Here is a 55080-nt window from a genome sequence, read left to right as displayed (position 1 = left end):
CGGGGTGGTCCCGCCGGGCGCACCGTGCCGCTCGGGCTGGGGCGCGTCCGAGGAGGTCGCGGCGGCGGCCGCCGCCTCGTCGGGACGCGCGGCATCGGATCCCGCCGGACGCAGTCCGGGGGAGAGCGGCTGGGCCTCGTCTGGCAAGAGCACTCCTCAGGCGGTTCCGGACCCCGGGACCTCGAACGGGTCGGGCTGCCATGGTATCGAGCCCGGCGCCGCGGCTCCCCCGCGGCCATGGTTCCGTACATGACACAGCAGCAGGGGCACCCAAAATCTTCCGGGGCTCCCCCGTTGCGAAACGGCGCCCGCACGGGGCGCGGGCGGTGCGGCTCAGACCGTGATCTAGGCCTCCGGGCCGGCCGGGCAGCAGAACAGCCCCTACCGACAGCGAAACTGAACAAAAGGACATCCGGAATTTTCTCCGGATGTCCTTTTGCTTGCCCTATTCGAGATTCCGCGCGCGCTTCGGATTTCCGAGCTTGCGCCTCAGACTGCTTTCAGCAGCCTGCCGACAAAATCAGTGGCTCCAGTCCACCAGCGCGAATCCCTTGACCCTGATCGCCGGCTTTGCCGCGATGTTGTCCCAGGGGATGTTCTTGACGTGGCCGCCCGTGCCACATCCCGCGCCGTACCACCGCTCCTTGCCGTCGGCGGCAAAGCCCCTCACCTGGACGCATGGCCGTCCCTTGTCGGCATGCCAGCTGTAGCCGATCTTGGCCCCGTGGTTCCCTATACGGCTGCAGCCCGAGTACGAGGGAGGGCTCCACCTTCCCGCCACACCCCCGGCCTTACCGCCGCATTCCTTAACCGTCACAGCAGCCGAACCCGCACCCTGCGCCCGGCTCACCGGAGCCGCATTCACCGGCGTAGAGGCGAGAGCGACGGCCGCAAGGGATGCGATGGACACTGCCCCCGTAGCAATTTTGCGTGAAATCGTCAAAGCAATTCCTCCATGATGCATCGCCCCGGTCGAAGGCGATGACCAAGATCTAAGCACGACAGCCCGGGATTCGCACACACTTTCGAGCCAAGTTCGATCCGCACCTTTTCTACGGATTTATTCCTCTTCTCGAGGAAATGACGCTCTTGGGTGGGCATCGCGCTGCGTATCACCATGCCAGGGTGCCTCGAGGGTGGTGGCCGTCCGTACGCGAAGCGGGCCCCCGGGAAAATCCCGGGGGCCCGCTTCCACGCAGTGCTGGTCGCCTCAGACCGTGATCAGGGCCTCCAGGGGAGCGCCCTTCAGGCCTGGCTCCAGGCGCTGTCGCCCGGCCAGGAAGCCCAGCTCCAGCAGTACGGCCAGGCCCGCCACCTCGGCGCCGGCGCGGCGGATGAGCTGCAGCGAGGCGTCGGCGGTGCCGCCGGTGGCCAGGACGTCGTCGATCACCAGCACCCGGTCGCCCGGGTCCAGCGCATCGGCGTGAATCTCGATCTCGGCGGTGCCGTACTCCAGCTCGTAGGCCTGACCGAGCGTGCTGCCCGGCAGCTTGCCGGCCTTGCGCACCGGGACGAAGCCGATGCCGGCGCGCACCGCGACGGGGGCGGCGAGTATGAAGCCGCGCGCCTCCAGTCCGACCACCTTGTCGGCACGGTGGCGGGCGCACAGCTCGGCGAAGGCGTCGGTGAGCGCACCGAAGGCCGCCGGGTCCGCCAGCAGCGGGGTGATGTCCTTGAACACCACGCCCGGCTGCGGATGGTCCGGTACGTCGCTGATCCGGCTGAGCAGCAGCTCCCGCAGCTCGGCGGGGGCGCTCATCGGCGCTTGCCCGACGGGCGGCCGCGTCCGCGGTTGCGGGAGGCGGGCTGGTGGCGCGGGCCGACGACCGCGGCGGCGCCGGAGTCGTCGTCGACCTCGTCCGCCGTGCCGGCTGCCCCGTCCTGCGGCTCCAGCTGGTCCTCGCCCTTGGCCGCGGCTGCGGCGCGCTTGGCCATGACCCGCTTGGCCAGCGCCTTGATCTGCGGCTCGCGGTTCTTCAGGTCGGCGACCAGCGGGGTCGCGATGAAGATCGAGGAGTACGCACCGGCGGCGAGACCGACGAACAGGGCCAGCGAGATGTCGTTGAGCATGCCCGCGCCCAACAGGCCGCCGCCGACGAAGAGCAGACCGGCGACCGGGAGCAGCGCCACCACCGTGGTGTTGATCGACCGCACCAGGGTGCTGTTGATCGAGCGGTTGGCGATCTCGCTGTAGGTGAAGCGGTTCTGCTTGGTGATGTCCTTGGAGGCTTCCTTGAGGCTGTCGAAGACGACGACCGTGTCGTAGAGGGAGTATCCGAGGATCGTCAGCAGACCGATGACAGTGCCGGGGGTGACCTCGAAGCCGACCAGGGCGTAGACGCCGACCGTGATCGTGAGGTCGTGGATCAGGGCGACCAGGGCGGCGAGCGCCATCCGCCACTCGAAGGCGATGGCCAGGTAGAGCACCACCAGGACCATGAAGATCCCCAGGCCCAGCCAGGCCTTGTTGGCGATCTCCTCACCCCAACTGGGGCCGACGAGCTGGGTGTTGACCTTCTCGACCGGGATGTTGAGGTCCTTGGCGAGCTCTTCCTGGACCGGCAGCGACTGCTGGGTGTCCAGCTCGCTGACCTGGATCCGCAGCCCGCCGTTGCCGAGCTTCTGCACCAAGGCCTGGTGGCCGGCCGCGGCCGACTCGGCGTGGTGCTGCGCCTGGGAGGAGGAGACGCTGGTCGGCGGGGTGGTGAAGACCGCGCCGCCGGAGAACTCGATGCCGAAGTTCAGGCCCCGCACCGCCAGGCCGACGATGGCCGCGATGGTGATCAGGATCGAGAGGCCGTACCAGATCTTCCGCTTGCCGATGAAGTCGTAGCCGACCTCACCGCGGTAGAGCCGGGCGCCGATGTTGCCGAGCTTGGACATCTCACGCCTCCTTCGTCTGGGTGGGGGCGGTGCGACGGCGACGCAGCGGCGGCTTGGCGCCCAGGCGCTTGGGGTCCAGACCGGACCAGGAGTGGCCGTCGGAGAAGAACTTCCGGCGGGCCAGCATCGTCATCAGCGGCTTGGTGAAGTAGAAGACCACCACGACGTCGAGGACGGTGGTCAGGCCCAGCGTGAAGGCGAATCCCTTCACCTTGCCGACGGTGACGATGAACAGCACCGCGGCGGCCAGGAACGACACGAAGTCGGAGACCAGGATCGTACGGCGAGCCCGCGGCCAGCCGCGTTCGACGGCCGGGCGCAGGGAACGGCCCTCGCGGACCTCGTCCCGGATGCGTTCGAAGTAGACGATGAACGAGTCGGCGGTGATACCGATGGCGACGATGGCGCCACAGACCGCTGGGAGGTTCAGCGCGAACCCGATGGCCGGGCCCAGCAGCGTCATGATCGCGTAGGTGAGGACCGCCGAGACGACGAGGCTCGCCAGCGCGACCAGCGCCAGGCCCCGGTAGTAGGCGACGAGGTAGATGACGACCAGTGCCAGGCCGATGGCTCCGGCGAGCAGGCCGGCGTGCAGCTGCTCACCGCCGAGCGCCGCGGTCACCGTGGTCTGGTCGACGATCTTGAACGAGAGCGGCAGGGCGCCGTAGGAGAGCATGTTCCCCAGGCTCTCGGCGGACTGCTGGGTGAAGCCGCCGGAGATGGTGGCGGCGCCGCCCGTGATGGCCTTGTCGACCGAGGGGTCGGAAACGACCTGGCCGTCCAGGACGATCGCGAACTGGTTCTGCGGCCGCTGCTTGGTGGCGAGCTTGCCGGTGACGTCAGCGAACCGCTTGCCACCGTCGGAGGTGAGGTCCATCTGGACGATCCAGCCCTGGCCGCTCTGGCTGTCGAAGACGGCCTTGGCGTCCTTGACGTCGGTGCCCTGGACACCGACCGGGCCGAGCACGTACTTCTGCGCGCCGTCGTCCTTGCAGGCCACGACCGGGTCGCCGGGCTTGGCGGCGGCGGCCTTCTGGCCGGCGACCGCACGGGCCTTCTTGGAGGAGCAGTCCAGCGCGTTCAGCTGCTTCTGCAGGGCCGGCGGAATCTGGTCACCGCCCGGGACGGGCGGTACCGGGGGCGTGGCGGGCTGCTTGGCCGGACCGGAGGGAGAGGGCTTCGCCGACGGCGCCTTCTTCAGGGCGTCCGTCACGGCGCGGCCCTGGGTGGTCGGCTTGGAGGACGGCGCCGTCGAGGACGAGGCGTGCTGCTGGCCGCCCTTGCCCTGGTCGCCGCCCTTGGCACCGGCGCCCTGGCCGCCCTTGCCCTGGGAGGGGCTGGGCTTGGGCTCGGGGGTCTTGGTGCCCACGGTGGTGGTCAGCACCGGACGGAAGCCGAGCTGGGCGGTGGTGCCGACCTGCTGACGGGCCTGCTTGGCGTCGGTGCCCCGGGGGATGTTCACCACGATGTGGTTGGTGCCCTGGGTCTGGACCTCGGTCTCCGCCACGCCGAGACCGTTGACCCGCCGGTCCATGATGTCGGCGGCGGTCTTCATGTTGGTCTCGTTGATCGCGTTGGGCTTGCCCGGCATGTTCTCGGCCTGGAGCGTGAAGCTCGTACCGCCGGCCAGGTCGATGCCTAGCCGGGGCGTGAGCGTCCCGGCGTAGAACATGCCTCCGATCAGCCCCGCCATCACGATCAGGACCAGGAGCAGAGTGCGGCCCGGATGCCCCTGGCTCGCGGGCGCCCTGCGGCCCTTTTTCGGTGCTGCCACCTTGTCGTTTCTCCCTGTCCAACCCCTCGGCCTGGGGTGTCGGTGTCGGCCGAGCGGCCACGAAGTCTTGTGGGGACCTGCCCCCGCCGGAGCCTAGACCGTCCAGGAACCGCGGTGCACGCCGTCACGCGCCCCGCGGTTCCGGGAAATGCCCTACTTGGCCTCGCCGCCGGCCTTCTTGTCGTCCTGAGCGGCGTCGGTGTCGGCCTTGGCGGTCTCGTCGGCGTCCGTGTCGGCCTTGTCGGCCGCGTCGGCCGGGGCCTCGGTCTTGCCCAGGTCGATCTTGTCGGCCTTGTCACCCGTTTCGGTGGCGGCGCCGGCGCTGTCGCCGGTCAGCGACGAGGCGTCGTCCGGAACGACCGGCTCGTCGGCGTGGATCGGGTCGGCACCGTCCAGGATGCGGTTGTACTCCTCGTCCGCGAGCACCGCGCCGATGGCGTTCTTGGCGTAGATGGCGTGCACGCCGGGGGCGACCTCCAGGAGGACGGTGTCCTCGTGGACTTCCTTGACGGTGGCGTACATGCCGCCGATCGTCCGGACGCCGGTGCCGGCCTGCATCTCATTGCGCATCTGCTGGGCCGCCTGCTGCTTCTTCTTGGCGGACCGCGTCATCAGGAACATGGCCCCGATGAGGACGATGAAGGGGAGGAGAGTCACGATACTCTTACTCACGGGACGGAAATCCTTCGCACGACCGCTGCTCCGCGGTCTCATATACGGGGGTCGGTATGCCGTCCGTACGGATGGCATCGGCGGAGTCTAAGCGCATCCCCACCAGTGGAACAACGCCCAGCATCGCACCGCAGTTCCTGACCGTGCGAGTCTCCGCGCCGTCACGGACCGAACAAGCCCTGCTGTCCGCTTGCTCCCGATTGGTTCTGTGGGGGAACCATACCGAGGTGAGCCCAGGCCGCGGGGGTGGCGACCCGGCCCCTGGGCGTCCTGGCGAGCAGCCCCTCCCGCACCAGGAACGGCTCGGCGACCTCCTCGACGGTCTCCCGCTCCTCCCCCACCGCGACCGCGAGGGTGGACAGGCCCACCGGGCCGCCCCCGAAGAGCTTGAGCAGGGCGGTGAGCACCGCCCGGTCGAGGCGGTCCAGACCGCGGGCGTCGACCTCGTAGACCCCGAGTGCCTGGGAGGCCACCTCGCGGGTGATCAGGCCGTCGGCCTTGACCTGGGCGAAGTCCCGGACCCGGCGCAGCAGGCGGTTGGCGATGCGCGGGGTGCCCCGGGAGCGGCCGGCGATCTCGGCGGCGCCCTCCGGCTCTATCTCGACGTCCAGCAGCCCGGCCGAGCGGTGGATCACGCGCTCCAGTTCGGCGGGGGCGTAGAACTCCATATGGGCGGTGAAGCCGAAGCGGTCGCGCAGCGGGGGCGGCAGCAGACCGGCCCGGGTCGTGGCGCCGACCAGCGTGAACGGCGGGAGGTCGAGCGGGATGGCGGTGGCGCCGGGGCCCTTGCCGACGATCACGTCGACCCGGAAGTCCTCCATCGCCATGTAGAGCATCTCCTCGGCGGGCCGGGACATCCGGTGGATCTCGTCGAGGAAGAGGACCTCGCCCTCCTGGAGGGAGGAGAGGATCGCGGCAAGGTCGCCGGCGTGCTGGATGGCCGGGCCGGAGGTGATCCGGATCGGGGCACCCATCTCGGCCGCGATGATCATCGACAAGGTGGTCTTGCCCAGGCCGGGGGCGCCGGACAGCAGGACGTGATCGGCGGTGGCGCCGCGGGCGCGGGCGGCGCGCAGCACCAGGTCGAGCTGCTCGCGCACCCGCTCCTGGCCCACGAACTCGCCGAGGTCCTTGGGCCGCAGCGCGGCCTCGACGGCGGTGTCCTCGCCGTCCGCGTCGGCCCCCACCAGCCGGTCGGGGCCGGCCGCTGCGGGGTCCTCGGCGGGCGGTGCGGTGTCGTCCCAGTTCACTGCGGATTGCCTCGTGGGGTCGGGGCGGCCGGGCCGCCTGGCTGGTCGTACGGTCGGGGGTCCCGTGGCGGAGCCGGGGCGGTCACCGGGCGCGGTTGAGGGTCTGCAGGGCGGCCTTGAGCAGCTGTGGCACCTGGGGCGCTGCGCCCTCGGCGAGCGCCGCCTCGGCCCGCGGGGCGACCGCGGCCACCGCCTCGTCCGCCTCCCGGGTGGCGTAGCCGAGGCCGATCAGCGCGGCCTGCAGCTGGTCGCGCCAGCCGGCCGCGGCCGCCGCGGCGCTGCCCGGCCGGCTGCTGCCCACCGGCTCGCCCAGCCGGTCCTTCAGCTCCAGCAGCAGCTTCTGCGCGCCCTTCTTGCCGATGCCGGGCACGGCAGTGAGGGCCTTCTCGTCACCGGTGGCGACGGCCAGCCGCAGGGCGTCGGGCGTGTGCACCGCGAGCATCGCCTGGGCGAGCCGGGGGCCGACGCCGCTGGCGGTCTGCAGCAGCTCGAAGGTCTGCCGCTCGTCGTCGTCCGCGAAGCCGTACAGCGTCAGCGAGTCCTCGCGGACGACGAGGGAGGTGGCGAGCTTGGCCGGCTGTCCGACGCGCAGCGCGGAGAGGGTGTTCGGCGTGCACTGGACGGCCATGCCGACGCCGCCGACCTCGACGACGGCGGTATCGGGGGCCAGGGCCGCGACCGGGCCGGAGACAAAGGCGATCATCGGGTGCCCTTCAGCGTGCGGACGGGAGCGGTGGAGCGGCGGGCGGCGGCCTGCGCCTGCTGGAGGCGGTTGACCGCGGGCGCGCGCCAGATGTGGCAGATGGCGAGGGCCAGGGCGTCGGCGGCATCGGCCGGCTTCGGTGGCGCGTCCAGCCGCAGCAGGCGCGTCACCATGGCGCCGACCTGGGCCTTGTCGGCCCGGCCCGAGCCGGTCACGGCCGCCTTGACCTCACTGGGGGTGTGCAGCGCGACCGGCAGGCCACGGCGGGCGGCGCAGAGCATGGCGACCGCGCTGGCCTGGGCGGTGCCCATGACCGTACGGACGTTGTGCTGGCTGAACACCCGCTCCACGGCGACGTATTCGGGGCGGTGGCGGTCCAGCCACTCCTCGATGCCGCGCTCTATCAGCACCAGCCGCTCGGCGATCTCGGCGTCGGCCGGGGTGCGGACGACACCGACGCCGGCCATCGTCAGGGGACGGCCGGCGACCCCCTCGACCACGCCGATCCCGCACCGGGTCAGCCCCGGGTCCACGCCCAGCACCCGCACGGCGCCCCCTTCCTCGGCCTTCCGCGGCCAACCGACAGACTGTTCGTGCAGGTTATCGGCTGCCACTGACAATGCGTCGGGAGCGCGGCGACGGCGGCGGAGGTCCGGCTGCGGCCACCGTACCGCTGCGCGGGAGCGGCACCCGGCCGGCGCCCGCCCGCCCGGTGACCGCGCACATGACACACGGCCCACCGGAGGGATCCGGCGGGCCGTGTGTGGTGGTCCGGGCGGGAGCCGTCAGGCGTCGACCTTGGCCATCACGTCGTCCGACACGTCGAAGTTGGCGAAGACGTTCTGCACGTCGTCGCTGTCCTCCAGCGCGTCGATCAGCTTGAAGATCTTGCGCGCGCCCTCTTCCTCCAGCTCGACCTGCATGGTCGGGACGAAGTTGGCGTCGGCGGAGTCGTAGTCGATACCGGCCTCCTGGAGGGCGGTGCGGACCGCGACCAGGTCGGTGGCCTCGCTGAGCACCTCGAAGGACTCACCGAGGTCGTTGACCTCCTCGGCGCCGGCGTCCAGCACGGCACCCAGCACGTCGTCCTCGGTCAGCTCACCCTTGGGGACGATCACCACGCCCTTGCGGTTGAACAGGTAGGAGACCGAACCCGGGTCGGCCATCGAACCGCCGTTGCGGGTCATGGCGACGCGGACGTCCGAGGCGGCGCGGTTGCGGTTGTCGGTGAGGCACTCGATGAGCACCGCGACACCGTTGGGGCCGTACCCCTCGTACATGATGGTCTCGTATTCGGCGCCGCCCGCCTCGAGCCCGGCACCGCGCTTGATGGCGGAGTCGATGTTCTTGTTGGGGACGGACTGCTTCTTCGCCTTCTGGACGGCGTCGAAGAGCGTCGGGTTGCCGTCGAGGTCGGCGCCGCCCATCCGGGCCGCGACCTCGACGTTCTTGATCAGCTTCGCGAAGAGCTTGCCGCGCTTGGCATCGATCACGGCCTTCTTGTGCTTCGTCGTAGCCCATTTAGAGTGGCCGGACATCCGCCTGTCTCCTTCGCGTAACCAACTTCTGAAACGAACGCCTTCGATCCTACCGGGGCTGGATCACCCGGTGTTACTCCGCCGAGGCACGCACCATGTCGACGAACAGGGCGTGCACCCGGTGGTCACCGGTGAGCTCCGGGTGGAACGACGTAGCGAGGACGTTACCCTGCCGCACGGCCACGGTGTGCCCGTCGTACGTCGCCAGCACCTCGGCCGCGGCGCCGACCGACTCGACCCAGGGCGCCCGGATGAACACGCCCTCGACCGGTCCGCCGTCGATGCCGGCGACGTCGATGGCGGCCTCGAACGATTCGTTCTGCCGCCCGAAGGCGTTACGGCGCACGATCATGTCGATGCCGCCGAGGGTCTCCTGGTCCTCGCGGGCGTCCAGCAGCTTGTCCGCGACCATGATCATGCCGGCGCAGGTGCCGTAGACCGGCCGGCCCGCCCGCACGAACGCGCGCAGCGGCTCCAGCATGCCGAAGACGACCGCCAGCTTCGACATCGTGGTGGACTCGCCGCCGGGAATGACCAGGCCGTCGATCTCGGCCAGTTCCTCGGGACGGCGTACCGGCTGCGCCTGGGCACCGGCGTCCGTGAGCGCCTTGACGTGCTCACGGACGTCGCCCTGGAGGGCCAGCACACCGATGGTGGGGGTGCTCATCTGCTGTCGTACGTCCTTACCAGCCGCGGTTGGCGTAGCGCTCGGCCTCGGGGAGGGTGTCGCAGTTGATGCCGACCATGGCCTCGCCCAGGTTGCGGGAGACGTCCGCGATGACCTTCGGGTCGTCGTAGAAGGTGGTGGCCTTGACGATCGCCGCGGCGCGCTTGGCGGGGTCACCGGACTTGAAGATGCCGGAGCCGACGAACACGCCCTCGGCGCCGAGCTGGCGCATCAGCGCGGCGTCGGCGGGGGTGGCCACACCGCCGGCGGAGAACAGCACGACCGGCAGCTTGCCCAGCTCGGCCACCTCCTTGACCAGCTCGAAGGGGGCGCGGAGCTCCTTGGCGGCGGCGTACAGCTCGTTGTTGTCACAGCCGCGCAGCTTGGCGATCTCGCCCTTGATCTGGCGCAGGTGGCGGACCGCCTCGACGACGTTGCCGGTGCCGGCCTCGCCCTTGGAGCGGATCATCGCGGCGCCCTCGGCGATCCGGCGGAGCGCCTCGCCCAGGTTGGTGGCACCACAGACGAAGGGGGTGGTGAAGGCCCACTTGTCGGAGTGGTTGACCTCGTCGGCCGGGGTGAGGACCTCGGACTCGTCGATGTAGTCCACACCGAGCGACTGCAGGACCTGGGCCTCGACGAAGTGGCCGATCCGGGACTTGGCCATGACCGGGATGGAGACCGCGTCGATGATGCCGTCGATCATGTCGGGGTCGGACATCCGGGCCACGCCGCCGTCCTTGCGGATGTCGGCGGGCACCCGCTCCAGGGCCATGACGGCGACGGCGCCCGCGTCCTCGGCGATCTTCGCCTCTTCGGGCGTGACGACGTCCATGATCACGCCGCCCTTGAGCTGCTCGGCCATACCGCGCTTGACGCGCGCGGTTCCGGTCTCGGGGTTCTGGGGCGTGGTGGGCGTGCTGGACACGGTGGGACCTCACTCAGTGCGGGTACTAGTGCGTGCCGACCACACAACCGTTTGTGAGGGGCCGGGGAAAAGGGCCAATTCAAGGCCGGTGGCTCGTGACGGCTGGGAAGTGGTCCGGTTCCGGGGCCGCGCGCCCTCGGCGCTCCGGTGCCCGGGCCGGGCAACGGGCCCGCGGGCGGCCGCTCAGTTCCCCGCCGAGCGGTCGTCCAGCACGGCCGGCGGCTCGTCGTCCATCTCGAAGGCCAGGGGGAACGGCGCGTGCCCGGCGAGCCGGAAGTACCGCACCACCCGGTGCCGGCGCACCGCGCGGGCGGCCCGTACGGCATCGTTGTGGAAGCGGCGGGCCATCGGGACGCGGCGCACCGCCGCGGTGAGTTCGGTGACCGTCTGCTCGCCGCCCGGGGCCTCCCGTACGGCCTCCAGCTGGCCCTCCTCGGCGAAGATGGCCCGCAGCGCCTGGCTCAGCTCGCTCTCGGCGACCTCACGGTGGTCCTCCTCGGCCTGCCGGGCCTCGTGCGCGGCCTGGTAGAGCACGATCGAGGCGGCAGGGTCCAGGACACCGGAAGTGCCCACCTCCTGGGCGACGGACGCGCGCCGCAGCAGCTGGGCGTCGAGCGCCGCGCGCGCCGCGTCGATGCGCGCGTGCAGACGGTCGAGACGGCCGGCGGTCCAGCTGAGGTAGATGCCGATGAGGACGATCGCGGCGGCGATCCAGATGAACGTGGTCACGCGGGGGCACGTTACCCGTCCGCCGGCGGGGACGGCGCCGCCCCGCCCGCCGGCGACCGGCCCGCCGCGCGGGGCGGCCGGATACCGGAGCGCCCGACGGCGGCGGGCACGCGGTCAGCCGCGGGCGTCAGTCCTTGGCCGGCCAGCGGCGGCCCCGGAGTCCGACCCGCTCGTCGGCGGCCACCGAGGCGGCGCCGGCGGTGACCGTCTCGTAGACGGCGAGGATGTCCGCGCCGACCGTGGACCAGTCGAAGCGGCGGACGTGGCGGGTGCCGCGCTCGCGCAGCTCGGCGAGGCGGGCGGGGTCTCCCAGGAGCCGCACCGCGGCGGCGGCCAGGGCGTCGGCGTCCTCGTTGGCGAAGAGCTCCCCGGCCTCGCCCTGGTCCAGGACCTGGGCGAACGCATCGAGGTCGCTGGCCAGTACGGGGGCGCCCGCCGACAGCGCCTCCACCAGGATGATGCCGAAGGACTCGCCGCCCGTATTGGGGGCGACATAGACGTCGACGCTGCGCAGCAGGCGCGCCTTGTCCTCGTCGGTGACCATGCCGAGGAACTCCACCCGGTCGCGGAGCTCGGCGGGCAGCCCGGCCACCGCTTCCTCCTCATCACCACGGCCGGCGACCAGCAGACGGGCGTCCGGCACCTCGGCGAGGATCTTCGGCAGCGCCTTCATCAGGACTGGCAGGCCCTTGCGCGGCTCGTCGATCCGGCCGATGAAGCCCAGGGTGCGCCCCTGCCACTCGGCCTTGGCCTTGGCGCGGGCGAAGAAGTCGACGTCCACGCCGTTGGGGATGACCACCGCATCGCCGCCGAGGTGTTCCACCAGCGTGCGGCGGGCATACTCGCTGACCGCGATCCGGGCGCTGATCTTCTCCAGCGCGGGCTGCAGGATCGGATAGGCGGCGATCATCGCCCGGGAGCGCGGGTTGGAGGTGTGGAAGGTCGCCACGATGGGGCCCTGGGCGGCCCAGCAGGCGAGCAGGCCGAGCGACGGGGAGGCCGGCTCGTGGATGTGGATGACGTCGAACCCGCCGTTCTGCAGCCAGCGGCGGACCCGGGCCGCGGACAGGAAGCCGAAGTTCAGCCGGGCCACCGAGCCGTTGTACGGCACGGGCACGGCGCGGCCGGCGGAGACGACGTACGGGGGCAGCGGGGTCTCGTCGTCGGCCGGGGCCAGCACGGAGACCTCGTGGCCGAGGCGGATGAGGTGCTCGGCCAGGTCGCGGATGTGGAACTGCACCCCGCCGGGGACGTCCCAGGCGTACGGGCAGACGATGCCGATCTTCACGACGTCTCCTCGCGGGGCTCCAGATCGGCCAGCCACAGGCGCTGCAGCATGTGCCAGTCGGCGGGGTGGTCGGCGATGCCGGCGGCGAAGGTGTCGGCGAGGACCTGGGTCATCCGGGCCGCCTGCTCGGTGCGGGTACCGGCCTCGGGCACCTCGATCTCGGGGTGGACCCGGCCGCGCATGACGGAGGTGTCGTCGTACCAGAGGGTGACCGGCAGCAGCATCGCGCCGGTCTGCAGGGCGAGCAACGCGGGACCGGCCGGCATCTTCGTCTCCTCCCCGAAGAACGTGACGGGGATGCCGGAGCTGGAGAGGTCACGGTCGGCGACCAGGCAGACCAGGCCGCCGGCCCGCAGCCGGCGAGAGAGGGTGCCGAAGGCGGCGCCGCCGGTGTGCGGCAGCACCTCCATGCCCAGGGACTCGCGGTGGGCGACGAAGCGGTCGTAGACGGACTCCGGCTTCAGGCGCTCGGCGACCGTGGTGAAGGGGGTGTTGAGCTTGGTGGTGACCCAGACGCCGGCGAGGTCGTAGTTGGCCATGTGCGGCAGGGCCAGGATGACGCCGCGGTCGCTGCGCAGGCCGTCGGTCAGGTGGTGCACGTCCTCGGGGGCGAAGGCGGTCCTTATCCGCTCCTTGCTCCAGTCCGGCAGCCGGAAGGACTCCATCCAGTAGCGCATGTACGAGCGCATCCCGGCCTGCGAGAGCTCTGCCAGATGCTGGGAGGAAGCGTCCGGGAGCACCCGGGCGAGGTTCGCCTCCAGCCGCTTCACGCCCTTGCCGCGCCGCTTCCAGACGGTGTCGGCGATCTTCCGGCCGAGGCGTGCGGCGGCGCCTTCGGGCAGCTTCCGCACGGCGCTCCAGCCCAGGCCGTAGAGCACCCCGGTGAGCTTCTCGGTATCGATCGGACCGGTCCTGCGCTTCATACGCTGTTCCCCCCTTGTGCCATGGCGGCGTCGGCCTCCGCCGACTCCCGGCGCACCGTCACCACGCGCTGGCCGAGCGTGACGGCGCTTCCGACGGCGACGATCCACAGTGCGACCGGCAGCAGGACCTCGACGCCCGGGACCCCGAACGCGTGCAGCCCCGACAGACCGCAGGCCACCAGCGTGATCACCAGCCGCTCGGCGCGCTCCACCAGGCCATTGACGTCCACCGGCAGCCCGATCGCCTCCCCGCGCGCCTTGGTGTACGAGACCACCTGGCCGCTGGCCAGGCAGAAGATCGCCATCGCGCAGAGCAGCAGGCTGTCGCCGCGCCCCGCGTACCACAGGGCCAGCCCGCCGAAGATCGCCGAGTCGGCGACCCGGTCGAGGGTGGAGTCCAGGAAGGCGCCCCAGCGGCTGGAGCGGCCCAGTTGCCGTGCCATGTTGCCGTCGACGAGGTCGGAGAAGACGAACAGGGTGATGACGACCGTGCCCCAGAAGAGCTCGCCCTGCGGGTAGAAGATCAGCGCACCGGCCACCACGCCTCCGGTCCCGACGAGAGTGACCGCGTCCGGGCTGACGCCGATACGGATGAGCAGGGCGGCGAACGGCGTGAGAACACGCGTGAAGAACGCACGCGCGTACTTGTTCAGCATGGCCTTCCCGGAGGTCGATATGGGCCGCGCGGTCAAGGGGCCACCGGCTGGCCCATCGTAGCCACGCGGTCCCGGGCCGCCGCGAAGGCATCGCGGCGCGGGGTGCAGGTGGCAAGCCCGGGGCCGGCAGCGCGGGTGCAGGCGGCAAGCCCGGGGCCGGCAGCGCGGGTGCAGAGGGAGGCGCGGGGCTGCCCCCGCGCGCTTCCCGGCGCGCGGGGCGGGGCCCCGCGCCCGCGGGGAGGGCGTTCCGGTGCGCCACGTATGGACGCGGCATGACCGCGGTGGAAAGCTCGAATCACCGCAAAGTGTCGACCTGGAGGCGAGACACATGAGCGAGAAGACGCGTACACACCCGGGAGCCGCCGGAAGGGCACCAACGGCCGGCCGGCCCACGGCCCTGCGGAATGTGGTGCTGGTCGGCCACAGCGGATCGGGAAAGACCACCCTGGTCGAGGCGCTGGCACTGGCGTCCGGCGCGGTCAACCGGGCCGGACGGGTCGAGGACGGCGGCTGTCTGTCGGACTACGACGAGATCGAGCACCGCCAGCAACGCTCCGTACAGCTCTCCCTGGTCCCGGTGGACTGGGGCGGAGTGAAGATCAATATCCTGGACACCCCCGGATACGCCGATTTCGTCGGGGAACTCAGGGCCGGTCTGCGCGCCGCGGACGCGGCCCTTTTCGTTGTCTCGGCGGCCGACGGCGTGGCCGGCGCGACCCGTATGGTCTGGGACGAGTGCGCCGCCGTCGGTATGCCGCGCGCCCTGGTCGTCACGCACCTGGAGGCGTCCCGCGCCGACTTCGACGAGATGACCGAGCGGTGTCGGAACGCCTTCGGCGGTGAGGACCCGGACGCGGTGCTGCCGCTCTACCTCCCGCTGTACGGCACGCCGGGCGCCGACGGCCACGCCCCCGTGCACGGCCTGATCGGCCTGCTCTCCCAGCGGGTCTTCGACTACTCCTCCGGTGAGCGCACCGAGCGCGAGCCGACCGCCGAGGAGCTGCCGCGGATCGAGGAGGCCCGCAACCGCCTGATCGAGGGGATCATCGCCGAGAGCGAGGACGAGTCCCTGATGGACCGCTACCTCGGCGGCGAGGAGATCGACATCAAGACCCTGATCGGCGATCTGGAGACGGCGGTCGCCCGCGGCACCTTCCACCCGGTGCTGGCCGCCGCCCCGGCCCCCGACGGCGGCAAGCAGGGGCTGGGCACGGTGGAGCTGCTGGAGCTGATCACCGGCGGCTTCCCGACCCCGGCGGAGCGCGAGGCGCCCGCGGTAACCAGTCCGGACGGCGCCCCGCGCCCGGCGCTCGGCTGCGATCCCGACGGCCCGCTGGCGGCCGAGGTGGTCAAGACCTCCTCCGACCCGTACGTGGGACGGATCTCGCTGGTACGGATGTTCTCCGGGACCCTGCGGCCGGACGAGACGGTGCACGTCTCGGGCCACGGCCTGGAGGACCGGGGGCACGAGGACCATGACGTCGACGAGCGGGTCGGCGCGCTGACCGCCCCGTTCGGCAAGCAGCAGCGTCCCCTGCCGCAGGCGGTCGCGGGCGATCTGGCGTGCGTGGCGAAGCTGACCCGCGCCGAGACCGGCGACACCCTCTCCGACAAGGACGCGCCGCTGCTGATGGAGCCCTGGTCGATGCCCGACCCACTGCTGCCGGTCGCGATCCAGGCGCACAGCAAGGCCGACGAGGACAAGCTCTCGCAGGGGCTGGCCCGGCTGGTGGCCGAGGACCCGACGATGCGGCTGGAGCACAACCAGGACACGCACCAGGTGGTCCTGTGGTGCCTGGGCGAGGCCCACGCCGATGTGGCACTGGAGCGGCTGCGCACCCGCTACGGCGTGCAGGTCGACACCGTCGCCCACAAGGTGTCGCTGCGGGAGACCTTCGGCGAGGGCGCCGCGGGCCGCGGGCGGCACGTCAAACAGTCCGGCGGGCACGGCCAGTTCGCGATCTGCGAGATCGAGGTGGAACCGCTGCCGGGCGGCTCCGGCATCGAGTTCGTGGACAAGGTCGTCGGGGGCGCGGTGCCCCGGCAGTTCATCCCGTCCGTGGAGAAGGGCATCCGGAGCCAGGCCGCCCGCGGGGTCGCCGCCGGGCATCCGCTCGTCGACATCCGCGTCACCCTGCTCGACGGCAAGGCGCACTCGGTCGACTCCTCGGACGCCGCGTTCCAGACGGCCGGCGCCCTGGCGCTGCGCGAGGCGGCCGCCGGCGTCCGGATCGACCTCCTCGAACCGGTCTGCGAGGTCAGTGTGATGGTTCCGGACGACTTCGTCGGCCCGGTGATGAGCGATCTCTCCGGGCGCCGTGGGCGGGTGGTGGGCACCGAACAGTCGGGCGCCGGCCGTACGGTCATCCGGGCCGAGGTGCCGGAGATCGAGATCGACCGGTACGCCGTCGATCTGCGCTCCCTTTCGCACGGAAGTGGACGGTTCTCGCGCGTTCCACTTCGGTACGAGCCGATGCCACCCCAACTCGCCGCGAAACTGCGGGAAGAGACGGCGAACGGCGGTTAGCCGACGCTCCGTCAACCCCCGTCCGGCCGCTGTCCGGCTCAACTCCCTTGGGCTGGACGGCGGCTGTACGCTGAGGGACCTGTCGTGGATTCGCCGTTCTGCGGCAGGACGCGAGGTCACGGACGCACACGAGGTGTGCGGTCATGGGAAGCCGGGAAGAGCCGCATCATCCGATGCGAGGGGTGTGGGGGCGATAGTGGCAGACGGCTTTGACTTCAGCCCAGGTGCGCAGGTGCCGCTCTCGGGGAGCGCCGGACAGACCGCCGCGACCCAGGCGCTGGCCTCCGCCGCCTATCGGGACTGCAAGATCTCCAAGATCACCGAGGCGGACTCCGAGACCGGCAAGTCCACGATCAAGAAGCCCAAGCTGTCGCTGTTTCAGCCCAACCTCGGCGAGGCCTTCTCGCGCGCCGTACAGGTGCGGATGCTCGGCGGCGGCCGCGCCGCGCTCATCCAGTCGTTCGGCACCGAACCGCAGACCATCGTCGAGCACTGCCTGTCGGCGACCCGTATCCGCAAGCAGCGGGACGCCAAACTCACCGTGCTGATGGTGCTGTTCGGGCTGCTGTTCCTGCCGGGGGTGCTGCTGTGGCTGGGCGCCTTCCAGCTGCGCAAGATGCTCTCCAAAGACGGCGAGGGCAAGGGACTCTCGCTGCTGGGCGCGGTGCTGCTGACCGTGCTCGCCGGGCTGGCCCTGCTCTTCATGTTCAAGCTGCCGCTGACCGGCTTCTGGCCGATGTACGCCCGCGCCATGCTCGTCGCCCCGGTGATCGGCTGGTGGCTGGCCAAGCAGATCTGCGAGCGGACCGCGGTGGCGATGCGGGAGTCCTGGAAGGGCCTGCTGGAGGGCGGCGGGGTGGCCGCCAAGATCCCCGAGGCGGTACCGCAGGACCCGAACCAGACCGCCGCCGAGACCCTCCGGCAGAATCTCGCCAAAATCTCCGCCGAGCAGAGCAGCAATGTGGTCTTCTACGCCGGCCCCAAGGGGATACTCGGCATGGGCACCCGCTGGGGCAGCTGGCAGCTCGCCGAGGAGCTCACGCCCGCCCGGGAGGGCACCGAGATCAACCCGTTCCGCAGCTGGGACGTGATCCGGGCGATCCACGACCGGCTGCGGCTGCTGGAGCGCAGCCCGCTGCACACCGGCGGCTTCCCCACCCCCTCGGTACGCCACTGGATCGTCTCGCCGGTCGGGGAGAAGGCCGCCGCGGTGACCCGCCCCGAGGGCACCCATGTCGAGGCGTACCAGATCCGCGGGCACGAGATAGAGCGGATCTGCAACGAGCAGCAGTTCGGCAGCGGCAACCGCCACTACCTGGGCGTGCAGTTCGTGCTGTGGGACGGGCAGTTGGTGATCACCCTGATGATCACCGTCACCGTGCTGCACGAGACGCTGCGCATCGAGGTCACCGGCCACGCCCTCGGCCCGGTCAACGGGCTGTTCACCTCCAAGCCCGAGCCGAAGACCAAGGAAGTCGCCAAGGTCGTCAAGTTCTGGGAGACCAGGACCCAGCACCTGCCGCTGATCGAGCCGCAGGAGGTGGTCCGGCTCGCCGCCCGCGCCCCGCTGACCTGGTTCCCGCCGGTGTTGGACTTCCTCGGCGGCAAGCTGACCCTGCCCGAGCCGTTCGGCCTGCGGCACGTGTGGGCGGACAAGCCCTGGCGCCACCGCTTCATGGCCGATGACGCGCTGCGCGCCGCGACGCCGGTGCTGCGCACGGTCCACGCCGCCGCGATGAGCGTCCTCAAGGACAACGGCGTGAACACCGAGCGCTTCACCAACCGCTCGCTGGTGCTCAGCGGCATGATCCAGGGCGCCGAGCCGGGGAAGGCCGACGAGTACAACGCCTAGTTGTGTTGTTCGGAGCGTCCTAGGCGCCCAGGACGGTCGCCCACGTGCCAGGACCGCGCACCTGGGCGTGCAGGCCCCGGCCGCGCGGCCGGGGCCGCCGGCTACCGGAAGATGCCGGTGTGCCCCAGCGAGTACCGGCCGGGCTGGGGGTACACCGCCAGGCCGTGCGGGCCCTGGCCGACCGGGATCTTGGCGAGGGTCTTGCCGGTACGGGTGTCCAGCGCGTAGACCTCCGAGTTGTAGCGGCCGGAGAGCCACAGGACCTTGCCGTCGGTGGACAGTCCGCCCATGTCGGGGCTGCCGCCGCCGCGGATGTGCCACTTGTCGACGAGCTTGCCGGTCTTGAAGTCGAGCAGGGAGATGGAGCCCTCGCCGCGGTTGGAGACGTACATGTACCGCGAGTCGCGGCTGACGTAGAGGCCGTGGGCGCCCTTGCCGGTCGCCATCAGCTTGGGCCGGTCGAACCGGTCGCCGTTCATGACCCAGATGCCGTCCGCCATCATGTCGGCGATGTACCAGGTCCGGCCGTCCGGCGAGATCTTGACGTCCTGTGGCATCGCCCCCTCGAACGGCAGCTTCTCCTGGCCGATGACCTTCATCTTCTCGGTGTCGACCTTCAGCAGCTCACCGGAGAACTCGCAGGAGACGATGAAGTACCGGCCGTCCGGCGAGAAGTCCGCGTGGTTGACCCCGGCACAGTTGACCGGGAGGGTCTTGCGGACCTCCATGGTGTGTGGGTCGCGGAAGACCAGCTGCCGGTCCATCGACGCCATCACCACGGCGTACTTGCCGTTGGGCGTGAAGTAGAGGTTGTACGGGTCGTGGACGTTCACCGGCTTGCCCGCCTTGCCGGTGGCCGGGTCGATCGGGGTGAGGTCGTGCCCCCGGTTGTTGTTGACCCACAGCGTCTTCAGGTCCCAGGAGGGCACCACGTGCTGCGGCTGCACCCCGACCGGGATGGTCTCGATGACCTTGTACGTCTTCGGGTCGATCACGCTGACCGTGTCGGAGCCGGTGTTGGGGACGTAGATCCGCGCCGGGTAGTCCTTGACCTGTGGTGCGAGCCGGCCGGGGCGGTCGGCCGCGTAGAGGTCGTGCGCGTCGAGCAGCGGCGGCATCCCGGGCAGGCCCGGCTTGGCGGCCTGCACCGGTGCGCGCTCGACCGGCCGGGAGCTGCGCGCGGAGGGCTCGGTGCCGCCAGCGCAGCCGGCCGCCGCCAGCGCACCGGCCGCGGTGAGCAGTGCCGCCACCCGGCGGCGCCGGGCCCGCCCCGGGGCGCGTCTCGTGGAATCGGTACGGTTCCGGTCAGCCATCACGTCACCAGCTCCGTTGTCGTCACCGCGCGCAGACCGCGCCGGCGAAGGCCGTCGAGGATCGGGGGCAGCGCGGCCACCGTGCCGGCGTGCCCGAGGTGGAGGCTCACGACCGAGCCCGGCCCGACCGCTTCCAGGACCGTGCGCTGGACGGCCGGGGCTCCGGGGTCGGTCGCGTCGAGGGAGTCCAGGTCGTAGGAGAGGACGTGCGGGTACCCGGCCCGACGGGCCAGCGCGGCCACCTGGTCCGTGGCCCGCCGGGCCTGCGAGGGCCGGAACCAACTGCCGATGGTGCCGGTGAGCCGGCGCAGCCGGTCGGCACAGCCGATGATCTCGGCGTACGCCTCGGCGGCCGGAAGGGCGCAGACATTCCGGTGGTGCAGGGTGTGGTTGCCCAGCTCATGGCCGCCGTCGAGGATCCGGCGGGCCATCGCGGGCTGGTCGTCGAGCCAGCTGCCGACGGCGAGCACGGTGATCCGGGCGCCGGCCCGTTCGGCCTCGCCCAGCAGGGCGGTCGCCAGCCGGGGGTCGCCCGCGCCGTGGAAGGTGAGCGCCACCGCGCGGCGGTTCCGTGGCCCGTGCTCGATCTGTACCGGCAGGCCCGGCGCCCTGGTGGGAGGCCGGGCGACGTGTGCGGGGGCCTGCCGGTCCCGGCCCGCCCCGGCAGGGCTGGGGCCGGCGGCGGTCCGTACGGGGCCGGAGTCCTCGTCCCGGTGCGGGTCGCAGCCCGTCACCAGCGCTCCGGCTGCCGCGGCCGAGGCGGCCGCGCGCAGCACGGAGCGACGATCCAGTGAAGTCACCACCCCATTAGAGAGGCAACTAATCCGAATTAGGGCGATATGCCCTATTCATCCGGTGCGTGTCGCCCCGAACTCCACGCCGGGCGACCGTCGGCGGCCGCTATGCGGGCCAGGCTTCGGCCAGCATCGCCCGGGTGTCGGCCAGGAGCTGGGGCAGCACCTTGGTGTGCCCGACCACCGGCATGAAGTTGGTGTCGCCGCCCCAGCGCGGGACGACGTGCTGGTGGAGGTGGGCCGCGATGCCCGCGCCGGCCACCGTGCCCTGGTTCATCCCGATGTTGAAGCCGTGCGCCCCGGACGCGGTGCGCAGCGCGGTCATCGCCCGCTTGGTGAACTCCGCCAGCTCCAGCGTCTCCGCGGCGGTCAGCTCGGTGTAGTCCGCGACATGCCGGAACGGGACCACCATCAGATGGCCGCCGTTGTACGGGTACAGATTCAGCACCGCATAGACGTACTCACCGCGCGCGAGCACGAGGCCGTCCTCGTCCGACTTCGCGGGGATGGTGCAGAACGGGCAGCCGTCGCCGGCCCCCGGACCGGTCGGCTTGTTCTCGCCCTGGATGTAGGCCATCCGGTGGGGCGTCCACAGGCGCTGGAAGGCGTCCTGGGTGCCTACTCCGATCTGCTGTTCCGGCTCGCTTGTCATACGGGCCAGCATATGGCGTAGCCCCTCGGCAGCGTGTCGTTGGGGCACCGACCACCGGCCCCTCGGCGATGCTGTGGCCGTGGACAGACAAGCGCGGCTGCAGCGGTGGGAGCGGGACCGGGACCCGTACCTGTTCGCCGCCTCCCTGCTCTTCCTGACCTCGTACGCGGTGCGGGTCCTGGACACCGGCCTCTCCCCCGGCTGGTGGCTCTTCTGGACGATCGTCACCTACCTGACCTGGAGCCTGTTCGTCCTGGACTATCTGGCCCGGCTGCTGCTCAGCGACGACCGGCGGCACTTCATCCGCACCCGCTGGCTGGACCTGATCGTCACCGTGCTGCCCCTGCTGCGGCCGCTGCGGATCGTCGACATGCACGACCGGATGCTGCGCCGCAGAGGCCATCCGCGGCTGCCTTTGGAGGCCCGGGTGATGACCTACGCCGGGCTGACCTCGCTGCTCCTGGGCTTCGCGGCCAGCCTGGCGGTCTACCACGACGAGCGCGCCGCGCCCGGCGCCAACATCCGCACCTTCGGCGACGCGGCGTGGTGGGCCGCCTCGACCCTGACCACGACCGGCTACGGCGACGCCACCCCGGTCACCACCCGCGGCCGCTGGATCGCGGTGGGGCTGATGTTCGTCGGAGTGGCCCTGGTCGGCGCGGTGGTGGGCTCGTTCTCGTCCTGGCTGATGCGGAGGTTCCGCCAGGACGGCGAGGCATGAGCAGGCCCCGGGGAGCCGGTCGCTCCCCGGGGCCGCACGCTCGGTGCACCGGCGTCACACCTCGACGCGGCGCTCCACCACATCGAGGAGCTCGGCGATCGCCTCGTCCCGCGGGATGCCGTTCTTCTGCGACCCGTCGCGGTAGCGGAAGGAGACCGCACCGGCCGCCATGTCCTCATCACCCGCGAGGACCATGAACGGAACCTTGGCCTTCTGGGCGTTACGGATCTTCTTCTGCATCCGGTCCGACGAGGCGTCCACCTCGATGCGCAGCCCCTTGGCCTTCGCCTGGGCGGCGAACTCCTCCAGGTACGGGACATGCGCGTCGCCGATCGGGATGCAGGTCGCCTGGACCGGCGCCAGCCACGCTGGGAAGGCGCCCGCGTAGTGCTCCAGCAACACCGCGAAGAACCGCTCGATGGAGCCGAACAGCGCGCGGTGGATCATGACCGGGCGCTGCTTGGTGCCGTCCGCCGCGGTGTACTCCAGCTCGAACCGCTTGGGCTGCTGGAAGTCGACCTGGATGGTCGACATCTGCCAGGTACGGCCGATCGCGTCCTTGGCCTGCACCGAGATCTTGGGGCCGTAGTACGCGGCGCCACCCGGGTCCATCACCAGCTCCAGGCCCTGCTTCTCGGCGGCCTGGCGCAGGGTCTCGGTGGCCTCGGCCCACTCCTCCGGCTCGCCGATGAACTTCTCGGAGTCGTCGCGGGTGGACAGCTCCAGGTAGAAGTCCGACAGGCCGTAGTCGCGCAGCAGGTCCAGCACGAAGGTCAGGAGCGAGTCCAGCTCCTCGGGCATCTGCTCCTTGGTGCAGTAGATGTGGGAGTCGTCCTGGGTGAAGCCCCGCGCACGGGTGAGGCCGTGCACCACGCCGGACTTCTCGTAACGGTAGACCGTACCGAACTCGAAGAGCCGCAGCGGCAGTTCGCGGTAGGAGCGACCGCGCGCCTGGAAGATCAGGTTGTGCATCGGGCAGTTCATCGCCTTGAGGCGGTAGTCCTGCCCCTCGAACTGCACGGGCGGGAACATCGCGTCCGCGTAGCTCGGCAGATGGCCCGAGATCTCGAAGAGCTTCTGCTTGGAGATGTGCGGGGTGTTGACGAACTCGTAGCCCGACTCCTCGTGCCGCTTGCGGGCGTAGTCCTCCATCACCTTGCGGACCACGCCGCCCTTGGGGTGGAAGACGGCCAGGCCCGAGCCGAGGACCTCCGGGATGGAGAACAGGTCCAGCTCGGCGCCGAGCTTGCGGTGGTCGCGCTTCTCGGCCTCGGCGAGGAACTCCAGGTACGCCTTGAGCTCGTCCTTGGTGGGCCAGGCGGTGCCGTAGATCCGCTGCAGCTGCTTGTTCTTCTCGCTGCCGCGCCAGTACGCGGCGGCCGAGCGCATCAGCTTGAACGCGGGGATCACCCGGGTACTGGGCAGGTGCGGACCACGGCACAGGTCCTTCCAGCACAGGTCGCCGGTCTTGGCGTCGACGTTGTCGTAGATGGTCAGCTCGCCGGCACCGACCTCGGCGGACGCGCCCTCGGCGGCCTCCGCGGCGGAGCCCTTCAGCCCGATCAGCTCGAGCTTGTACGGCTCCTGTGCCAGCTCCTCGCGCGCGGCGTCGTCGCTGACCGGCCGGCGCACGAACCGCTGCCCGCGCTTCTGGATCTCCTGCATCTTCTTCTCGATGCGCTTGAGATCGTCCGGGTGGAAGGGGGTCTCGACGTCGAAGTCGTAGTAGAAGCCGTCCTTGATCGGCGGGCCGATGCCGAGCTTGGCCTCCGGGAACAGCTCCTGCACGGCCTGCGCCATCACATGCGCGGTCGAGTGCCGCAGGATGTTCAGACCGTCGTCGGAGGTGATCTCGACGGGCTCGACCACATCGCCGTCGGCGACCTCGTACGCCAGGTCCTTCAGCTCCCCGGCCACCCGCGCGGCCACCACACTGCGCTCGCCCTGGAAGAGGTCGGCGGCCGTAGTGCCCGTGGTCACCACGCGTTCTTCCCGCTCGGAATCGCGTGGAATGGTCACACGGACGTCTGACACCGGTCTCTCCTGACTCATGTCTCTTCGCATCAGCGATTGCTGCGCAGCCGAATCGTACCGATCCCGCCCGCCCGACCGCGAAACGGTTTCCCCCGGCCCCGACTACTCCTCGCCCAGTGGTCCGCCGCACGCCTCCTCGAAGAAGTCGAGATTCTCCTGGAGCGACTTCAGCAGCCGGTCCCGCTCGGCCTCGTCGACCTGTACGGGGGTGACGTCGTGCCCGCCGGTGATCCGGCGGAAGCCGCCCCGGCTCTCCAGCCGCCCGCTGACCCGTATCGGCAGCCCGACCAGGTGGGCGTGCCCGGCGATCCGGTAGTCCTCCTCCCCCAGCGCGACCCGTACCTGTCCCACATCGGCCCCGGAGATCACCCGCAGCCGGACCGCCCCGGGACCCCCAGGCCGCTCCCGGCGCATCCGTACGACCGTGCCGGTCACCCGCACCGGCAGCGACGGCTCGGCACGGACGTAGCGCTGGGCGGCCTGCTGAAGGGCGGGCAGGTCGCCGGGCGAGAACTCGACCGGCTCGGGGCGCAGCGGGCACCCGGCCGGCGCGCCGGCCGCCGGTGACCAGCCGACCGCGATCCGCACGCCTTCCGCGTCCCGCACCAGCGCGAGCAACGCCTGCGCCAATTCGTGGCAGGCCCCCAGCCCGACGGCCGCGTCGAAGGCCTCCATACCGCCGGTGGCCCGTTGGTAGTCGGTGGCGTCGCGGACCGCGTGCAGGGCCCGCTGCAGCCCGGCCACCGCTCCGCGTCCCCCGCTCACCGGGACGAACGCGGTCAGCCGCCGCCCGGCCGTCACCGGGCCGACCAGCACCCGGCCCAGGAACGCCTCGGCCTGCCGGCGGTGCCTGGCGCCGTGGTAACCGGCCCGTCCGTACGTCCCCAGAGCCCCAGCCACCAGCATCGAACGGGCCGCGCCGCGCAGGTGCTCCTGCGCCGCCCAGTGCGCGGCCCCGGAGCCGCCGTCGGGCACCTCGCGCTCCCAGCGCACCTCATCGCTGGGCACCGCCAGCCCCATCAGTACCTCGCGCGCCGAGGGCGCGGCGCTGCGCGCCAGCGCGGCCAGCGCCTCGGCGAGCAGCTCGGGGCTGTCGGGGAAGCGGCGGTCGTGCGGTACGAGCAGGCTGGTCCCGCTCGCCGCGCCGGGCGGGGTCCAGCGGGCGTAGTGGCCGGTGGCCCCGCCGCGGCGGCGCCAGCCGTGCCGGGCGAGCAGCGCGCCGAGCACCGCCGGGTCGGTCCGCGCGGGGTCCGGGAGCCGGGCGTCGGGTTGCTCGGTGGGCCGGTCCATCAGGGTCTCCCTCCCGCCCCGACCCGGGTCATGATCTCGCAGAGCGCCCGGTCGTCGAAGATCCGCGCGGTGGGGATCCGCACGGTGGTCCTGCGCCGGCCGGTCACCGGGTGGCCGGCCAGGTTGATCCAGTAACAGCAGTGCCGCAGTTCGAGCCGGTCGTGGGAGACCCGCAGCCAGTCCTCCTGGGTCCGCGGCACCAGCATCACGACCAGGATCTTGTGCACCGATACGGGCGTCCGGGCCAGCTTCACCAGATGGTCGTTGTCCAACGTGAACGCGAAGGTGGGCCCCGGCGGGCGCGGGGCGGTCTGGTAGGTGCACTTGAGCTGCACCTTGATGGTGACCTCGTCGTCGACGGTGTGTCCGGGCGCGCCATGGCTGACGTGCCAGTCGATTCCGTTGTCCGGGAAGGGCTGTGCCAGGGAGCACCCGGAAGCGGCGGCGACCGCATGGAGGTAGCCCACCTGCAGGGTCTCCATACAGGCCGTCGTGGCGAGTCCGCCGCGCTGCGGAGTGGTCCGCCCCGGCAGCAGCCCGCCCGGTTCGGGCTGCGCGAGCGTCATCGCGGAGCTGCCTTCCGGGCGGTGCGGTGCGGTGCGTTCGGTTCACCCTGGTTGTCTCCGCGTCAAGTGGTCCGCAAACCAGGACGGTTCGACCACCGTGCGGCTCGGGTATCACCAGCTCGGGTGATGCGCGTTGCCATCCCCCCTACGGCCGGGAGGAGTTGGGATGATGCCGTGCTGGTTTGACGGACCGCTTGCCGCCTTCGACACCGAGACGACGGGCATCGACGTGGAGCGGGACCGTATCGTCTCGGCGGCGCTGGTGGTGCAGGAGACCCCGCGCTCGGCGCCCCGCATCACGCGCTGGCTGGTCAATCCCGGCGTGGAGATACCGGAGGCCGCGACGGCGGTGCACGGTCTGACGGCCGACCACCTCGCCCGACACGGCCGCTGGCCGGCGCCGGTGATGGAGGAGATCGCCCGGGCCCTGGCCGCCCAGTCGTTGGCCGGCCGGCCGCTGGTGGTGATGAACGCCCCGTTCGACCTGACGCTGCTGGACCGCGAGTTGAAGCGCCACCGCGCCCGCTCGCTCGACGCCTATCTGGGCACGCACCCGCTGCGCGTCCTGGACCCCCGGGTGCTGGACAAGCACCTGGACCGCTACCGCAAGGGCCGCCGCACGCTCACCGACCTGTGTGCGCACTACGAGGTCGAGCTGACCGACGCGCACGAGGCGGCGGCCGACGCGCTGGCCGCGCTGCTGGTGGTGCGGGCCCTGGGGCACCGCTTCGCCGACCGGTTGGCGGGGCTGCAGCCGGCGGAGCTGCACACCCGCCAGACGATCTGGCACGCGGCCCAGGCGCGAGGGCTGGAGGCGTGGTTCGCCCGGTCCGGCAACCCCGAGGCGGTCGATCCGCACTGGCCGCTGCGTCCGGAACTCCCGGCCGCCGCCTGATGACCGCTCAGGAAATGCGGCGGTCCACCAGGCGGGCGGTCGCATTTCCCGGCGGCCGCTCGGCGGATCCCCCACAACGGATCGCCACACCGCAGAACGGAACACCCGGCATCCCGCAACGCGCGAATTCCAACGAAAAGAACCGGGCCGCCTTTTGGCGGCCCGGTTCTTGATCCCGGTGGGCGATACTGGGTTCGAACCAGTGACCTCTTCGGTGTGAACGAAGCGCTCTCCCACTGAGCTAATCGCCCGGGTGTCGGTGAGGTTTCCCTCGCGAACGACCTGAACAATACAGGTCGCCCGGTGCTTCCATCAAATTCCCGTCATCCGCGGGCCAGCCAGGCGGCGAGACCGCGCCGCCCGGCCCGCATCATCAGCGCGTGATTGGCCCGGAACAGCGGCCGCCCCACGAGCGCGAGGCGCCGCAGCAGCGGGCTACAGACCTCGACGTCCTGCTCGAAGACGGCACGGGTGCCGCCCTCGCCCGGTACGACCGTCCAGCGCGCCCACCCCGCCAGGTCACCCCGCAGGGCTATCTCCAGCACCCCCGCACCCGGGTCCCGCACTCGCTCGGTGGCCACCACCCTCAGGTCGTACGGCAGCAGCGAGCGGAACCGGGCCGCGCCGCTGCGCTCATCGAGCGGGGAGACCTCGCGGACCTGCGGCCACCACCGGGGGTAGGCCTCGGCGCGCTCCAGCACGGCGTAGACCACGGCCGGCGGGGCATTGAGCAGCCAGACGCTGCGGAAGCGGTAGCGGTGCAGTCGGCGTGACCAGGCGGGCATGATCCCAGTGTGCGCCCCGGAGCCCTCACGGCGCCCAACAACTGCGACGGCCCGGAGACTTGATGTCTCCGGGCCGTCGTCCGGGGTGGGCGATACTGGGTTCGAACCAGTGACCTCTTCGGTGTGAACGAAGCGCTCTCCCACTGAGCTAATCGCCCGGGCGCACCGCCAACATTACCCCACGTCGGCGGGCACTTGTGACCATCCCGAGGGCCTCAGAGGATCACTCGGAGACACGCCAGGGCATCACAAAACCGAACTTCCAGACATAGACCGCAAGTGCCGCCGCGATCACGACCAGGCCGATGCTGGTCAGAATGATGTTGCGGCGTCGCACCCGGGGGTCGAGCGCCTTCTGGGCCGCCTCGGTGACCTTGCGCTTGGTCCAGCGCAGCACCAGCTGCGCCCAGACGAACTCGGTCGCCCAGATCGCCATACCGGCGAAGATCACCAGCCAGCCCGGCCCGGGCAGCGGCAGCATGATCACGCCGGCCACGACCACCGCCAGGCCGACGACGAAGACCCCGACCTGCCAGCTCAGGTGCAGCGGCCGGGAGCGCTTGATGAAGTGCGGCGCCCGCGAGCCGAGCGGCTGCTCGGACGGCACGGCCGCCCCCTCGGCAGCCCCGTCGGCTCCGCCTTCGGCTTCCCTCTCGGTGCCCCCCTCGGCGAGTCCCGGCCCCCCGTTACTCAGCGTATTCATGTCATCAAACTTACCGGACGTGACGGGTCCGCGGAATTACCGACGGGGACGATCTCGCAATCCGCCGTAAGAGGTACCTGAAGCCACCCAAAACCGTCAGAGGGGTTTACAACGGCACCGTAGGTGGCATGTCGATTTCGCCGACGTGCGAATCCCCGAGCGCACACTGAGCGAAAGGCCCTGGCGCTTATGAACACCACGGTCAGCTGCGAGCTGCACCTGCGCCTCGTTGTGTCGAGCGAGTCCTCACTGCCTGTACCCGCGGGCCTGCGGTATGACACGGCCGATCCCTATGCCGTGCATGCCACCTTCCATACCGGAGCCGAGGAGACCGTCGAGTGGGTTTTCGCCCGCGACCTCCTCGCCGAGGGCCTGCACCGGCCCACGGGCACCGGAGACGTCCGCGTATGGCCGTCCCGGAGCCACGGACAGGGCGTGGTCTGCATCGCCCTGAGCTCCCCGGAAGGCGAAGCCCTGCTGGAGGCGCCCGCACGGGCCCTCGAATCGTTCCTCAAAAGGACCGACGCCGCCGTACCGCCCGGTACGGAGCACCGGCATTTCGATCTCGACACGGAGCTCTCCCACATCCTCGCGGAGAGCTGAGGCGCAGACCGGTTACCGAAAGCACCCACCCGCTCACACTTGCGACCGTCCGACTCGGGGAGACGGCGCAGGACCGACAAGTTCATACGGCAGACTTCGGCGTCGGCGCCGCGGCCCACCGCGGAGTCGGCGCCGAGGCTTGTTCCAGGCGCTAGAGTCGGCGACCATTCGGCAACGACACCGGGGGCGGTACCGTCCACCCCCGCCCGGCCAGGGAGCGGAACCGTGCTGATCACCCACGACACCCGGTGCGCACTCGAGGCCGTCGTCGATCTGCTGAACACCGCTCCGGAGGGCGATGCTCCCGGCGCACCGGACAGCCTCACCGATCTCGCGACCCTCGACGACTTCGTGCGGCAGCACGACGTCAGCGACGTGGGTGCGCTCCGCCCGAACGATCTGGCGGCCGTCCGGGCGGTCCGGGCGCGGTTCGCCGAGGTCTTCGCCGCCGAGGACGACCGCACCGCGGCCGAGCAGCTCAATGCGCTGGTCGCCTCGGCGGGCACCACACCGCAGCTCACCGACCACGACGGCTACGACTGGCACGTGCATTACTTCGCGCCGGGCGCATCGGTCGCCGACCATCTGGCCGCGGACGGCGGGATGGCGCTGGCCTTCATCGTCGTGGCCGGCGAGCGGGAGCGACTGCGGCACTGCGAGGCGCCGGACTGCCGGCACGCCTTCGTCGACCTCTCCCGCAACCGCTCGCGGCGCTACTGCGACAGCCGGACCTGCGGCAACCGGCTGCATGTCGCGGCCTACCGGGCGCGGCGGCGGGAGGCCGCGGGCTGAGCCCGGCAGCGCACCGCGCGCCGCACACCGGCCTCACAGGATGAAGAGGTCGTGTACGGCACCGAGGAGCAGCAGAAAGCCGATCACGGCGAGGAAGAGCATCAGCGGCGGCTGGGACAGCGCGAACAGGCAACCGCGTGGTTCGGGGGACGGGGCGTCGTCTTGGGCGAGGGCGCACTCATCGTTCATCTCGCGCGCATCATGGCGCAGCTGATCGTCCGAGTACGCCCGATCGGCGCCTCAGCAGCGGTGGTTCATCAGATCCCGTGCTTTTTGAGGATCGCTTCGATGTCCGAGAAGTCATCCTTGGGGGCGTCCGTGGCCTTGGGGGTCTTCCCCTTGGCGGCCGGGCGGCCCGGGCCGAGGGACGGTGCGGAGGCGGCCGGCGCCACCGCGTCCGGCGCGGTGGCCGCTGCGGCCTTCCGCTCCTTGCGGCCGCCGAGCCCGCCCCTGCGGCGCTCCACGCCCCTGGTGATCATGAACAGTACGGCCGAGAGCGCCAGCACACCGAAGCCGGCCCACACCGTGGGCTTGAAGACGATGCTGGTGACCCAGTCGATGACGCCCGTCATCACCAGGCCGATGGGGATGAGGGAGTAGGCGGCGATGCGGGTCGCGGCCAGGAAGCGCTTGCGGTACGCCGTCAGCGCGGCGATGCCCAGGCCCGCCGCCGACACCGCGGCACAGACGGTCGAGGTCAGCATCCGGTCCTCCTGCCGGTGAATGGGCGAGCAGGCGGCGCTCTGCTCCCTTCCATCCTGCCCTGTCCGGCCCGGCGTGAGCCATGTTCCGACGCGCACTCGGGGACATCTCCGGGTCATCTCGGGGTCGTACTCCTTCCCAGGTCCCGGTTCGGGCCGCCGCCCGCGGGCTGGAAGACTGACCCCATGAACGACGCCACCACCTCCACCGCCCGTCCCGACCGCCCCGTTCTGGACGTGTGGTGCGAACTGCAGTGCCCGGACTGCCGCGCCGCCCTGGACGACGTGCGGGCGCTGCGGGAGCGCTACGGCGACCGGCTGGAGATCCGGCTGCGCCACTTCCCGCTGGAGAAGCACAAGCACGCCTACGCCGCCGCGCAGGCCGCCGAGGAGGCCGCGGAGCAGGGACAGGGCTGGCCGTACATCGAGGCGGTGCTGGCGCGCACCGACGAGCTCGGTGCCCGCGGCGAGAAGCTGCTGCTGGAGGTCGCGGCCGGGCTGGGGCTGGACGCCGAAGAGCTGGACACCGCGCTGATCGACGGGCGGCACCTGCTGATCGTCGACGCGGACCAGGCCGAGGGCAAGGCGATCGGGGTGACCGGCACCCCGACCTATGTGATCGACGGGGAGCGGCTGGACGGCGGCAAGAGCCAGGAGGGGCTGCGCGCCCGGATCGAGGAGATCGCCGACCGGCTGCTGGCCGGGCAGGACTGAGGCACTCGACGGGCCGGCGCACCGGCGCCGGCCGGCTCGTCACACGGGCGCCGGCCGGCCCGTCACAGGATCGGCTTCCACAGCAGATGGCCGGTGGGCCGGTAGCCCAGCGCGTCGTAGAGGGCGCGGGCCGGCGCGTTGTCGGCGTAGACGTGGAGGCCGAGGGTGCTGCGGCCGGCGGCCAGCGTCTCGCGCTCGGCGACAAGCATCAGGGTGCGCCCGTGGCCCCGCCCCCGGTGTTCCGCCGCTACCTGTACGTCGACGACATAGCCGCCGGGCTGCCCGGGCATCTGGAGGCTCAGCCAGAGCGAGCCGACGTCCGCCCCACCGTGCTCCAGGACCCGCAGCACCTGCCCGGGGGTCCCCAGGCCGTCCGGCAGCAGCGCGCGGTGGCTCACCGCCGCGGCCTCCTCGGCGCGGGCGCGGGTCATCCCCTGCCCGCGTTGGGTCCGGGTGTACGTGGCGAGCGCGGCGGCCAGCCAGGCCGGGAAGTCCGCCTCGCCGAGCGGCCGGTCGCGGCTGTCCCCGGGCAGGCGGGGCGGCCCGTTCAGCGGCTTGCTCATCGTCCGGCTGCGCTCGGTGTAGCCCAGTGCGGCCGCGAGCCGGAGGGCGGCGGTGGCCTCGGCCGGGACGGTCACCTCGATCTGCCGGCAGCCCCAGCCGCGCAGCACCTCCTCGGCGGCGAGCGCGGCGACCGTGGCGCGGCCCCGGTGCCGGTCCGGCGGATCGATGTCCAGGCCGACGATCCGGCCGGCGGACGGGCCGAACCGGGCGTCCGTGGCGAGGCGGATCCCGCCGACCCGGCGACTGTTGACGCAGACGTCGTACCGGCGGGCGCGGGCGCCGTCGTCCTGCCGTTCTTCCGGTCCCGCGGGGCGCAGCGTTGTGGTCACGAGGACTTTCTACTCGCCCGGGTGCGGGCCCGTCATCACCTCGGGTCGAAGTCGGCGGCGGCGCGCTCGTCGAAGATCCGCATGGCTTCGGCGGTCACCGGGCCCGGCTCGTCGGCCAGTTGGCGGCCGTCGACGACGGTCACCGCCTGGACGTCGCGCAGCGTGGAGGTCAAGAAGACCTCCTCGGCGTGCTCCAGGGCGTCCAGCGGAAGGTCGGTCTCCTTGGCGCCGGCCCAGGTGACGGTGAGCGCGCGGGTGATGCCGGCCAGGCAGCCGGAGTGCAGCGGCGGGGTGTGCAGTTCACCGTCGAGCACGACGAAGACGTTGGATCCGGTGCCCTCGCAGAGCGCGCCGACGGTGTTGGCGAACAGCGCCTCGGAGGCGCCCCGTTCGCGGGCCCGGGCCAGGGCGACCACGTTCTCGCCGTACGAGGTGGTCTTCAGGCCGGCCAGCGCACCGCGTTCGTTGCGGGTCCAGGGGACGGTGACGGCGGCGGTGGTGTCGGGACGCCGCTTGGTCTCCGAGACCGCGATGACCAAGGTGGGCCCGGCGTCGCCGCGGTCCGAGCCGAGCGGGGAGAGGCCGCCGGTGTAGGTGATCCGCAGCCGGCCGAGCGCCATCGGGTTGGCGTCGAGGACGGCCGAGCAGCCGCGCCGTACCTCGTCGAGGTCGGGGGCGGGCAGGCCGAGGCCACGGGCGGAGGTGGCCAGGCGCTCCAGGTGACGGGTGAGCGCGAAGGCGCGCCCGTGGTCGGCCTTGACGGTCTCGAAGACCCCGTCGCCCACGGTCAGCCCGTGGTCGAAGACCGAGACCCGGGCGCTCTCGGCGTCCCGCAGTGCCCCGTCGAGCCAGATCTTCATCGCTCTCCTTCAGTTGCTTCATGCAGTCCCGACGCTACCGCGAGCAACCGGTGCGCCTTCAGTTCGGTCTCGGCCCACTCCCGTTCCGGGTCGGAGTCCCAGATGATCCCGGCGCCGGCACCGAACCGGAGTACCGGTCCGGCGGGCGGGGTGCGGTCGATCCAGAAGGTCCGGATGCCGACGGCGAGCTCACCGGTGCGGCGGTCGGCGTCGACCCAGCCGATGCCCCCGCAGTACGGGCCGCGGGGCGCGGTCTCCAGTTCGCCGATGATCCGCAGGGCGCTGGACTTGGGGGCGCCGGTGACCGAACCGGGCGGGAAGGTGGCGTCCAGCAGGTCCGCCCAGGCGCTCTTCTCGTGGGCGGTGTCCAGTTCGCCACGCACCGTGGAGACGAGGTGGACGAGCCCGGGGTGCTCCTCGACGGCGCACAGCGCCGGGACGCTCACCGTGCCGGTGGCGCAGACCCGGCCGAGGTCGTTGCGGACCAGGTCCACGATCATCACGTTCTCCGCCCGGTCCTTCTCGGAGAGGTCGGCCGCGGTCCGGCCGGTGCCCTTGATGGGCCCCGAGGAGACGGTGCGGCCGTCGCGCCGCAGGTACAGCTCCGGTGAGGCGCTGGCGATCTCGACGCCATGGGCGGGCAGCCGGATGGTGCCGGCGTGCGGGGCGGGGTTGCCGTGGGCCAGCACCGCGGAGAAGGCGTCGACGTCGGTGCGGCCGGGGTCGGGCAGCGGCGCGGTCAGTACCCGGCAGAGGTTCACCTGGTAGACGTCGCCGGCCGCGATGTGTTCACGGACCCGCCGCACGCCTCCCGTATAGGCCTCGCGGTCCAGGGAACTGGTCCAGCTGTCGGGCGCGGGCCCCTGCCAGCCGTCCGGAGCGGGCGCGTCCGCGGCCGTGGCGGGCCGGACGTGGCCGAAGCGGGCACAGACCACCGAGCCCTCGAAACCCGCGGCCACCGCCCACCAGCCCGTGGAGTCCAGGGCCGTGGGATCGGTGGTCACGTCCCGGAGATCGGTGGCTATCAGGCCGCCGAAGCGCGCCATGGGAGCGAAGTCATGCACGTCAGCGAGTCTATGGCGGAGGACCCACTGCCGCCTGTGCCGAGTGAGCAGCGCAGCACGCTGCACAAACGCGTTTTTGTACTGGCCCCGGAATCCGCTAGAGTTCAACACGTCGCCGGGACGCGCCAAGCGCCCCGGAGGCGAGGTAGCTCTCAGACGTAGTCTGGGAGAGACACCTGCGGACGTAGCTCAGTTGGTAGAGCACCACCTTGCCAAGGTGGATGTCGCGAGTTCGAGTCTCGTCGTCCGCTCGATGTGGGGGATCTTCCCGAACCCCCTCACTCCTGGTGGAGTGGCCGAGAGGCGAGGCAACGGCCTGCAAAGCCGTCTACACGGGTTCAAATCCCGTCTCCACCTCCAAGGACGATTAGCTCAGCGGGAGAGCGCTTCCCTGACACGGAAGAGGTCACTGGTTCAATCCCAGTATCGTCCACTGGTCCGGCTCCGCCGGGCCCCCGCGCGATTAGCTCAGCGGGAGAGCGCTTCCCTGACACGGAAGAGGTCACTGGTTCAATCCCAGTATCGCGCACGCAGCTGCGGATCCTCGTGATCCGCGGTCCCGAGGACGATTAGCTCAGCGGGAGAGCGCTTCCCTGACACGGAAGAGGTCACTGGTTCAATCCCAGTATCGTCCACACCGAAGGCCGAGGGCCGGAGCGATATCGCTCCGGCCCTCGTGCGTTGTGCGGCGCTCGGGCGCTCTCCGGGAATCCGCCTCCGGCGCTCCGCGCAACGGTTCAGGACGAGAAGAGCATGTGGCCGAAGCCACGGTGGTGGCCGTGGTGCCCATGGTGACCGTGGTGGCCGTGGTGCGGAGCGCCCCAGGCAGGGGCGGCGGGGTAGCCCTGGGGGGCGGGCGGCGGCGGAGCCTGCTGCAGCCACTGCGACTCAAGACGGGTCAGCGCCTCCAGCTCCCCGTAGTCCAGGAAGATCCCCCGGCAGCCCGAGCACTGCTCGATCTGCACGCCATTGCGCTGGTATGTGTGCATCGGTGCATGGCACTTGGGGCACTGCATCGTCGCTCAACTCCTGTCACGTTCGCTGCCGCTCACCGCGGCACCGCCGGAACGGACTCCCGGCGGCGAGGTGTTCACCCTACGACGGGATCGGCCGGGCCCAACTGCGCCGGCAGGGAAGCCATCCGCGCGCAGGCCTCCACGACCGCGGTTCCCGCCTCGTCCAGGGGGCGAACTCCGGCGGCGGCCTTGGCGACGGCGAGTGCGGCAGTCTGCACGGTCAGGGCGCGGGCGGGCACCTCCAGCTCGGCCCAGGGGTCGCCGTCCGGGCGCAGGGCGCGGCCACCGGCGGCCCGGTAAGCGGCCAGGAAGCGCGTCCAGATCTCCGGGGCAAGCAGGCCGGCGGCGAACCAGGCGGCGGGGCGGGCCAGGTCCCAGGCGCCGTCGCCGAGCCCCAGGTCGTCGATGTCGATCAGCAACCAGGGGCCGTCGGCCGCCGGATGGCGCACGAGCTGGCCCAGGTGCAGATCGCCGTGGCAGAGGGTGCCGCCCCGCGGGGGCGGGGCGGCGGCGCGGGCCCATGCGGGCAGCCGGGACCAGGCGCGCTCGATGACGGCGGCGGCAGCGGACAGCCCTCCCGGGACGGAGGCGGCGCCGTCAGCCGCCCCGGCGCCGGACGCCGCCCCGCGCATCCGGTCCAGGGCGCGGGCGGCCTTGGCGGGGCCGCGCATCGGTGGGACGGGGCCGGGCAGGCGCCGCACCTCGACGCCGTGCAGCCGGGCCAGCAGACGGGCGGCGTCCTCCCAGGGCGCGGCATCCGGGTCGTCGGGCCGCACCGGGCTGCCGTACGGCCAGCGGGTGAGCGGGCGGCCGTCGTCGGCGAGGGCGAGGAAGCCGCCGGGACCGGTGACCGGGAGCGGGGGCAGCAGGATGCCGTGCAGCAGGGGGTGTGCGGCGATCCGCAGCCGGGCGGCCAGGTCCTGCGGATCGGCGTCCGGGGCGTGGGCCTTGGCGACCGTGGGGCCGCTGCGGACGACGGTGCCGTCGGGGCGGTCGGCGAGCACGGCGGGTGCCGGGGCGCTTTCCGGGGCGTCCGCCGTGGCCAGCGCGGCGAGGGCGGCCAGCGGGCCGGACGGCGGCGTGGTCATCGGTCCTCCCCCGGGTGCGGCGCGGGGCTGCGCACGCTCGACGGTCCTGCGGGCCCCAGCGACCCGGCCTCGGATCGTACGCGCCGTGCGGCCCGGACAGCTCGAAGGCCGGGCATCTCCCCAGATGCCCGGCCGTTCGTGCCGTCCGCCGCACCCCCGTCCCCACGGGGTTTTCGCCGGATTCCCCGTCCCGGGCCGCTCTCCCGGGTCTGGAGTGCCGCTCAGCGCCCCAGCATTCCGGCCACGGACGACGCCTGTGTGATGACGGCTTCCCAGCCGCCGAAGACCACGGCGAGGAGGATCGCCAGCGGCAGCGCCATGGCCACCGCGACGAGGGGATGCCGGGTACCCGAGGACTGGTGACCGCCGAGCGCCGAGGCGAACCGCCGCCCGTGCGCCCGAAGGGCCGTCCGTTCTGAGTTCCGATCCATCGTCCCGCTCCCGTCGTGGCTGCGGCGGCGGGCGTCTGACCTCGGGGGACGAGTGCTGCGCCCGCCGCTTGAGAACAACCCTAGGGAAGCGGCGGGCATCGGGCGTCATGCCGTCGTACCCATTGGTCGGCCTCCAGGAGGATGACGGCACCGCCCCCCATGTACTCCCCTGGGTGGAGACCGGACCCCCCAGACCTGGGGACATCCCCGAGGGAATCGCCCGCGCGGTCGCTGCACAGCCCCCAGGGGTGATCTCGACGTGACCTCCCTCACGTCGCGCGCTCCCCCGCGCGGCGCGTCCCCCTCGCCGCGGTGTGCCCCTCCGGCCGCCGATTCCGGCACCCCGGAGGCATCCCCGGCAACTACGGGCACCCCGCCTGAATCCCCTTTCATCCCGTCAATCCCCCTTCTGTGGGGGATCATTGGGATCCCGTACGGGAAGTCGGTCCGTAGCGCGGCGGATTCCCCGCCGGGCACCGGGCCCCGCACCCGGCACCGGCAATCCGGTTGCCGACGCATGCGCGGCCTCTGCGCACACCGAGCCGTCAATCCGTAAGCTGTGCCACGTCAGACGGTTGGCAGCGGAGGGGGCCTCCCCACCGCAGGTAGGGGACGGACATGGCGATGATGCGGCTCCGGCGCGAGGACCCGCGTGTCGTCGGGACGTTCCGGCTGCACCGCCGGCTCGGCGCGGGCGGGATGGGCGTGGTCTATCTGGGCTCGGACAAGCGCGGGCAGCGGGTGGCGCTCAAGGTGATCAGGCCGGATCTGGCGGAGGATCAGGAGTTCCGCTCGCGGTTCGCCCGTGAGGTCTCCGCCGCCCGACGGATCCGCGGCGGCTGTACGGCCCGGCTGGTGGCGGCCGACCTGGACGCGGACCGCCCCTGGTTCGCCACCCAGTACGTCCCCGGACCCTCGCTGCACGACAAGGTCAACGAGGAGGGGCCGCTCTCCCCGGCGCAGGTCGCCGCCATCGGGGCGGCGCTGTCCGAGGGCCTGCTGGCCGTCCATGACGCCGGTGTGGTGCACCGCGACCTCAAACCGTCCAACATCCTGCTGTCCCCCAAGGGGCCGCGGATCATCGACTTCGGTATCGCCTGGGCCACCGGCGCCAGCACGCTGACACACGTCGGCACCGCGGTCGGCTCGCCCGGCTTCCTGGCGCCCGAGCAAGTGCGCGGCGCCGCGGTGACACCAGCCACCGACATCTTCGCGCTGGGCGCCACCCTCGCGTACGCCTGCACCGCGGACTCCCCCTTCGGACAGGGAAGTTCGGAGGTCATGCTCTACCGGGTGGTCCACGAGGAGGCGCAACTCGCCGGGGTGCCGGACGCGCTGGCACCACTGCTCGCCTCCTGTCTGGCCAAGGACCCGGCGGACCGTCCCAGCACCCTGTCACTGTCGCTGCGGCTCAAGGAGATCGCGGCCCGGGAGGCGCACGGGCTGTCGGGTGGGCCGCTGGAGAGCGGTGCGGGCGCCGGATCGGACTGGGGACGCGCGGAGCGCCGCCCCTCGGACCGCCCGACCGGCCGGCGGGCCGAGGAGTACGCGCGCCAGCACACCGAGCGGGGGACGGCGGGCAACTCCGCACCGCGCCCGCACCCCTCCCGGCCGCCGGCGCCGCGCGAGGCGGGCGCCCGGCCGGCCGGACCGGCTTCGGGGGCGGGCCGGAACCCGCGGACCGGCGGACGGAACCCCCGGCGGGTCCCGGCGGCGCGGCCGACGGGGCGCAACGGTGCGCGTACCCCGGTGCGCACGGGGTCCGGCGGGCGGCGCCCCGGTCCCGACCGGCGGCTGCTGCGCCAGCGGGTCATCGTGTTCTTCGTGGTGACGCTGCTGGTGGCGCTCGGGATCGCAGCGGCCCAGGGCTGCCAGGGACCGGCGCGCGGACTGGACGGGGAACGGCCGGTTCCGATCACCGCACACCAGGGCGGGGCGGCCCGGGGCGGGTGACGGGGCTAGGTGTGGCGCCCCGTTGACACCGCGTAGAAGGCGACCGCGGCGGCGGCACCCACGTTGAGGGAGTCCACGCCGTGGGCCATCGGGATGCGCACCCACTCGTCGGCGGCCCGCAGGGCGCCGGTCGTCAGCCCGCCGCCCTCGGCGCCCAGCATCAGCGCGACCCGCTCCAGGGAGTGCGGGGCGACCTCGTCGATGCCGGTGGCCTTGTCCGCGGGGGTGAGCGCGAGCAGGGTGAAGCCGGCCTCCCGTACGGCGGACAGGTCGCGGGGCCAGCTCTCCAGGCGGGCGTAGGGCACGGAGAACACCGCCCCCATCGAGACCTTCACCGAGCGGCGGTAGAGCGGATCGGCGCAGTCCGGGGAGAGCAGTACCGCGTCCATGCCGAGTGCCGCGGCGCTGCGGAAGATCGCGCCGATGTTGGTGTGGTCGTTGACGGCCTCCATCACCGCGATGCGGCGGGTGCCGGCGAGGAGTTCGGTGGCCGTCGGCAGCGGCTTGCGCTGCATGGAGGCGAGCGCGCCGCGGTGCACGTGATAGCCCGTCACCCGCTCCGCGAGCTCCGGGGTGACGGCGTACACCGGGGCCGGCACCTCGTCGATGACGTCCCGCATCACATCGACCCACTTGGTCGACAGCAGCATGGAGCGCATCTCGTAGCCGGCGTGCCGGGCGCGCCGGATGACCTTCTCGCCCTCGGCGATGAAGAGGCCCTCGGCGGGCTCGCGCCGGCGCCGCAGCTCGACGTCGGTCAGGCCGGTGTAGTCGGCCAGCCGGGGGTCGTCCGGGTCATCGACGGTGATGATTTCTGCCACGGGGAGATAGTGCCTTGTCGGTGTCGAGGTTCCAATGCCGCGTACGGGCGCGGTTACCTGGCGGTAGGGGTGGTGGTGACGCCGACCACCTCGCCGATCACGATGACCGCCGGCGGGCGGACGCCCTCGGCCCGTACGGTCTCGCCCAGCGTCTCCAGGGTGGCGTCGACCCGGCGCTGGGCGGCGGTGGTGCCCTCCTGGATGACCGCGGCCGGGGTGCCGGCGGGGCGGCCGTGCGCCATGAGGGTGGCGGCGATGGCACCGCTGTTCTCCACGCCCATCAGGACGACGAGGGTGCCGCGGAGCTTGGCGAGCGCGGCCCAGTCGACCAGCGAGCGCGCGTCGTCGGGGGCGACATGGCCGCTGACGACGGTGAATTCGTGGGCGACCCCGCGGTGGGTGACCGGGATGCCGGCCGCGCCGGGGACGGAGATGGTGCTGGAGATGCCGGGGACGACGGTGCAGGGGATGCCGGCCTCGGCGAGCGCCTGGGCCTCCTCCATGCCGCGGCCGAAGACGAACGGGTCGCCGCCCTTGAGCCGGACCACGGCCTTGCCGGCCTTGGCGTGCTCGATCAGCGCGTGGTTGATGGCCTCCTGGGCCATGAAGCGCCCGTAGGGGATCTTCGCGGCGTCGATGACCTCGACGTGCGGCGGGAGTTCGGCGAGCAGGTCGCGCGGGCCGAGCCGGTCGGCGATCACCACGTCCGCCTCGGCAAGCAGCCGGCGGCCGCGGACGGTGATCAGGTCGGGGTCGCCGGGGCCGCCGCCGACCAGCGCCACGCCGGGGGTGTGCGGGCGCCGGTGGTGCGGCGCGGCGATGCTGCCGTCCCGGAGGCCCTCGACGATGGCGTCGCGGACGGCGGCGGAGCGGCGCGGGTCGCGGCCGGTGAGCACGGCGACGGTGACGCCCTCGCTGCGGCCGGTGGCCGGGGTCCAGGCGGTGGCGGCCTCGGCGTCGTCGGCGCGGACGCACCACACCCGACGCTCCTCGGCCTCCTCGGAGGCGGCGGCGTTGGCTTCCGGGTCGTCGGTGGAGATCAGCGCGTACCAGGCGTCGGCGAGGTCGCCGGCCCGGTAGCGGCGGCGCTCCCAGCGGATCTCGCCGGCGTCGGCCATCGCCTCGACGGACGGGGTGGCGGACGGGGAGACCAGCAGGACCTCGGCGCCGGCGGCGACCAGTGCGGGGAGCCGACGCTGGGCCACCTGCCCGGCGCCCAGGACGACCACCCGGCGGCCGGACAGCCGCAGTCCGACGGGGTAGGCGGCGTGTTCGGCGGCGTGCTCAGCCATGGCGGTACGGCTCCTTGTACGGGGTGGTGCGAGGTCGACGGCCGGCTCAGTCGCTGCGGCTCTGGAGCGGCTGATGAAGGGTGGTGCCCATGAGGTGCTACGGCCCCGGCCCACAGCCTATGGGGCTGCGGGCCGGGGGTCATAGGGGCGGCCGCTCCCGGCCGCCCCCGTCAGCGGTGCGTCAGCTCTTCTCCGTCACTCCGGCGGAGTCGAAGGTGGCGACCTCGTGCATGGCGCGGGCGGCGCTCTGCACGACGGGCAGCGCGAGCAGGGCGCCGGTGCCCTCGCCGAGGCGGAGGTCGAGGTCGACCAGCGGGCGCAGGCCGAGCTTGTTCAGGGCCGCGACATGGCCGGGTTCGGCGCTGCGGTGGCCGGCGATGCAGGCGGCCAGCGCCTCGGGGGCGATGGCCCGGGCCACCAGGGCGGCGGCGCCGGCGCTGACCCCGTCCAGGATCACCGGCGTACGCAGCGAGGCGCCGCCGAGAATCAGGCCGACCAGTGCGGCGTGCTCCAGGCCGCCGACCGCGGCGAGCACCCCGACCGGGTCGGCCGGGTCGGGCTGGTGGAGTTCGAGCGCGCGGCGGACCACATCGACCTTGCGGGCGTGGGTCTCGTCGTTGATGCCGGTGCCGCGACCGGTGACCTCGGCCGGGTCGACGCCGGTGTAGACGGCGATCAGGGCGGCGGAGGTGGTGGTGTTGGCGATGCCCATCTCACCGGTGAGCAGCACCTTGTTGCCGGCCGCGATCAGGTCGCGGGCGGTCTCGATGCCCACCTCGATCGCCTTGAAGACCTCTTCGTGGGTCATCGCGGGACCGGCAGTGAAGTCGGCGGTGCCGGCGCGGACCTTGCGGGGCAGCAGGCCCGGGGTGGCGGGGAGCTCTCCGGCCACCCCGACGTCGACCACGCAGACTTCGGCGCCCACCTGGTTGGCGAAGGCGTTGCAGACCGCGCCGCCGCCCAGGAAGTTGGCGACCATCTGGCCGGTGACCTCCCGGGGCCAGGGGGTCACGCCCTGGGCGTGCACCCCGTGGTCGCCGGCGAAGATCGCCACCGCGGCCGGCTCCGGGATCGGCGGCGGGCACTTGCGGGACAGCCCGCACAGCTGCGCGGAGATGATCTCCAGCATGCCCAGCGCCCCGGCGGGCTTGGTCATCCGCTTCTGCCGCTCCCAGGCCTCGCCGAGCGCCTTGGCGTCCAGCGGCCGGATGCCCTGCAGGGTCTCCTGGAGCAGATCGTGCGGGCTCTCGCCGGGCAGCGCGCGGCGGCCGTACGTCTCCTCGTGGACCACCCAGGACAGCGGGCGGCGCTTGGACCAGCCGGCCTGCAAGAGCTCGGGCTCCTCCGGGAACTCGTCGACGTAGCCGACGCAGAGGTAGGCGACGACCTCCAGGTGCTCTGGCAGGTCGAGTTCGCGGACCATCTCCCGCTCGTCGAAGAAGCTGACCCAGCCGACGCCCAGGCCCTCGGCGCGGGCGGCGAGCCAGAGGTTCTCCACGGCGAGCGCGGAGGAGTACGGGGCCATCTGCGGCTGGGTGTGCCGGCCGAGGGTGTGCCGGCCGCCGCGGGTGGAGTCGGCGGTGACGACGATGTTCACCGGGGTTTCGAGGATCGCCTCGATCTTCAGCTCGCGGAACTGCTTGGCCCGCGCCTTGGGCAGCGACTTGGCGTACGCCTCGCGCTGCTGCATGGCGAGCTGGTGCATCTTCTCGCGGGTCTCGGCCGAGCGGATGACGACGAAGTCCCAGGGCTGCGAGTGGCCGACGCTGGGGGCGGTGTGGGCCGCCTCCAGGACGCGCAGCAGCACGTCGTTGGGGATCGGGTCGCTGCGGAAGCCGTTGCGGATGTCGCGGCGCTCGCGCATCACGCGGTGCACGGCCGCGCGCTCGGAGTCGTCGTACCCGGCGGCCGGGACGGAGTCGGGGTCGCCGGGGGCGTCCTGACCGGCCTCGGGGCCCTCGGTGGCCTCGGTGGCCTCGGCAGGACCGTCGATCGCGGCGGCCTGCGGCGGTGCGCCGTCCTGGGCTTCCCGCGCGTCCTGGCCGTCCTGGGCGTCGTCCTCGCCGAGTTGGACGAGCTCGCTGGCGTCCAGCTGCTGGGGGCCGTGGGCGTCGGGGCCGCTGTCGGGGGTCTGCTCGGCGGGCGCGGGCAGGTCGTCGGCGGCCGCGGGGGCGGCAGCGGCGGTGTCCTGGGCGGCGGCGGCCGCGGTGGCCTGCGCCTCGGCCTGCTCGCCGTCGGCCTGGGCCGGGATGTGAACGGTGACGGGCTGCACGGTGTCGGCCGCCTCCGCGGGGTCGGCCACGGCGGACTCGGGGGCCGCGGTGTCGGCAGGGCTGTCGACCGGGGTGTCCGCGGCCGGCGCGGCGTCGGCGGGGGTGTCGGCCTCGGCGGGGGTGTCCTGGCCGACCGGCTGCTGCTCGTCCGGGGCGTCCGCGGCCTGCGGCGCGGGCTCCGGTACGGGCGCCTCGGCGGTCTGCTGCCCGGCGGCGTCCGCGGCGGCGGGCTGCAACTGCCCGTCGGCCGGCTGCTGCGCCTCGGGCGGCTCTATGACCGTCTGCTCGGCGGGCGCGGAGTCCTCCGGTACGGGCGGGGCGGCGGGGTCCTGGGCAGCGGGCGAGTCCGCGGGAGCCATGCCGTCCACGGGGGCGGCGCCGTCCACAGGGGCGGGCTCGGTGGCAGGGGTGGCCTCCACCGGGGCCGCGACCGCCTCGTCGGCCGGCGCCGTGGGCTCCGCCGGAGCGTCGTTGTCCGGGGTCGCGACGGCCGCGGCATCGGCGGCCGGGGCATCGGCGGCCGGGGCGACGGGCTGGGCGCTCTCGGCGCCGGCGTCCGACTGCTCCGGGGCGGACGCCGTGTTCGGTGCGACCGGTTCGGCCGGTTCGGCGGCGGGCTGCACGGGCGCGTCCGATGCGGGTGCATCCGGTGCGGGTGCACCCGGTGCGGGCGCGTCCTGCGCCGGTACCTCCGCAGCGGCGTCCTGGGTGTCCGCCGGCGCCTGGGCGACGGGCTGCGGACCGTCGGCCGGGGCCGGTTCCGCAGCGGCGCTCGGCTCGGCGGCGTCCTGGACAGCGGTGTCCGGGGCGGCCGTGTCCGGGGCAGTGGTGTCCGGGGCGGCGGCCTCCGGGGTGGGGGCAGCGGCGGGCTCGTCGGCCGGCGCCGGCACGGTGGCGTCCTGGGGGGCGGTCTCCGCGGCCGGGACCTGCGGCGGCATCGGGGCCGGGTCTGGGGCACCCGGAACGGCCACGGCCTCGGCGCCGGCGTCCACCACCGCGGCGTCAGCGACCGGGTGCGCGACGGCCGGGGCGGTGCCCTCCGCCGGCAGCGGCATCGCCTGCGGCTGCTCCGTCGGCTGCCCGGCCGCCGGTGCGGTGTCCTGCGGGGCGGGCTGGGCGGCCTCGGCGGGTACGGGCTCCTCGACCGGCGCGGCCGCTTCCGGAGCGGGGGCCGGGGCGGCCTGGACCGGCGCCTCGCCCCACGACGGCGTCTGCGACGGGATCTCGCCGAGCTGCGGGCCGGGCAACGGGCCCTGGCCGGCGGCCCCGTAGGTCTGCTCGGCCGACAGCTGGCCGGCGTAGGCGGGGTCGACGTACGGCTGGGCGCCCTGCGGCACCGCCGCGACGGGCTGCTGGGGTGCGGCGGGCTGCTCGGTGCCCGGCAAGCCCGCGGCGGGCTGCGCTGCGGCCGGCGTGCCGGGGGCCACGGCCTCCGGGCCCTGGGGAGCCTCGGCCGGGGCGTCGAAGTATTCGGGGGCGCCGGCCGGCGCGGGGCCGGCGGCGCGCGAGGGGACCTCCGCGGGACCGCGGTCGGCGAGGGAGCGGACCACACCGCCGGTGGGGTCGGGGACCGGCGGGCCCATGTGCAGCGGGCGGCGGGTGGGCGCGGCGGCGCGGGCACGGTCGGACTGCTGGGGCGCGGCGGGCTGCGGGATGCGGACGGCGCTGAGGTCGACCGAACCGGAGTCCCGGCCGCCGCTCTCATGGTCACCGGCCTGCCCGGGCATCGGCTCGAAACCGCCGGCGGCCTGGGCGGGCGCGTCGTACGGGGCGCCCTGCTGCGGGCCCTGGTGGGTCTCCTGCGGCTGGGGAAGCGGCTGCGCTGCCGGCTGCTCGCTCCAGGCGCCCTGGGCGCCCGGCATCAGCAGCAGGTCGTCGTCCTCGGCGGCGCCGTCCGCCGGGTCGAGGTAGGGGTACTCGCCCGGAGGCGTCGCCGTGCCCGGCAGCTCCGTGGGTCCGGCGTCGGCAGCGGAGGGAGCGGCCGCCGGCTGCGGCTGCCCGGGATGTCCGCCTGCGTTCTCCGGCTGTCCCTCGCCCGGGACCTGGCCGGTGTCGGTCATGCGTACCCCTCGCCCATTGGTAGTGCTCCTTCCAACCGCTCGTGCGACGCGCTCGACCGGGGCGCGCCGACGCCCGATAGCTAGAACGAGCGAGCACGCCGCGCGGCACGTCCGCTCGCCAGAGCTTCATATTCGTCCAAAACCGCGGCATTTTCCGGATATTGGCGTACGAAGCCGAACGCGGAACAGCGGCGCAACGATCCGCCAGCCTACCCCGCGCGGGTTGCCGTGCTGGTCACGGGTGAGGAACGCGATACCCGCTGAGCAAAAACACCACGGACCGCTCGCGTTCGACCCAGACGGAGGTGTCCAGGTCCACGGACTGCAGCAGGGCGCACTCGACGTCGTAGCCGCCGTCCGCCAGTGCACGGCCGAGCGCCTCGGCCTCGTCGCGGGTGGCGGCGTGAGTGACGATCCGTTCGGGGCGGCGGTCCGTGCAGGCGGTGACGACCTCCGCTCCCCCGCCGCCGACCCGCACCACGTCCGGTTCGGGCAGGTCTTCCAGGATCTGCGGTGCCCGCCCGTGCACGGCCTGGAGTTGGACGCCGTACCGGCGGGCGAGGGCGGCGGCGCGCTCGCAGGCGTCCGGGTCGGTGTCGACGGTGATGACCGCGGCGCCGAAGCGGGCGGCCTCCACCGCGGCGGCTCCGCTGCCGGTGCCGATGTCCCACACCAGGTCGCCCACCTGCGGCCCGAGACGGGCGAGTTGGGCGGTGCGCAGCTGGACGGATTCGCCCTCGCCCAGGGCACCGCCGTAGGCGCGCGCCGGAAGTCCCCAGCCGCGCGGCCCCGTCGGGTGGCCGATCTCGCGGCCGGCGATCCAGCCGGTGCCCTGGGCCGCGGCGCCGCCGGGTGAACCGCCCACGACGATGACGACGTTGGGGTCGCGCCATACGTGGTCGGCGGCCTTGTCGGAGGTGAGGACGGTCACCCGTTCCCGTTCGGTGCCCAGGTCCTCGCAGATGACGAAGGTGCGGTGGACACCGTCGAGCAGCAGGGCGAGTTCGGCTGGGCCGGCGCCGGGCGAGGTGAGCACCGCGACCTTGGTGTGCGCCCGGCAGACGTTGACCGCGCGGCGCAGATCGCGGCTGTGCGCGACCACGACCTGGGCGTCGTCCCAGGGCATACCGGCCCGGGCGAAGGCGGCGGCGACGGAGGAGACCGCCGGCACCACCTCGACCTCCAGGCCGTGCTCGGGGGCGCGCAGAGTGCGCACCACGCCGAAGAATCCGGGGTCGCCGTCGGCGAGGACCACGGCGGTGCCGCGGTGCTGGGCGATCCGGCGGGCCGCCAGGGTCACGCTGCCCAGCCGGATCCGTTCCGCGTGCGGCGGGACTTCGGGCAGGGCGAGGTGATGGGCGGCGCCGGCCACCAACGTGGCGGCGCCGAGGGCGGAGCGGGCGGCGTCGGTCAACGGGGAGCCGTCCCATCCGATCACCGTGACCCGGTCGGCCATGCTCGTCAGTCTCCTGGGGCTGCTGTGGGTACGCGGGCAGGGGCGGCGTCCGCGGGGTCGCCGCAGGCGGGTGGTGACGCCGCCGTGGTGCACGGGTCCGCGCTGGTCGCGCGGGTATGCGGCAGGCCGAGAGTACCCCGAGGGGCGCGGACCTGGGCGCGGGCGTGGCTCAGTTCCACTCGGGGTAGCCGAATCCACCCGCGTCGGCCATCCGGCCGGGGACACCGTCGAGGTCCTCGGGCAGCAGGCTCCAGACGATCAGATCGGTGCGGATGTCCGTCCAACCGCCGTCCTCCGTGCGGCTGCGGGCTATCCAGGCGTTGCGCAGCACGCCCTCGCTGATGCAGCCGATCTTCTGGGCGACCTGTTGGGAGGCGGTGTTGTCGGCGGCGATGCGCAGTTCGATGCGCTCGAACTTCTGGTCGTGGAAGACCCACTGCGCAACCGCGAGCGCGGACTCCGAGGCATAGCCCTCACCGCGGGCCCAGGGGGCGGTGACATAGCCGATCTCGGTGCTGCGGATCCGCCAGTCGGTGTGTTCGAGGTGGACGGTGCCCACCAGGCGCTGGGTGAGGAATTCGGTGACGGCCAGGGCGATGCCGCGCCCTTCGGTGCGGACGGCGGCGGCCTTGCCGGTGGCCCAGGCGCGGGCGTGGGCGGTGGTGTAGGGGTGCGGCAGCGCGGTCCAGGCGGTGACCATCTCGTCGGACATCATCTCGGCGAGGGCGGGGATGTCGGCCTCCTCGAAGGGGCGCAGCACCAGCCGGTCCGTGCTGAGGGAGATGTCCGGGAAGGTGGATGTCATACCGCTGCTCCAACGCCGTTGACCTGGTGTTCGGGACGTCGCGGACTGTACTACCGCGAGGTCACGGGCCCTTTTTGACCGTGATGAAGGCACCAGCATGCAGCATCGGCCGGGGGGCGTGCCATGCGCGCGGGCCCCGGCCGCGCGGGGCGCGGGACCGGGGCCCGGGGCGGCCTGCCGGGGACGGCGGGCCGGGGAGGCGTCAGCTCTTGGCGGGGCCGAAGGCCGGGATGACCGAGCCGTCCTTGTACTTGTCCTCGATGAACTTCTTGACCTCGGGGGAGTTCAGGAGCTTGGCGAGCTTCTTGATCCGCGGGTCGTTCTCGTGGCCCTTCTTGACGGCCAGGAAGTTGGCGTAGGGGTTGTCCTTGGCGCTCTCCAGGGCCAGGGCGTCCTTGGAGGGCTTGAGGTGGGCACCGATGGCGAAGTTGCCGTTGATGATCGCGGCGTCGACGTCGTCGATGCGGGGGGCGGTCTGGGCGGCCTCCAGCTCGGTGATCTTGATGCCCTTGTCGTCCTTGACGTCGGTCAGCTTGGCGTCGGAGCCGACGCCGGGCTTGAGGGTGATCACGCCGTTGTCGGCGAGCAGCTTGAGCGCCCGGCCCTCGTTGGAGGGGTCGTTGGGCACCGAGATGGTGCTGCCGGCCTTGAGCTCGGAGAGCTTGGTGTGCTTCTTGGAGTACAGGCCCAGCGGCTCGATGAGAACGTTCTGGACGGGCACGATGTGCGTGCCGTTCTCCTTGTTGAAGGTGTCCAGGAACGGCTTGTGCTGGAAGAAGTTGGCGTCGACCTGGCCGTCGTCGGTGACCTTGTTGGGGATCTTGTAGTCGTTGAACGGCTTGACGACCAGCTTCAGGCCCGCCTTGTCCGCCAGCTCGTTCTTGACGAAGTCGAGGATCGCGCCGTGCGGGGTGGGGCTCGCGGCGACGACGAGGGGGGCGTTCTTGTCGCCCTTGTCGCTGCTGGCGGTGGTGTCGGAGGGGGCCGAGCAGGCGCTCGCGCCGAGGGCCACGGCGGAGGCGGCGGCGACGGCCACGGTGATCTTGATGGTGTTACGCACGAAGAGTGCCTCTTTCCTGTGCACACGCGGGGGTTCACGTGTGGTGTCCGCCCGGCAAAGGGTCCGGGCTCGTGGGTGGAGCGGGTGACGCGGGTTGGCTCGGGGGTCAGGCCGCCTCGGTGACGGCGGCCGGCTCCTCACTGGCGCGGCGCAGGCCGATCCGTACGGAGGAGGAGGGACGGGTGCCGCGGCGGGCGAGCCGGCGGACGACCAGGTCTCCCAGCAGCTGGACGAGGGTGACCAGGACGATCAGTTCCACCACCGTGGCGATCATCAAGGGGGTCTCGTACTGCTGGTAGCCGTAGGTGTAGGCGAGGTTGCCCAGGCCGCCGCCGCCGACCGCACCGGCGATCGCGGAGTAGCCGACCAGGGTGATCACGGTGGTGGTGACCGCGGCGATCAGCGCGGGCAGCGCCTGCGGCAGCAGCACCTTGAAGACGATGGTCCAGGTGCCGCCGCCCATCGCCTGGGCGGCCTCGACCAGGCCGTGGTCGACCTCGCGCAGTGCGGCCTCCACCAGGCGGGCGAAGAACGGGATGGCGGCGATCGCGAGCGGGACGACCGCGCCGGTCGGGCCGATGGAGACGCCGACGACGAGGCGGGTGAAGGGGATCAGCACCACGATCAGGATCAGGAACGGGAAGGACCGTCCCACGTTCACGACCGCGCCGAGGACCTTGTTCACCACGACGTTCTGCAGGAGGGCGCCGCGGTCGGTCAGATGCAGCAGCACCCCGACCGGGATGCCGATGAGCACCGCGTAGAACGTCGACCACCACACCATGAAGAGGGTGTCGAGGGTGTTGTCGTACAGCAGCGGCTGCATCTCGTTCCAGCTCACTTGGCAGCTTCCTTCTGCAGCGGGGCGGCGGCGGGCGCCGGGATCGCGGGGACGGTTCGGGGGGCGGCGGCGGCCGGTTCCACGGCGTCGGTCCCGTCGGCCACGTCGACCTGCAGGCCCTGCTCGCGCAGGAAGCCGATGGGTACGACGTTCTCCTCGAAACGGCCGGGCAGCTCGATGCGCATCCGGCCGATCTGCTTGCCGCCGACGGTGTCCATCGCGGCACCGAGGATCGATATGTCGACGTTGTAGGTACGCGCCAGCTCGGAGATGACCGGGCGGGTGGCGGCCGCACCGTGGAAGGTGACGTCGACCACCGTGCGGTCGTCGGCCGAGGCCTCACCGCCGACCGGGAACAGCTCCCGGGCCAGCTCGGAGCCGGGGGTCGCCAGCAGTTCGGCGACGGTGCCCTGCTCGACCACCCGGCCGTTCTTCATCAGCGCGGCCGAGTCGCAGATCGTCTTGACCACGTCCATCTCGTGGGTGATGAGCACGATGGTCAGGCCGAGCTGGCGGTTGAGGTCGCGCAGCAGGGTGAGGATGGAGCGGGTGGTCTCCGGGTCCAGGGCGCTGGTGGCCTCGTCGGAGAGCAGCACCTTGGGGTCGCCGGCCAGGGCGCGGGCGATGCCGACGCGCTGCTTCTGGCCACCGGAGAGCTGGGCGGGGTAGGCCTTGGCCTTGTCGGCCAGGCCGACCAGGTCCAGCAGCTCCAGGGCCTTGCGGGCGCGCTCGCGGCGGTCGACCTTGAGGATCTCCAGCGGCAGTTCGACGTTGTCCTGGACGGTGCGCGAGGACAGCAGGTTGAAGTGCTGGAAGACCATGCCGATGTGGCTGCGGGCGGCGCGCAGGCCGGCATTGGCGCGCCGGCTCCGCCCAGCGAGGGCGGTGAGGTCCTGGCCGGCGACGGTGATCGTGCCGGAGGTGGGGCGCTCCAGGAGGTTGAGGCAGCGGATGAGGGTGGACTTGCCGGCGCCGCTCTGGCCGAGCACGCCGTACACCTCGCCCTCGCGGACGTGCAGATCGACGCCGTCCAGGGCGGTGACGTCGCGGTCTCCTGAGCGGTAGACCTTGGTCAGGCCCGTTGTGGTGATCACAGGGAATTCCGTCACTGTCGAGTGCTCGGCGGCTCGCCCGCCGGGGCACGGGGCATTCTTGCGAAGGCGGCAGAGGGGGACGCGGAGCGGCGGTGGGCGCGGGGCCCGGCTCCGGGGTGCGGTGACGCGGGGCGGCCGGTGGCGTCGGGGGGGCGACGTACGGCGCATGGCAGCGGGTCTCGCTTCGGGGCGCGAGGCTCAGGCGGGGGCCCTCAGCGGTCACACATTCGACACATGCAACGAGCACCGGGCGTGGCGGTCGCCTCGGTCGCAGGGGTGCGGTAGCTCGTCGTGGTCATGGGCGCCAGTAAACCAGACAGCTGTGCGGGCCGATCCAACCTGTCCGGATGCCGGAACGGCCCGACCGACCCGTGGACGGCGGCTCAGTCGGCCAGGGTGATCTCCAGCCCGCCGTCCGTGGCCTGCACGGACACCGCCGACAGGTCGGTGACCACGGCGTCGGCGGTCAGCTCGTCGGGGCGGTGGGTTGTGGTCAACGCCACGGTCACCATCCCCGCCGCCCGGCCCGCCGCCAGCCCGACCGGTGCGTCCTCGACGACCACACAGCGTGCGGGGTCCACCCCCAACCGTGCGGCGGCCAGCAGGAACGGCTCCGGGTCCGGCTTGCCGCGGCTGATGTCGTCGGCGGATATCAGGGTCTTGGCAAGGATGCCGGCGCCCTCCAGCCGGGCCTCGGCCAGCCGGCGGGTGGCGGAGGTGACCACGGCCCACCGCTCGACGGGCAGCTGCTCCAGCAGCGCGTGGGTACCCGGCAGCGGCACCACTCCCCCGGCGTCCTCGATCTCCAGGCGCTCGATGCGGGCCAGCGCCTCGGGCACCCGGGCGGCGGGCAGGAGGTCGGCGACGATGTCGGCCGCCGGTCGGCCGTGCAGCGCGATCCGGGCGAAGTCCGCCGCGGTGATGCCGTACTCACCGGCCCATCGGGTCCAGCAGCGGGTGACCGACTCCATCGAGGAGATCAGTGTGCCGTCGTTGTCGAAAAGGAGCGCATCGGCGGTGATCTTCATGCTTCACGACCCTACGTGCCGTGGTGGGGCCGGACGCGGCCGGCCGCCCGTCGCCGATTAGCATCGGCCCATGCCCCTCAACCCCACGGCGCGCTGCCGGATCGCCCGGAGGCCCCGGTGATCGACGCGCTGACGATCGCGGTCACGGCGACCGCGCTGGCCCTGGCCGCCTGGTGCGGCTTCGCCGCCTTCCGCGACCAGCCCACCAAGGACTGGCACTTCATCGGCATGGCCGTGGTGTCGCTGCTCGGCGTCGTCCAACTGGTCGTCGCGATCGTGCAGTTGTCGCGCGGGCAGTCGCCGGACAAGGGGACCGCGCTGTTCCTGGCGTATCTGCTGGGGGCTGCGGCCTGTGTGCCGGCGACCGGCTTCATGTCGCTCTCGGAGCGCACCCGCTGGGGTTCGGCCACCGTTGCCGCGGGCGCCGTGGTGCTGGCCGTGTTGGAAGTACGGCTGTTCGACATTTGGGGAGGCGGCAGTGCCTGAGACCACGACCACCGCGGCGGACGGTACGGCGCGTGCCACCCCGGCGAGGCGTTCGCTGGGCACCGGCCCGGGGCGCCTGCTGGTCACCCTCTACGGCGTCTTCACCGTCGCCGCCGCATCCCGTTCGCTCTTCCAGGTGATCGCCCAGTTCGACCGGGCCCCGCTGGCGTACTCGCTCTCGGCGGTCTCCGCGGTCGTCTACGGGTTCATCACCTTCTCGCTGGTCCGCGGCGGGGAGGGGGCCCGCAGGATCGCGCTGGTCTGCTGTGTGCTGGAGCTGGTCGGGGTGCTGGGCATCGGCACCTGGACGCTGCTGGACCCGGCCGCGTTCCCCGACGCCACCGTCTGGTCGTACTACGGCAGGGACTACCTGTTGATCCCGGTCGTGCTGCCCGTCACCGGACTGCTCTGGCTGCGCCGGGCGCGGACGGCCTGACACCCCTGACACCCGGCGGCGGACGCCTCCGGCAGGGGCAGGCACCGCGCCGGGCACGCACCGCGCCGGACGCTCCGGACGCTCCGACGACACGGCGACACGGCGACACGGCGACACGGCGACAGCATGCGGTACGGGCCCGCCCCACACGCGGGCCCGTTCCCCCTGCTAGGCCCGGGCCACGAACTCCTCGGCGGCGGCCTCCCGCTGGATCTCCTTCTCCAGGGTCACCACGCTCAGCCGCCGGCTGTGCTGCTCGGTGCCCACGGGGGCGTAGCCGTGGCTGCGGTACAGCCGGAGGCTGCCATCGCTGCGGTGGCCGGTGAACAGGCGGTAGCGCCGGGCCTGCCGCTCGTCCGCCAGCCGCTGCTCGACCGCGGACAGCAGCCGGCCGCCCAGGCCGTGCCGCTGCAGGCGGGGGTGCACGATGAGCTTGGCTATCTCCGCGGTGCCGTCGGCGTCGACCGTGCCACGCACGGACCCCACGACCTCCTCGCCGAGCCGGGCCACCAGCACGCAGCCCGCACTCAGTTCGGCGCGCAGCGCCTCCAGGGTCTGGGTGAGCGGCTCGATGCGGTAGTCGTCGTACAGCGCGGCCTCCGGCTGGTAACAGAGGTACTGCAGTTTGAGGATCTGCTCGGCGTCCTCGTCGGCCGCTGCAGAGATGGTCACGCTCGTGCCCATGCGCGTCTGCCTCCCCTTGTTCGGTGGGTCCGGGCGCGCGAGGGTGCGAGGGGTGTGCGCCCGGACGTGGTGCCCTGACTTCCGGACTCCCCGGAATACGGCGGCGGCAATCTCCGCCGTGAGCATTCTGCGCGGGCAAGGGGGACAAGCGGAACGAACCGGTACCGGGCTCCGCTGTGACATTCCCTACGCGGAGGAGAGCGGGGCCCGGCACCGGTCCGGGGGCGCGGGGCGTCAGCCCTTGCGGAACTCCGCGGCGGCCAGCAGCGCGGTGTCGGGGTTGTCGGAGAACAGCCCGTCGATGCCAGTCCCCAGGTACGCCCGGAAGACGGCCAGGGAGTCGCCGTAGGCGTTCGGGTCGGTGCCGCGGCGGTGGTCGGTGGGCAGGAAGGTGTTCTCGTTGCGGACCGTGTAGGGGTGCAGCACCAGGCCCGCGGCGTGCGCGTCCCGTACGACGGAGGTGGGCGTGCCGAGCTTGCCGTCCTGGTCCCGCGGGATGATCACGGTCAGGTCCGGCCCGATGCCCTCGGCGAAGCCGGCGATCCACGCAAGGCCCCGCGGTGTGACCAGGTCGGCGACCGTGCGGGGGTCACCCGCCTCGACGAAGTCCCAGGGCCGGGAGGTGAGCGTGGACAGCAGCACGACCTTGGGGCAGTCGACCAGCCGGCCCAGCCGCTGGATGCTGCTGGGCTCGAAGGACTGCAGGAAGTTCGGGGAGTTCCTGCGGTGCCGGCCGTGCGCGCGCAGCGCCTTGGCCACCCGCTCCTCCAGGCCGAGGCCCAGCTTGCGGAAGTAGCTGGGGTGCTTGGTCTCGATGTGCAGCCAGACCCGGCGGCCCCGCTTGCGCCCCTCCCGCTCGGCCCACTGCAGCACCTCCTCGAACGTGGGCACCTGCCACCGGCCGTCGTAGAGGGTGTTGTGCTGCCGGGTGCCCGGTATCCGCTCCTTGGCGCGCAGCGTCTTGAGCTCGGCGAGGGTGAAGTCCTCGGTGAACCAGCCGGTGAGCTGCGTCCCGTCGACGGTCTTGGTGGTCTTGCGATCCGCGAACTCGGGGTGCGCGGAGACGTCGGTGGTGGCGGTGATGTCGTTCTCGTGACGGCAGACCAGATGGCCGTCCTTGGTGGGCACGAGGTCCTGCTCGATGACGTCCGCGCCCATGTCGAGGGCCAGTTGGTAGGAGCCGAAGGTGTGCTCGGGGCGGTAGCCACTGGCGCCGCGGTGGCCGATGATCAGCGGGACCGGCAGGTCCCGGGCAGTGCCCTCGCGGGCGGTGTCGTCCCGGCCGGCGGCGCTCGCCCCTCCGGCGCCGCCGAACACCGCCGCGCCCGCGCCGAGGGCCGCGGCCCCCAGCACCGTCCGCCGTCCCGGCTGCTGCCCCTTGTGCATACCCGCTCCTCGTGTCCGGTTCTCGGTGGGGTTCCGGGTGCTTCCGGGTGCTTTCCGGGGTGCGACAAAGCGTGTTGCGCACCGGCCCACGGACCCGGGCCGATCGTAGGCACGGACGGGCCATGCCGGGGAGACGCGCGACAGCATCGGGGGGAACATGGTGGTAACACGCGTCAACGCTGCGTATCGACCTCGTAAACCCGATGTGCGCGCGGGAGTGACCCGCGAGTATCGTCCTGGGCTGCAGAGTTCTGCGCCGTGCTCGACGTTGACCACCCACGACCCGGAGGACCCCTTGTCCCGCATTGTGCTGAAGGCGATTCTCGGATTCGTGATGCGTGTCCTGTACCGCCCGAAGATCGAGGGCCTGGAGCGCATCCCGGAGACCGGGCCGGTGATCCTGGCCGGCAACCACGTCACCTTCATCGACTCGATGTTCCTGAGCCTGGTGGTCAAGCGCCCGGTGTACTTCATCGGCAAGGACGAGTACGTCACTGGCACCGGCCTCAAGGGCCGCCTGATGGCGTGGTTCTTCACCAGCGCCGGCATGATCCCGGTCGACCGGGACGGCGGCCACGGCGGTGTCGCGGCGCTGATGACCGGCCGCCGGGTCCTGGAGGAGGGCAAGGCCTTCGGCATCTACCCCGAGGGCACCCGCTCCCCCGACGGCCGCCTCTACCGCGGCCGTACCGGCATCGCCCGGCTCGCCCTGATGACCGGCGCGCCCGTCGTGCCGTTCGCCATGATCGGCACGGACAAGGTGCAGCCCGGCGGCAAGGGCCTGCCGCGCATCGCGCCGGTGACCGTCCGGTTCGGCGAGGCGCTGGACTTCGCCCGTTACGACGGCATGGACCGCGACCGCTACGTCCTGCGGGCCGTCACCGACGAGGTGATGAGCGACGTGATGGAGCTGTCCGGCCAGGAGTACGTCGACATCTACGCCACCAAGGCCCGGCAGGCCGCCTGACCCGCCCGGTGCACCGCTCGCGCGAAGGGCCCCTAGAAACGGCGGTTTCTAGGGGTCGTCGCAACACGTGGTCGTGTTGATCAGGCCGCGAGCAGTTTATGCAGGCGCTCGGCTGGGGTTTCCCAGCCGAGCG

At 72.3% G+C, this 55080-nt stretch carries 54 protein-coding genes and 7 tRNA genes (1 of these 61 only partly in view); 16 read left to right on the top strand and 45 right to left on the bottom strand.

Annotated features, from left to right (window positions below; genetic code table 11):
• From AB0G84_RS34370 to pgsA, 16 genes are all read right to left on the bottom strand, one after another.
• On the bottom strand, positions 1–147 hold the 5' portion of the coding sequence (locus tag AB0G84_RS34370) for a bifunctional (p)ppGpp synthetase/guanosine-3',5'-bis(diphosphate) 3'-pyrophosphohydrolase (RefSeq protein WP_361329958.1). 2484 nt of this gene lie to the left of the window's left edge; the window shows 147 of its 2631 coding nt (coding positions 1–147); the start codon lies at positions 145–147; the stop codon falls past the left edge of the window.
• A 373-nt stretch (positions 148–520) separates the two neighbouring features.
• The gene (locus AB0G84_RS34365; RefSeq protein ID WP_361329955.1) at positions 521–670 is read right to left on the bottom strand and encodes a hypothetical protein; all 150 of its coding nucleotides are present in this window, start codon (positions 668–670) and stop codon (positions 521–523) included.
• Positions 671–1210: 540 nt separating this feature from the next.
• Positions 1211–1759: an adenine phosphoribosyltransferase gene (locus tag AB0G84_RS34360; protein WP_361329953.1), complete on the bottom strand. Its 549-nt coding sequence runs from the start codon at positions 1757–1759 to the stop codon at positions 1211–1213.
• Positions 1756–2883: a protein translocase subunit SecF gene (gene secF, locus AB0G84_RS34355; protein ID WP_361329950.1), complete on the bottom strand. Its 1128-nt coding sequence runs from the start codon at positions 2881–2883 to the stop codon at positions 1756–1758. The genes AB0G84_RS34360 and secF overlap by 4 nt, the downstream gene beginning before the upstream one ends.
• 1 nt (position 2884) lies before the next feature.
• Positions 2885–4657, bottom strand: coding sequence for a protein translocase subunit SecD (gene secD, locus AB0G84_RS34350; protein ID WP_361329947.1), 1773 nt, complete (start codon positions 4655–4657; stop codon positions 2885–2887).
• A gap of 153 nt (positions 4658–4810) precedes the next feature.
• On the bottom strand, positions 4811–5278 hold the full coding sequence (yajC, locus tag AB0G84_RS34345) for a preprotein translocase subunit YajC (RefSeq protein ID WP_361329967.1): 468 nt from the start codon (positions 5276–5278) through the stop codon (positions 4811–4813).
• Positions 5279–5490: 212 nt separating this feature from the next.
• Positions 5491–6579 carry a Holliday junction branch migration DNA helicase RuvB gene (gene ruvB / locus AB0G84_RS34340; protein ID WP_361329943.1) on the bottom strand — a complete coding sequence of 363 codons (1089 nt, stop codon included), beginning with the start codon at positions 6577–6579 and terminating at the stop codon, positions 5491–5493.
• Positions 6580–6661: 82 nt separating this feature from the next.
• Positions 6662–7282, bottom strand: coding sequence for a Holliday junction branch migration protein RuvA (ruvA, locus tag AB0G84_RS34335; protein WP_361329940.1), 621 nt, complete (start codon positions 7280–7282; stop codon positions 6662–6664).
• Positions 7279–7830, bottom strand: a complete 552-nt coding sequence (gene ruvC, locus AB0G84_RS34330) for a crossover junction endodeoxyribonuclease RuvC (RefSeq protein ID WP_361329964.1) — start codon at positions 7828–7830, stop codon at positions 7279–7281. Before ruvC ends, ruvA begins: the two co-directional genes overlap by 4 nt.
• A gap of 237 nt (positions 7831–8067) precedes the next feature.
• The gene (locus AB0G84_RS34325) at positions 8068–8820 is read right to left on the bottom strand and encodes a YebC/PmpR family DNA-binding transcriptional regulator (RefSeq protein WP_361329937.1); all 753 of its coding nucleotides are present in this window, start codon (positions 8818–8820) and stop codon (positions 8068–8070) included.
• A 73-nt stretch (positions 8821–8893) separates the two neighbouring features.
• A complete protein-coding gene (gene pdxT / locus AB0G84_RS34320) occupies positions 8894–9487 on the bottom strand; it encodes a pyridoxal 5'-phosphate synthase glutaminase subunit PdxT (RefSeq protein ID WP_361329934.1) in 594 nt (197 codons plus the stop codon).
• Positions 9488–9503: 16 nt separating this feature from the next.
• Complete coding sequence (gene pdxS / locus AB0G84_RS34315) at positions 9504–10415, bottom strand: pyridoxal 5'-phosphate synthase lyase subunit PdxS (RefSeq protein ID WP_030067142.1); 912 nt, start codon at positions 10413–10415, stop codon at positions 9504–9506.
• A 183-nt stretch (positions 10416–10598) separates the two neighbouring features.
• Positions 10599–11144, bottom strand: coding sequence for a hypothetical protein (locus tag AB0G84_RS34310; protein ID WP_361329929.1), 546 nt, complete (start codon positions 11142–11144; stop codon positions 10599–10601).
• A 127-nt stretch (positions 11145–11271) separates the two neighbouring features.
• Positions 11272–12432, bottom strand: a complete 1161-nt coding sequence (locus tag AB0G84_RS34305; protein WP_361329926.1) for a glycosyltransferase family 4 protein — start codon at positions 12430–12432, stop codon at positions 11272–11274.
• On the bottom strand, positions 12429–13355 hold the full coding sequence (locus AB0G84_RS34300; protein ID WP_361329923.1) for a phosphatidylinositol mannoside acyltransferase: 927 nt from the start codon (positions 13353–13355) through the stop codon (positions 12429–12431). Before AB0G84_RS34300 ends, AB0G84_RS34305 begins: the two co-directional genes overlap by 4 nt.
• Positions 13352–14011 (bottom strand): phosphatidylinositol phosphate synthase, encoded by a 660-nt coding sequence (pgsA, locus tag AB0G84_RS34295; RefSeq protein WP_361329920.1) that lies wholly within the window; start codon positions 14009–14011, stop codon positions 13352–13354. Before pgsA ends, AB0G84_RS34300 begins: the two co-directional genes overlap by 4 nt.
• A 328-nt stretch (positions 14012–14339) precedes the next feature.
• Between pgsA and AB0G84_RS34290 the strand changes: the two genes are divergently transcribed.
• Positions 14340–16538: an elongation factor G-like protein EF-G2 gene (locus AB0G84_RS34290; RefSeq protein WP_361329917.1), complete on the top strand. Its 2199-nt coding sequence runs from the start codon at positions 14340–14342 to the stop codon at positions 16536–16538.
• Positions 16539–16734: 196 nt separating this feature from the next.
• Entirely contained in the window at positions 16735–18390 is a 1656-nt protein-coding gene (locus AB0G84_RS34285; protein ID WP_361329914.1) for a hypothetical protein, read from the top strand.
• Positions 18391–18491: 101 nt separating this feature from the next.
• Here AB0G84_RS34285 and AB0G84_RS34280 read toward each other — a convergent pair whose 3' ends face one another.
• The 3 genes from AB0G84_RS34280 to AB0G84_RS34270 form a co-directional block, all read right to left on the bottom strand.
• A complete protein-coding gene (locus tag AB0G84_RS34280) occupies positions 18492–19703 on the bottom strand; it encodes a hypothetical protein (RefSeq protein WP_361329911.1) in 1212 nt (403 codons plus the stop codon).
• Complete coding sequence (locus AB0G84_RS34275; protein ID WP_361329908.1) at positions 19703–20503, bottom strand: polysaccharide deacetylase family protein; 801 nt, start codon at positions 20501–20503, stop codon at positions 19703–19705. The genes AB0G84_RS34280 and AB0G84_RS34275 overlap by 1 nt, the downstream gene beginning before the upstream one ends.
• Before the next feature lie 100 nt (positions 20504–20603).
• On the bottom strand, positions 20604–21161 hold the full coding sequence (locus tag AB0G84_RS34270) for an HIT domain-containing protein (RefSeq protein ID WP_361329905.1): 558 nt from the start codon (positions 21159–21161) through the stop codon (positions 20604–20606).
• Between the two features lie 61 nt (positions 21162–21222).
• Between AB0G84_RS34270 and AB0G84_RS34265 the strand changes: the two genes are divergently transcribed.
• On the top strand, positions 21223–21870 hold the full coding sequence (locus AB0G84_RS34265; RefSeq protein ID WP_361329902.1) for an ion channel: 648 nt from the start codon (positions 21223–21225) through the stop codon (positions 21868–21870).
• A gap of 54 nt (positions 21871–21924) precedes the next feature.
• Here the strand turns inward: AB0G84_RS34265 and thrS are convergent, their stop codons facing one another.
• The 3 genes from thrS to AB0G84_RS34250 all read right to left on the bottom strand — a co-directional run bounded on the left by thrS (position 21925) and on the right by AB0G84_RS34250 (position 25760).
• Positions 21925–23904 carry a threonine--tRNA ligase gene (thrS, locus tag AB0G84_RS34260; protein WP_361329899.1) on the bottom strand — a complete coding sequence of 660 codons (1980 nt, stop codon included), beginning with the start codon at positions 23902–23904 and terminating at the stop codon, positions 21925–21927.
• 102 nt (positions 23905–24006) lie between these two features.
• On the bottom strand, positions 24007–25194 hold the full coding sequence (locus AB0G84_RS34255) for a hypothetical protein (RefSeq protein WP_361329896.1): 1188 nt from the start codon (positions 25192–25194) through the stop codon (positions 24007–24009).
• Complete coding sequence (locus AB0G84_RS34250; RefSeq protein ID WP_361329893.1) at positions 25194–25760, bottom strand: DUF4365 domain-containing protein; 567 nt, start codon at positions 25758–25760, stop codon at positions 25194–25196. Before AB0G84_RS34250 ends, AB0G84_RS34255 begins: the two co-directional genes overlap by 1 nt.
• A 169-nt stretch (positions 25761–25929) precedes the next feature.
• Between AB0G84_RS34250 and AB0G84_RS34245 the strand changes: the two genes are divergently transcribed.
• Positions 25930–26655 carry a 3'-5' exonuclease gene (locus AB0G84_RS34245; protein WP_361329890.1) on the top strand — a complete coding sequence of 242 codons (726 nt, stop codon included), beginning with the start codon at positions 25930–25932 and terminating at the stop codon, positions 26653–26655.
• Between the two features lie 179 nt (positions 26656–26834).
• Here AB0G84_RS34245 and AB0G84_RS34240 read toward each other — a convergent pair.
• The 4 genes from AB0G84_RS34240 to AB0G84_RS34225 form a co-directional block, all read right to left on the bottom strand.
• Positions 26835–26906: transfer RNA gene (locus AB0G84_RS34240), tRNA-Val, on the bottom strand.
• A 72-nt stretch (positions 26907–26978) separates the two neighbouring features.
• Positions 26979–27440 carry an SRPBCC family protein gene (locus AB0G84_RS34235; RefSeq protein WP_361329887.1) on the bottom strand — a complete coding sequence of 154 codons (462 nt, stop codon included), beginning with the start codon at positions 27438–27440 and terminating at the stop codon, positions 26979–26981.
• Positions 27441–27526: 86 nt separating this feature from the next.
• A tRNA-Val gene (locus tag AB0G84_RS34230) sits at positions 27527–27598 on the bottom strand.
• 65 nt (positions 27599–27663) lie between these two features.
• Positions 27664–28143 carry a TIGR02611 family protein gene (locus AB0G84_RS34225; RefSeq protein ID WP_361329884.1) on the bottom strand — a complete coding sequence of 160 codons (480 nt, stop codon included), beginning with the start codon at positions 28141–28143 and terminating at the stop codon, positions 27664–27666.
• A 189-nt stretch (positions 28144–28332) separates the two neighbouring features.
• Between AB0G84_RS34225 and AB0G84_RS34220 the strand changes: the two genes are divergently transcribed.
• Positions 28333–28746, top strand: coding sequence for an SsgA family sporulation/cell division regulator (locus AB0G84_RS34220; RefSeq protein WP_003959770.1), 414 nt, complete (start codon positions 28333–28335; stop codon positions 28744–28746).
• 225 nt (positions 28747–28971) lie between these two features.
• The gene (locus AB0G84_RS34215) at positions 28972–29538 is read left to right on the top strand and encodes a CGNR zinc finger domain-containing protein (protein ID WP_361329881.1); all 567 of its coding nucleotides are present in this window, start codon (positions 28972–28974) and stop codon (positions 29536–29538) included.
• A gap of 33 nt (positions 29539–29571) precedes the next feature.
• Here AB0G84_RS34215 and AB0G84_RS34210 read toward each other — a convergent pair whose 3' ends face one another.
• On the bottom strand, positions 29572–29727 hold the full coding sequence (locus tag AB0G84_RS34210) for a hypothetical protein (protein ID WP_238571798.1): 156 nt from the start codon (positions 29725–29727) through the stop codon (positions 29572–29574).
• Positions 29728–29795: 68 nt separating this feature from the next.
• Positions 29796–30242, bottom strand: coding sequence for a hypothetical protein (locus AB0G84_RS34205; protein WP_361329877.1), 447 nt, complete (start codon positions 30240–30242; stop codon positions 29796–29798).
• Positions 30243–30425: 183 nt separating this feature from the next.
• Here AB0G84_RS34205 and AB0G84_RS34200 point away from each other — a divergent pair, with 183 nt between their 5' ends.
• On the top strand, positions 30426–30953 hold the full coding sequence (locus AB0G84_RS34200; RefSeq protein WP_361329874.1) for a DsbA family protein: 528 nt from the start codon (positions 30426–30428) through the stop codon (positions 30951–30953).
• Positions 30954–31015: 62 nt separating this feature from the next.
• On the opposite strand, the gene AB0G84_RS34195 is transcribed toward AB0G84_RS34200, so the two are convergent.
• From AB0G84_RS34195 to AB0G84_RS34185, 3 genes are read right to left on the bottom strand one after another with little or no spacing between them, the layout of a single operon-like run.
• Positions 31016–31846 (bottom strand): GNAT family N-acetyltransferase, encoded by an 831-nt coding sequence (locus tag AB0G84_RS34195; RefSeq protein ID WP_361329871.1) that lies wholly within the window; start codon positions 31844–31846, stop codon positions 31016–31018.
• Between the two features lie 35 nt (positions 31847–31881).
• Positions 31882–32706, bottom strand: coding sequence for an aminodeoxychorismate lyase (locus tag AB0G84_RS34190; protein ID WP_361329868.1), 825 nt, complete (start codon positions 32704–32706; stop codon positions 31882–31884).
• Entirely contained in the window at positions 32703–33752 is a 1050-nt protein-coding gene (locus tag AB0G84_RS34185) for a chorismate-binding protein (protein WP_361329961.1), read from the bottom strand. The genes AB0G84_RS34190 and AB0G84_RS34185 overlap by 4 nt, the downstream gene beginning before the upstream one ends.
• A 196-nt stretch (positions 33753–33948) precedes the next feature.
• On the opposite strand from AB0G84_RS34185, the gene AB0G84_RS34180 reads away from it, so the two are divergent.
• The 5 genes from AB0G84_RS34180 to AB0G84_RS34160 all read left to right on the top strand — a co-directional run bounded on the left by AB0G84_RS34180 (position 33949) and on the right by AB0G84_RS34160 (position 34405).
• Positions 33949–34021, top strand: a tRNA-Gly gene (locus AB0G84_RS34180).
• A gap of 35 nt (positions 34022–34056) precedes the next feature.
• A tRNA-Cys gene (locus tag AB0G84_RS34175) sits at positions 34057–34130 on the top strand.
• A gap of 1 nt (position 34131) precedes the next feature.
• Positions 34132–34203, top strand: a tRNA-Val gene (locus AB0G84_RS34170).
• Positions 34204–34227: 24 nt separating this feature from the next.
• Positions 34228–34299 (top strand) — tRNA-Val (locus AB0G84_RS34165).
• Between the two features lie 34 nt (positions 34300–34333).
• Positions 34334–34405, top strand: a tRNA-Val gene (locus tag AB0G84_RS34160).
• A gap of 102 nt (positions 34406–34507) precedes the next feature.
• Here AB0G84_RS34160 and AB0G84_RS34155 read toward each other — a convergent pair.
• The 3 genes from AB0G84_RS34155 to AB0G84_RS34145 all read right to left on the bottom strand — a co-directional run bounded on the left by AB0G84_RS34155 (position 34508) and on the right by AB0G84_RS34145 (position 36305).
• Complete coding sequence (locus tag AB0G84_RS34155; protein WP_361329865.1) at positions 34508–34786, bottom strand: zf-TFIIB domain-containing protein; 279 nt, start codon at positions 34784–34786, stop codon at positions 34508–34510.
• Positions 34787–34860: 74 nt separating this feature from the next.
• Positions 34861–35874, bottom strand: coding sequence for a phosphotransferase (locus AB0G84_RS34150; RefSeq protein ID WP_361329862.1), 1014 nt, complete (start codon positions 35872–35874; stop codon positions 34861–34863).
• 221 nt (positions 35875–36095) lie between these two features.
• Positions 36096–36305, bottom strand: coding sequence for a hypothetical protein (locus AB0G84_RS34145; protein WP_361329859.1), 210 nt, complete (start codon positions 36303–36305; stop codon positions 36096–36098).
• A 618-nt stretch (positions 36306–36923) separates the two neighbouring features.
• Here AB0G84_RS34145 and AB0G84_RS34140 point away from each other — a divergent pair.
• Positions 36924–38258 carry a protein kinase gene (locus tag AB0G84_RS34140; RefSeq protein ID WP_361329856.1) on the top strand — a complete coding sequence of 445 codons (1335 nt, stop codon included), beginning with the start codon at positions 36924–36926 and terminating at the stop codon, positions 38256–38258.
• Between the two features lie 5 nt (positions 38259–38263).
• Here AB0G84_RS34140 and AB0G84_RS34135 read toward each other — a convergent pair whose 3' ends face one another.
• The 9 genes from AB0G84_RS34135 to AB0G84_RS34095 all read right to left on the bottom strand — a co-directional run bounded on the left by AB0G84_RS34135 (position 38264) and on the right by AB0G84_RS34095 (position 50988).
• Complete coding sequence (locus tag AB0G84_RS34135) at positions 38264–39079, bottom strand: RNA methyltransferase (RefSeq protein WP_361329853.1); 816 nt, start codon at positions 39077–39079, stop codon at positions 38264–38266.
• 53 nt (positions 39080–39132) lie between these two features.
• Positions 39133–40371: a uroporphyrinogen-III C-methyltransferase gene (gene cobA, locus AB0G84_RS34130; protein ID WP_361329850.1), complete on the bottom strand. Its 1239-nt coding sequence runs from the start codon at positions 40369–40371 to the stop codon at positions 39133–39135.
• A gap of 181 nt (positions 40372–40552) precedes the next feature.
• Positions 40553–44704, bottom strand: a complete 4152-nt coding sequence (cobT, locus tag AB0G84_RS34125; RefSeq protein ID WP_361329847.1) for a nicotinate-nucleotide--dimethylbenzimidazole phosphoribosyltransferase — start codon at positions 44702–44704, stop codon at positions 40553–40555.
• A gap of 235 nt (positions 44705–44939) precedes the next feature.
• Positions 44940–46160, bottom strand: coding sequence for a precorrin-6y C5,15-methyltransferase (decarboxylating) subunit CbiE (gene cbiE, locus AB0G84_RS34120; RefSeq protein WP_361329844.1), 1221 nt, complete (start codon positions 46158–46160; stop codon positions 44940–44942).
• Between the two features lie 169 nt (positions 46161–46329).
• On the bottom strand, positions 46330–46965 hold the full coding sequence (locus AB0G84_RS34115) for a GNAT family N-acetyltransferase (protein WP_361329841.1): 636 nt from the start codon (positions 46963–46965) through the stop codon (positions 46330–46332).
• 202 nt (positions 46966–47167) lie between these two features.
• On the bottom strand, positions 47168–48025 hold the full coding sequence (locus AB0G84_RS34110; protein WP_361329838.1) for a MetQ/NlpA family ABC transporter substrate-binding protein: 858 nt from the start codon (positions 48023–48025) through the stop codon (positions 47168–47170).
• A gap of 106 nt (positions 48026–48131) precedes the next feature.
• A complete protein-coding gene (locus AB0G84_RS34105; protein ID WP_361329835.1) occupies positions 48132–48866 on the bottom strand; it encodes a methionine ABC transporter permease in 735 nt (244 codons plus the stop codon).
• On the bottom strand, positions 48863–49960 hold the full coding sequence (locus AB0G84_RS34100) for an ATP-binding cassette domain-containing protein (protein WP_361329832.1): 1098 nt from the start codon (positions 49958–49960) through the stop codon (positions 48863–48865). The genes AB0G84_RS34105 and AB0G84_RS34100 overlap by 4 nt, the downstream gene beginning before the upstream one ends.
• 383 nt (positions 49961–50343) lie before the next feature.
• Positions 50344–50988, bottom strand: a complete 645-nt coding sequence (locus AB0G84_RS34095) for an HAD-IA family hydrolase (protein WP_361329829.1) — start codon at positions 50986–50988, stop codon at positions 50344–50346.
• 117 nt (positions 50989–51105) lie between these two features.
• Here AB0G84_RS34095 and AB0G84_RS34090 point away from each other — a divergent pair, with 117 nt between their 5' ends.
• Both AB0G84_RS34090 and AB0G84_RS34085 read left to right on the top strand, forming a co-directional pair.
• The gene (locus AB0G84_RS34090; protein ID WP_361329826.1) at positions 51106–51474 is read left to right on the top strand and encodes a hypothetical protein; all 369 of its coding nucleotides are present in this window, start codon (positions 51106–51108) and stop codon (positions 51472–51474) included.
• Positions 51467–51910, top strand: a complete 444-nt coding sequence (locus AB0G84_RS34085) for a hypothetical protein (RefSeq protein ID WP_361329823.1) — start codon at positions 51467–51469, stop codon at positions 51908–51910. The genes AB0G84_RS34090 and AB0G84_RS34085 overlap by 8 nt, the downstream gene beginning before the upstream one ends.
• 168 nt (positions 51911–52078) lie before the next feature.
• Here AB0G84_RS34085 and AB0G84_RS34080 read toward each other — a convergent pair whose 3' ends face one another.
• Together AB0G84_RS34080 and AB0G84_RS34075 are read right to left on the bottom strand one after the other, a co-directional pair.
• The gene (locus AB0G84_RS34080; RefSeq protein ID WP_361329820.1) at positions 52079–52594 is read right to left on the bottom strand and encodes a GNAT family N-acetyltransferase; all 516 of its coding nucleotides are present in this window, start codon (positions 52592–52594) and stop codon (positions 52079–52081) included.
• 234 nt (positions 52595–52828) lie between these two features.
• Positions 52829–53980, bottom strand: a complete 1152-nt coding sequence (locus tag AB0G84_RS34075; RefSeq protein ID WP_361329817.1) for a glycerophosphodiester phosphodiesterase — start codon at positions 53978–53980, stop codon at positions 52829–52831.
• A 295-nt stretch (positions 53981–54275) separates the two neighbouring features.
• On the opposite strand from AB0G84_RS34075, the gene AB0G84_RS34070 reads away from it, so the two are divergent.
• Positions 54276–54947 carry a lysophospholipid acyltransferase family protein gene (locus AB0G84_RS34070; RefSeq protein ID WP_361329814.1) on the top strand — a complete coding sequence of 224 codons (672 nt, stop codon included), beginning with the start codon at positions 54276–54278 and terminating at the stop codon, positions 54945–54947.
• Positions 54948–55080 lie beyond the last annotated feature (133 nt).

Origin of the sequence: Streptomyces sp. NPDC020742, from assembly GCF_040641675.1 — a bacterium.
Taxonomy (GTDB): domain Bacteria; phylum Actinomycetota; class Actinomycetes; order Streptomycetales; family Streptomycetaceae; genus Streptomyces.
Note: the sequence above shows the minus strand (reverse complement) of the source record. Positions and strands in the feature narration are given on the sequence as shown.

Excerpts from the sequence above, each read along its gene's own strand:
- AB0G84_RS34095 (WP_361329829.1), bottom strand. The coding sequence starts at position 50,988 with ATGAAGATCACCGCCGATGCGCTCCTTTTCGACAACGACGGCACACTG.
- AB0G84_RS34150 (WP_361329862.1), bottom strand. The coding sequence starts at position 35,874 with ATGACCACGCCGCCGTCCGGCCCGCTGGCCGCCCTCGCCGCGCTGGCC.
- AB0G84_RS34140 (WP_361329856.1), top strand. The coding sequence starts at position 36,924 with ATGGCGATGATGCGGCTCCGGCGCGAGGACCCGCGTGTCGTCGGGACG.
- AB0G84_RS34220 (WP_003959770.1), top strand. The coding sequence starts at position 28,333 with ATGAACACCACGGTCAGCTGCGAGCTGCACCTGCGCCTCGTTGTGTCG.
- AB0G84_RS34185 (WP_361329961.1), bottom strand. The coding sequence starts at position 33,752 with ATGGCGCGCTTCGGCGGCCTGATAGCCACCGATCTCCGGGACGTGACC.
- secF (WP_361329950.1), bottom strand. The coding sequence starts at position 2,883 with ATGTCCAAGCTCGGCAACATCGGCGCCCGGCTCTACCGCGGTGAGGTC.
- AB0G84_RS34205 (WP_361329877.1), bottom strand. The coding sequence starts at position 30,242 with ATGCTGACCTCGACCGTCTGTGCCGCGGTGTCGGCGGCGGGCCTGGGC.
- yajC (WP_361329967.1), bottom strand. The coding sequence starts at position 5,278 with ATGTTCCTGATGACGCGGTCCGCCAAGAAGAAGCAGCAGGCGGCCCAG.
- AB0G84_RS34200 (WP_361329874.1), top strand. The coding sequence starts at position 30,426 with ATGAACGACGCCACCACCTCCACCGCCCGTCCCGACCGCCCCGTTCTG.
- AB0G84_RS34360 (WP_361329953.1), bottom strand. The coding sequence starts at position 1,759 with ATGAGCGCCCCCGCCGAGCTGCGGGAGCTGCTGCTCAGCCGGATCAGC.
- AB0G84_RS34280 (WP_361329911.1), bottom strand. The coding sequence starts at position 19,703 with ATGGCTGACCGGAACCGTACCGATTCCACGAGACGCGCCCCGGGGCGG.
- AB0G84_RS34245 (WP_361329890.1), top strand. The coding sequence starts at position 25,930 with ATGCCGTGCTGGTTTGACGGACCGCTTGCCGCCTTCGACACCGAGACG.
- AB0G84_RS34145 (WP_361329859.1), bottom strand. The coding sequence starts at position 36,305 with ATGGATCGGAACTCAGAACGGACGGCCCTTCGGGCGCACGGGCGGCGG.
- AB0G84_RS34190 (WP_361329868.1), bottom strand. The coding sequence starts at position 32,706 with ATGAAGATCTGGCTCGACGGGGCACTGCGGGACGCCGAGAGCGCCCGG.
- cbiE (WP_361329844.1), bottom strand. The coding sequence starts at position 46,160 with ATGGCCGACCGGGTCACGGTGATCGGATGGGACGGCTCCCCGTTGACC.
- AB0G84_RS34080 (WP_361329820.1), bottom strand. The coding sequence starts at position 52,594 with ATGGGCACGAGCGTGACCATCTCTGCAGCGGCCGACGAGGACGCCGAG.
- ruvA (WP_361329940.1), bottom strand. The coding sequence starts at position 7,282 with ATGATCGCCTTTGTCTCCGGCCCGGTCGCGGCCCTGGCCCCCGATACC.
- pdxT (WP_361329934.1), bottom strand. The coding sequence starts at position 9,487 with ATGAGCACCCCCACCATCGGTGTGCTGGCCCTCCAGGGCGACGTCCGT.
- cobA (WP_361329850.1), bottom strand. The coding sequence starts at position 40,371 with ATGGCTGAGCACGCCGCCGAACACGCCGCCTACCCCGTCGGACTGCGG.
- AB0G84_RS34250 (WP_361329893.1), bottom strand. The coding sequence starts at position 25,760 with ATGACGCTCGCGCAGCCCGAACCGGGCGGGCTGCTGCCGGGGCGGACC.
- AB0G84_RS34225 (WP_361329884.1), bottom strand. The coding sequence starts at position 28,143 with ATGAATACGCTGAGTAACGGGGGGCCGGGACTCGCCGAGGGGGGCACC.
- AB0G84_RS34325 (WP_361329937.1), bottom strand. The coding sequence starts at position 8,820 with ATGTCCGGCCACTCTAAATGGGCTACGACGAAGCACAAGAAGGCCGTG.
- AB0G84_RS34300 (WP_361329923.1), bottom strand. The coding sequence starts at position 13,355 with ATGAAGCGCAGGACCGGTCCGATCGATACCGAGAAGCTCACCGGGGTG.
- AB0G84_RS34255 (WP_361329896.1), bottom strand. The coding sequence starts at position 25,194 with ATGGACCGGCCCACCGAGCAACCCGACGCCCGGCTCCCGGACCCCGCG.
- pgsA (WP_361329920.1), bottom strand. The coding sequence starts at position 14,011 with ATGCTGAACAAGTACGCGCGTGCGTTCTTCACGCGTGTTCTCACGCCG.
- AB0G84_RS34075 (WP_361329817.1), bottom strand. The coding sequence starts at position 53,980 with ATGCACAAGGGGCAGCAGCCGGGACGGCGGACGGTGCTGGGGGCCGCG.
- AB0G84_RS34290 (WP_361329917.1), top strand. The coding sequence starts at position 14,340 with ATGAGCGAGAAGACGCGTACACACCCGGGAGCCGCCGGAAGGGCACCA.
- AB0G84_RS34235 (WP_361329887.1), bottom strand. The coding sequence starts at position 27,440 with ATGCCCGCCTGGTCACGCCGACTGCACCGCTACCGCTTCCGCAGCGTC.
- AB0G84_RS34210 (WP_238571798.1), bottom strand. The coding sequence starts at position 29,727 with ATGAACGATGAGTGCGCCCTCGCCCAAGACGACGCCCCGTCCCCCGAA.
- AB0G84_RS34115 (WP_361329841.1), bottom strand. The coding sequence starts at position 46,965 with ATGACATCCACCTTCCCGGACATCTCCCTCAGCACGGACCGGCTGGTG.
- AB0G84_RS34155 (WP_361329865.1), bottom strand. The coding sequence starts at position 34,786 with ATGCAGTGCCCCAAGTGCCATGCACCGATGCACACATACCAGCGCAAT.
- cobT (WP_361329847.1), bottom strand. The coding sequence starts at position 44,704 with ATGACCGACACCGGCCAGGTCCCGGGCGAGGGACAGCCGGAGAACGCA.
- AB0G84_RS34270 (WP_361329905.1), bottom strand. The coding sequence starts at position 21,161 with ATGCTGGCCCGTATGACAAGCGAGCCGGAACAGCAGATCGGAGTAGGC.